Origin of the sequence: Microcoleus sp. PH2017_09_SFU_O_A, assembly GCF_020738625.1 — a bacterium.
In the GTDB taxonomy this organism is placed as follows: Bacteria; Cyanobacteriota; Cyanobacteriia; order Cyanobacteriales; family Microcoleaceae; genus Microcoleus.
In genome coordinates, this window is record NZ_JAEQCF010000001.1 from 57,672 (window position 1) to 115,342 (window position 57,671).

Consider the following 57,671-nt stretch of genomic DNA (forward strand, 5'->3'; position numbering starts at 1 on the left):
AGCCTGACTCCTGTTGGTGGCAATTTGTCAATCCAGCGTTTTGGAGATGTACTCGGCGTGATTGAAGGAGGTGCAAACTTGAATTTGAGTTTCATCCAATCTAATGGTAACGGTACTTTCGCGATCGGTTAGTCATTGGTCATTAATCATTAGTCATTAGTCATTAGTCATTGGTCATTAGTTGATACTGATGATTGATGGCTTTTGAGTTTTCTTGCGATCGCCCTTTTGTGTCTACCAGCAAAAAAAATGCTGCTAGATAATACTTAACTTGACATAATGAGCTAGTAGAGTTAGTAATAGTGGGTTGATTTTAACAAACAAATCTGTAGACTAAAAATCAGGTAAATGGCATGACAAACTATGACATCTTCGACGAACAATACTACCTTTCACAGTATCCGTGGCTGAAACCAGCACTTGATGCAGGAATCATCAAATCTGGCAGAGAACACTTTGAAAAATTTGGTCAAGCTGGTGGCCTCACCGCAGTATCGCGTTACTTTGACGAACAAACCTATCTAGCTCAAAATCCAGATATTGTTCCCTCAATCCGCAACTCAAGCAATCCAAACGCGCCTTTTGCTTCTGGTTTAGACCACTTTATCCAGTTTGGTTACGAAGAAGGTCGCACGCGAGTATCGCCTGACTACGACCAAGCATTTTATGTAGCAAATAATCGAGATTTGTTACCGTTTATTCAAAATGGAACCTTTAAAAATGGTTACCAGCATTTCATTAAATTCGGAATCAAAGATGGTCTGTTTGCGACTTCTTTCTCTGAACCGGATTATTTCACTGGCGATATCAGGTCACTTGTCAATTCAGGAGTGTTTAAAACTGGCAGAGAACACTATCTGAAATTAGGACAATTTGATCCTAATCGTACTGCGACTTTTGTCGGAACTTCTGGTAATGATATTGTTACTGGTTTCGGGGCGGGGAATACCAGACTCATTGGAGTTGAAGTAGGTAGAAGTGTCCCTAATGTTCTCACAAGTGGGATCTTCACGGTTTATGAAAGTAAGGGCGACAATGAATTTGATACTCTGATTGGTGGTACAGGTCAGGATGAATTCCTATTGGGTACGACTACGCCAATGGGTATTAGATCTGCATTGGTCAACATTGAGGTTTTCTACAATGGGCCTGGTTTTGCTACAATTCAGAACTTTACACAAGGTCAGGACAGTATCCGGCTGGGAGGATATTTAGATTGGTACATTCTGTCTCCTATCAACAATAATCTAGATTTACAAATTCAAACAAAATTCTCAGATAGCTCATCTGGTGCGATAGTATTGGACACGATCGCCGTAATTAAAGGTGGCGGCAATTTGAACTTGAATCGATTGCCAGAATCATTAAATAGTTTTTCATACTTTTTATTAGGCTAAAAATCCAGAAGCGATTAATGAGTGGGTGTTGAATTTGATGGGTGGAATCGCCCATTGAAACAAAATGGCGATCGCGCTTTGCTATTCCGGCAACTCGCCAAAGCGATCGCGATATTGAGCCACCAATTCTTCAGCCGTCAAATACCTAGTACCTCGTTCGTCAAACCAGTACAAAACCTCCAACTGTCGTTCCCCATCGCTGTACCGACCTCGACCAATTCCTAAACCCACTTCCGGCATCCAAAAAGGTTCACCAATTTGCTGTTCGTACTCGCCATTTACCAAACGATAAACTTCAAACGGTTGCTGTTGGTCTCGCCGCCAGTAGTAGGGATTGTAAATCACATAGTATAGCACGCCCAACCGCGCATAAATCTCAATTTTTTTATCGTATTCACCGCCGTAAGTTTGAGAAACAATCTCTAGGGCAAAAATCGGGGGAATATTATTTTCTTCCCACAGGACGTAACTGAGGCGCAAAGTATCGCCTTTGAATCTTTCGACACCCAGACTTAGAAAGCCGTCAGGAACGATTGGAACTAGATGACTTACTCCCGTCGTGTGATAAACTCCCATATCCACCGCAAAAAACCAGTCATTCCGCTCGCGCCAGTGAAATTTGAGCAAGAATAACAGTAAGTTGGGAAGAAAGTTTTGATTTTCGTTATCCACTGGAGTATCATCCGAAGAAGGGAGTTCGGCGCTAGTTGGCAAACGCATTTCTCGATCGAATAGTACCATGATATAAAAATGGCAAATTTATTAATTAATTATATCATCCAGAAACCGGGTTTATTTGATAAACCCGGTTGCTAAGTTGTTAATGGCGATCGCGCGCCAGCTTCAAAACCTCAACCACATCTTGGTGCTTTTCCGAAGATGCCCAGATTAACGCAGTCCAAGTATTATTATCCTTGGCTTTGAGATCGGAACCTCGATCGATCAAAACCTGCACAACATCAGCGCGCCCGCTACCCGCCGCACTCATCAAAGCCGTCAAACCAAAAGCAGTTTTAGCATTCACATCCGCCCCCGCATCCAGCAAAAGCTGTACAATCTCGGTATGTCCGGCAGCAGCGGCGCTCATTAACGGCGTCCAACCGTCATTATCCTGACTGTTAGCATCCGCACCTGCTGCGAGCAATTTTTTGACAATATCAGCATTGCCAACCTCAGCCGCAGCCGTCAAAGCCGTCGCGCCTTCCTCGTCTTTGGCGTTGATATCTGCACGTTGTTCGATCGCACATTCCACAGCCGCCACATCACCCATCTTGACGGCATCCATTAAATCTGTCATAGAATTCTCCCTTGTATCCTTTTAAATCTTAAATGCTATGACAGTCGATATTTTAATCCTTTCCAACGGGCCCGGAGAATTAGCAACTTGGGTGCGTCCCGCCGTGCAAGCATTGCGCCAGCAATTGGCAAACAGGGGCACAGAAGCGCGCATCTCCGTGGTGCTGTCCCCCTGTCCGCACGCCACGGGGAAAGAAGCAGAAATCGCATTGAGCTACCCAGAAGTGGATAGAGTGCAAGCACCGGAGCATTTTTTTCGATTTTTATTATCGGGCAAAACTGCCCAAAATTGGGATTGGTATGAAACGGGAGTTGTTTTGTTTTTAGGCGGCGACCAATTTTTTACGGTTGTTATTGGCAAAAGGCTAAAATATCGCACTGTTACTTATGCAGAATGGGACGCGCGGTGGTATCGCTGGATTGATAGGTTTGCGGCGATGAAACCGGAAGTTTTGGCTAAAGTTCCGCAAAAATATGCTGATAAATTTACAGTTGTGGGAGATTTGATTGCGGAAGTAGGCGATCGCAAATCGGAGACAAAAGACGGCGTACAACCCCGACGGGAAATAGAGTTAATTGGATTGTTACCGGGTTCTAAGGCGGCAAAATTAGCTTTAGGTGTACCGTTGTGTTTGGCGATCGCCCAATCGATCCATCGAGTCCGCCCTGAAACGCGCTTTGTAATTCCGGTTGCTCCGAGCTTAGATGTGCAAACTCTAGCACGTTTTGCCGACGCTGAACAAAATCCCTGCTTGCATTTATTTTCCAACGCTAGCGCGGAACTTCATTTAACAGAATCGCCGTTTTTGCAGACAGCAAATGGCTTACAAATAGAACTTTGGACGCAAACTCCTGCCTACGATTTGCTATCAGAATGCAGCCTGTGTTTGACTACTGTGGGGGCGAATACTGCGGAATTGGGTTCGTTAGCTGTACCGATGATTGTGTTGATTCCGACGCAGCAGTTGGATGCGATGAAAGCTTGGGATGGTTTGCCGGGATTGTTGGCAAATTTGCCGTTAGTCGGTTCTGTTTTTGCGACGGGGATTAATTGGCTGATTCTGCAATTGGGGAAGGGAAAGCTTTATGCTTGGCCGAATATCTGGGCGGGCGAGGAGATTGTGCCGGAGTTGATCGGGCGGCTGGAAGCGGATGTTGTGGCTGATTTGGCGATCGACTATTTGAGCCATCCTGATAAATTAGCACGGATTGGCGATCGGCTCCGCAGTGTGCGCGGCGAGTCTGGGGCGGCGCGGAAAATCGCTGAGTTGGTTTGTGAAGAAGTCGATTTTTGCGATCGTTAATAATCGGTGTTTGCTGTCGCCACACCAATTAGTTAGGTATGTAGTTGCGCTTCAGCGCTCTTTCGTAATATTATAAAGAGCGCTGAAGCGCAACAACGTACCTAATTTGGTTGACACGAATCCTTTAGTCCTTATCCAAATCCTCCATCATCTCCCGCAATTCTTCCTGCTTTTGCTTAGCAAACTGAATGCTGCCCAAACTTGCCAACAATCCGCCGACAGCAGTAACGGTAGCTTCCGAGATTTTATTACAATACAGCAGTCCGACGCCTCCGAAAGTAATCATAGCCGAGGCCGCGGTGACTGCAAGGGCAAGATTGTAGCTTTGGCGAACTTGCCGCAGCGATTCTCGGAGCATTTCTCTTTTAAGTTCGCTATAATCTTCATCAGGGTGCGAGTTGCCGAATAAGTTAAAATTCATGTGACTGACCTCTCTGGTTTATCAATACTTGCTTTTGTGTTCTAATAAAATCATTGCATGACAGTAATTGAGTGAAGTTGACCGGAGGTATAAACTTAGGTCTACTAAAGGTCGGTCTAATCAAAGTATAGTCAAGGTATAATTAAAGTATGGATTGGCAGGATTTTCTTAAAGGCGAATCTGGGATGCGTGGGTTATCTAGCGAACAAACAGAAACATTATTAGCAGCACTGTTCTCTCCTGAGAAAGCCCCCCTAAATCAGGCACAGCTTTCAGCGCATTTAAAAATCGAAAAACCTACTGTAAAACAGCGACTGGGAGAGATTTACAATAAATTTTCAGCAAGTTTTCCTGAACTTGCCAATCAACAAGGTGCAGGTAAGTTGAATATTTTGCATACTCAATTAAAACAAAAGTATTATCAAGCGTCACAACCAGTAGTTGCAAACCAAGTTTCTAAATTATCTCCGTACCCTGAAGAATTTAGATCGTTAATTAAAAACAACAATAAGACTTTTTGTGGGCGCCGATTTGTTTTTGAAGCTTTTGAGCAATTTATCAGTACCAATGAAAAAGGTTACTTTGTGTTGGTAGGATATGCAGGAATGGGCAAAACTTCTCTTGTTGCCAAGTATGTTTACGATCATCCAGAGGTGATTTCTTACTTTTTTACCAGGGATTATCAAAATAAACCAGAGCAATTTTTAAATTGTATTCGCCGACAACTTATTGACCGTTATGATTTGGATAACTCAGAAGAAGATAATCTACCTGCCTTGCTGTCTAAAATTACAAACAACACGGAATTTAGTGGACGATTAGTTATTGTTGTTGACGATCTTGATGAAGTCGATCAAGGGAAAGTAGGGGGACGAAATATTTTATATTTACCTAAGACTCTACCAGATGGAGTTTATTTTTTCCTAACAAGACAACCTTCTAATCTTAAGACCAATTATTATAATCTTAATAAGGATTGTTTGAATACTGACTTAGGTACTCCAGTATATCAATTTAATTTAACTGACCAACGTCATATGGAATTTCACTATAAAGATATGAATGATTACCTGTTGTCATATCTTAATGCTCAAGAACATCAATTGAATAGAAAAATTAATCATTGGGTGAACAATCACAATATCAGCAGAGAAACCATTATTGATAGGATAGCTAAAAAAAGTGAAAATAACTTTAGATGCCTCAATTATTTAATAGAAGATATTCTTAATGAATCTTATCAGGAGCCAATTTTCAATAAGTTAACGCCTGCACTGAGCAGGTATTATCAGACCCATTGGGAAGCTATGGAAATGCAGAATCATGAAGATAAATCAAGGCAAATTCTCTTGTATATATTGGTTTATAAAAGTGGCTGTCAGATTCCTATTGATAGACTTCATGAAATTGCCGATGAAGAGGAATGTTATATTGAAGGTGTTTTGCATGATTGGCTTAAGTATTTGAAACAAAAAAATAAATCTGGTAAAGACTACTATACTATCTACCACACTAACTTTATTGAATTTATACAATCTCAAAATATGATGAAATCAAACCGAGCTATCTTTCAAACAATAAACAACAGAATAGATGAGTATTTAAGCTCGACTTAAAGCACAGATAAACTATTTGATTAAATTCGACAAACTAACAACCATATCTAAAAACATACTATGCACCTATCCAATACAGTTCAATCCAGTGCAACTGGAAAAGTCAAACTCATAGAATTATACAAAAAAGCTGGACTTACGATAGAAACACTAGCGATAGAATCTGAGGTTTCCATTGCCACAATTAAGCGCTTACTCCGTTTTCATAGAGTAAACAGATGGCAAGTTACTAAGATATCTAAAGTTTTAGGAATAGAGCCAACAGATATTGTTGACCCAAAAGATTGGTACGCTCAAAATTCGTTACCACCAGAGTTTGAATCACTCATAGCAGAAAAAATTAAGACATTTTGCGGCCGCCAATTTGTTTTTGATGCTTTTCAGCAATTTATCACCGAAAATCCTCACGGTTATTTTATAATCATCGGAGCTGCGGGAATGGGCAAAACTTCGATCATTGCCAAATACGTCTCCGAACATAACTCTCCCTGCTATTTCAATATTCTCGTCGAACGCCGCAACACACCAGAATTGTTTTTGAAGAGCATTCGTCGGCAATTGATTGACTGCTATGAATTGCAAAATTTAGCAAATGTTGATTTACCAAATTTACTGGCAAAGGTCGCTGACAAACTCACTCCTGACGAACCTTTGGTAATTGCGATAGATGCACTGGATGAAGTCGAACAAGAAGTAGGAGGAAATCTTTTGTATTTACCAAAAACTCTACCCAATAACGTATATTTCTTGCTAACGAGCCGATATTGTGACCTCTATCAAAAGCTGCTGTTAGTAGACGTTCCGGTAGAGTCATATTTAATAGATACTGAGTATCTTAATTCCAATCAGGATGATATCAAAAAATATATTCGATTTGTTTTAGATACCGATTCTGATACTAGAAATAGACTGAAAAACTGGATTGAAACCCGCAGTATTGCCGAGACGAATTTTATGGAGCAAGTAGCAAACAAAAGCGAAAACAATTTTATGTATTTGCGATATGTTTTGCCAGCAATTGCTAATGGCGATTACAATGACTTGGATTTAAAGCAATTACCCGACGGGCTGCAAGAGTATTATCAAAACCATTGGGTGCGGATGGGGATGGAAGCTAAGCCAGGGCAATTGATGGAGATTGTCTTGTATATTTTAGCTGAAATTGGCACGCCGATTCGCTGCGAAATGATTGCTGGAATTGCAGAGGTGGATGAATGTGATGTGGCACAGGTTTTAGAAGATGAATTGGTTGAGTATTTGAAAAAGCAGAATATAGACGGAGAAATCTGCTACAGCATTTATCATGCTAGTTTCATTGACTTTCTGAAAGCCAAACGAGGGATGGATTCAAAGCGGAAGATTTTTAAGGAAGTAAATCAACGGATTGCTGAGTATTTAGAACAACGGATTGCTAAGTATTTAGAATAGGGATGACAAAAAAGGGAAAATTTGTGGACAAGTTGGCGGCCTAAAAAACTTTTACAATGCTGGAGTCGATCGCAAAAATAGATCGCACGATTTTCTCGCTTCTGTCTGCACTCAACTGATTGACAAATACCTACTTGCCAATGGGGAAACAGCCGAAATTGTCAAGTTAAAATCTCAACTTCAAAATCTCGACTCCAATGATGGGAATTGGTTTTTGTCTTTGTTGCTTCAGAAAATTAGCGATCGACTAGATCCGCAGCAACGGTTGGTAATTGTCATAGATACTCTAGACGCGATCGCCCCTACTTCCCAACCACCCAGCACAAATCTGTTTTATCTGCCGAGATATTTGGGCGATCGCACTTATTTTATCCTCGCCCGCCGCCCGTTTGTCAAAGAAAAATCCGGTTTGTTAATTGAAGCGCCCTCTCAACTCCTAGATTTAAGGGATTATCCCCAACAAAATCGCGAAGATGCCCTTAACTACATTCAGCAATACCTCTCAACTGCACCGGAATTGGCTCAACAACTCGCAACTCACAGCGAAAACAATTTCATGTATCTGAGTCAGATGTTACCCGCCATTGCCCGGGATTCACAGCCCGATGCTAATCTGGGAGAAACGTCCTCACTTTTCTCTCTCCTTCCTCCCGGTTTAGCAGCGTATTATCAAAACCACTACCAGCAGATGAGAGGTGATGGTTTCTCGCCAGTTGAGTTGGCTGTGGTGTCTGTTTTGGCAAAATCGCGATCGGGTTTGTCTGTAAGTGCGATCGGCCAAATAATTGATGAGGATGAATACGACGTTGAGAAAGCCTTAGAAAATTGGTGTGAGTTCTTAAATCCCCAGCAAATCGCCGGAGAAATTTGCTATAGCTTCTATCATAGCAGCTTCTGCGATTGGCTCAGCCAACAGTCAAGTTGAGCATCAAAATCAATCCAAATTTCCCTATTTACCCAAATATCGTAGGGGCGGGTTCGCCAACAATATCCAACACCAACCAACAATTTAAATAAACCCGCCCCCACCCCACAAACAATATCAAATCACATCAAAATCAAGGCATAATTCATAATTATCCCAAATATCGTAGGGGTGGGTTAACCAACAATATCGAACACCAACCAACAATGTAAGGAATGAAAATTAAATAACTTACAATTTTTATGCTTCTTGTGGGATGGGCGTCCCGCCCGTCCTTTTTGAACGGGCGGGACGCCCATCCCACAGACTTGTGTAAATTATTTAATTTGCGATCCTAAATAAACCCACCCCCACCCCACAGATAATATCAACCTGCATTATTCCATGACAATCAAAATTGATGCAGCCTGTTAGTTATTTGTTGGGTTGGGGCGGGTTTATATATCCCTGCGCTGCTGACAGATATTGTTTGTGAACCCGCCCTTACAGGTCTTTTTGATATCAACCTAGCCCCGATCGTGCTTGGCAATTACCCAAATGGCGTGAATCATGCCCGGAAACCAGAAAAAACAGGTTAGAACCAGGTTGATCCAAAAATCACCTCCAATTCCGACGGTCAAAAATACGCCCAGCGGGGGAATAAAAATTGCAGCGACTATGCGGATTAAACTGCCCATGTGAGTTACTCCAAACGACTTTTCTCTTTCAATTTAACTTCACTGACCGACAGACCCTTTCCCGAAAAATTTAGGCGGTGCTGCGATCGTATAAACTTCGGTTTCCTCGGCGATTACTTTTCGTAAGTGACCGGGAACTTGCATCAGTCCCAACAGTGTAATCCCGTCTAACATCCGCAACCCACCAATTGTTTTGTCGGCGAGCAATTTGTCGGTAACTTCAGGTTCTGGCCGCGTGTTTATTTCTTGGCTGGAAGCTACCGCAAAACCCCAAGGAGCTCCGTAGGTAGAAATAAAGCTGGTGCAGGATTGAACGTTGGGGAAAACCGATTTCAGGGTGTTGACAATGCGGGCGTGCATTTTCATTTCTGCTGGAGAAACTGGGCCCGCTTGCACTACGAAATATCCATTAGGTGACAGTATTTTGCGGACTTTCTCAAAATACTCCTTGGTAAACAACTGGAAAGATGGCCCTTCTTCAATGGGATCGGATAAGTCGGAAATCACAATATCCCAATCGTTATCTGTGTTGTCTAAATAGTCCAAAGCGTCGCCGATTACTACTTCGGAACGGGGGTCGTCAAAGGCGTTTTGGTGCATTTCTGGCAGGTGTTCGCGGCAAGCTTCTACTACTTCGCCGTCAATATCTACCATCACTACTTTTTCAACACTTTTCCAGCGCAACACTTCTCTAATTGTAGCTCCTTCGCCACCGCCGAGAACTAGCACTTTTTTGGGCGAACCGTGAGCAATCATGGCTGGGTGCACGAGGGGTTCGTGGTACAGAAACTCGTCGCCCGTACAAGATTGCCATTTCCCGTCCAAAACTAAGCCTTTGCCGTAGGTTCCGGTTTGAACTACGTACATTTCCTGATAGGCTGTTTTTTTGTAAGCGAGCACGCCGATGATGCCGTGAACGTAAATATCCCAAGGGGTAATGTACTCGCTCATCCAAAAGTCTGCACGGACTTCGCTACCTGACATTCAATACTCTCCCAATGTGAACTGCTGTGTCGATTTTCTCGCAAGTATTAATTCCTACCATAAAATGGCGCTGGTGTGTAAGTGCGATCGACACATGGGAGTTATAGCCTTTCCATCTCCCATATGAGGTACTCATGGGCATTGGGCAAACAGGGCATTTGGCAAACAGGGCATTTGGCAAACAGGGCATTTGGCATTGGGATACCTCAACTTGCATATCCACAATCTCACCGCGACGCACCTGACAAACTCTCTGCGGTGTAAATAATCATCCGTTTCACTCTTTCCCAACACTTCTTTTATCGCAAAACTCGATCGCAATGGTATTCATAGCTGGTAAAAGTATAGTCGTTTATTACACGACATGGGAGGCATTGAGTCCCTCCCCTTTCGCTTTCACTTCGAGCGGATTAACCCGCCTTGGCTGAACTACGCCCACGACGTATCCCATTGCACAAGGCATTTGGGATTGCTTTTCTCAAAATGTTATAAGAACCATTAACATCGGCATTAATCAATCGACCGCACGATGTTCTGTACAATCCTCTCTTAATTCGCTTCCCACTAAATGTGACATCCTGGGCTCCAATATTCCCGTAGACAGGAATTGGGTCTAAATTCAGAAAATTCGATTTGGAAGTATAAGATTCTTCTTGCTCTATTACCTTTATTCCGAGCAATTCAGCTTTGTATTTCAACATTTCAATTAGTCGAGAATGAGGAATGCTGACAAAGTTTTGATTGGTTTTCTTTCCTAAATTAATCTCGTTTTTCCATTGTAGGTTTTTGCCAATTACTAGCGTCCCAATCTCTTGTGATTTGAGCAGATTCATAATCTGCCGACTAGCATGGTGCAAGTAATTATCAACTTTTTGATGGCGGCAACGAGTTAGGCGCTGAATGCGTGATGAAGTTTGGCGATTTCCTTTTAACTGAGATTGTAGCTGCGCCTTACGCTTGTTGTAGAATTGATTAATTGATTTCAGTGGTCGCCCGTTAATCAGTAAAGGGACAAATCCCGGCTGATTTGAAGTTAACGCCACTAAATTATTCAGTCCTAAATCGATACTAGCTACTAATTTTTTTTTGTTTTCATCAAGGGTGGACTCCGGCTCAGTACAGGCATTGTAAATTACCTCAATTACATAGGAATCGCATTTTGGCACTAATCTAATTTGACAAATTCGTTCTGGTTTGATCTGGGTTTTAATTAAAATATTAGTACCAGACAGCTTGATAATTCCTTTCTTTAGTTCCTTGCTACTAATCGCCTGAATTGTATAGACGAGAATATTCCGACCCTTGACTTTATGTTTATATTTTGGTAATTTGGGGCGACCCGTGAATTTCGTGGACTCAATTTTGTAAGCTTTGACTGCTTCAAAAAAAGACTTCCAATTCTTATCTAATATCATTAATATTTGTTGACTTACCTTGGCTGGTAATTCCTTGTATGCTTGATGATATTTCATTAAACGATTCATTTCGTTGTAATTTATATAACCCCATCCATAGACAAAACTCTGACGGATAACATAGTTAGCCGCGTTGTACAAATTTTTGGATCTAAAGGCTAGTCCGTCTATTTCAACAAAACGATTCTCGGTGGATTTAATGATGTGTCTCTCTGCTAGTTGCATTCAGACTCTCCCTTTTTTAACGAGCGCAATAATTCTCGCTTATTGACCCTTATGACTATATGGTACTACCGTTGCTTACTACTGCTTACAAGCTTAATAAAGTTTTATAATACCATTTATAACAAATCGTGCTACAAAACAATTGTTGGGCTTGCTCTACCCGATGGGTAAGGTGCGTCGCTATCAGATTTGCAATTCAATGCCAGTAATTTATCGCAAGCGACACATCCTACGAATACTTTTATCGCAAAACTTTATAAAACTGGTGTTAATACTTGTACCCACGCAGGTTGGCTACAAAGTTGTTGGTCACAGGTTATTTGTTGCAGGGCAATTATTCACTTTCAAGTCGCTGCTAGAAGTTGGCGATCGGTGTTTATATTGAATATATTGGTCAATATTGGCGATCGCACCACCTGAACTTAAGTGCTGACCAACAAGTATAATTTACTAATCAATAAGCAGGAGCTTACCTAAGTATATGCTGAAAAATCTTCTGATGTTTGACCTCAAGTTTTGGAAAAAAGTGAGCCGGAAACTAAAAAGCTTTATGCTTGGCATTGCGACAGTCACCCTGTGTACAGTGATATTAGCTAGTTGCACGAAAGCAGAAGCCCCTTTGCGAGTCGGTGCCAATGTTTGGCCTGGCTATGAAACTCTGTACTTGGCTCGCAGTTTAGGGTACTATGACAATACTCCTATTCGATTAGTAGATTACCCTTCAGGTACAGAAGAGGTACGAGCCTATCGAAATGGAGAAATTGAAGCAGCGGGCATATCCATCGACCAAGCTTTGGTATTGGCAGCAACCAATCCCGACGTAAAGATTGTAGTTGTAATGGATTTTTCTAACGGTGGGGATGTGATTCTCGGCAAACCAGAGATTCCAAATTTGCAAGGCTTAAAAAACCGACCAGTAGGCGTCGAATCTACTGCACTAGGAGCATTCATAATTACCCGTGCCTTAGAACAAAAAGGTATGTCACCTAAAGATATCAAAATTGTTTCTTTAGGAGTATCGGAACATGAACGAGCTTTTAAAGATGGAAAGGTAGATGCTGTTGTTACCTTTGGATATGCTCGGACAAAGCTGCTAGCAGTAGGCGCAAAACAACTGTTTGATAGTTCGCAAATCCCCGGTGAAATTGTCGATGTTCTGATAGTACGCGACGATGTAATTAACAAGCAGCCCAAGGCTTTGCAGGCTTTAGTTGACGGTCGGTTTCGCGCCCTAGATTACTTGACAAAAAATCCCCAGGATGCTGCTAGTCGCATAGCTCCCCGTACAGGAGTGACTCCAGAACAATTCTTAGAATCTTTAAAAGGGCTGAGCAGTCCAAGCCTCCAAGAAAATCAAAAGTTACTAGGGAAAACAGATCCGTCATTGCTGAATGGCGTCAAGCGATTGTCTCAAGTGATGCTAGAAAACAAGTTGCTGCCAAAAGCTGTAAATCCTGCTCCTTTGTTGGACGACAAATTGGTCAAAAAAGTGAAATATTGATCGATTATAATTCTAGTTAGTCGGGAACAAATATGAGTTTTAAGTGACTATTGATTTGCATATTTTGGGTTGAAATTAGCAACAACAATCTAGGAACTCAAATTTATATCATTTCTAACTATGAAACAATTCCCTTTTTCTCTACGTTTATCAATTCCTTTAATCCTGTTGACTTTCGGCAGTTTGCTGGGTTTATTTTCTTTTGAACGAGAGGTACATCAGTCGTATCGGCGGCAAGAAGAAAAAGGAATTAACGATTTAAAGTTTTCTGCAAATCAAATCTCAGGAATGCTGGAATATTTGTACCGCAGAGGAGATGTTGAGCAAGTGGAAATCGCAATTAGCAAGTTGGGTAGCGAGCGAAATATCCGCTTAGCGTTGCTTTGTGATGAAAATAACCGAGTAATTTTGGCAACCCGTTACGAATTGCGGAATCACCCGATCGCCGAAATCTCGTTACCTAACTATTTGCCAGAAGAATTTTTCAAAGTTCGGGAAAAGATGTCAGGAGAAGTCAAGCTTGCTCAAAATAAAGAGAGTACCTGGGCAATTTATCCGGTTTTGTTGGGGGCCCAGCCGGGAGAAGTTCGCCCTTCGAGAGTCGGCATTCTTTTGGTAGAGTATGATATTTTGTTATTCAAGCAGCAATCTTATGCAGATACTTTGCAGCGATCGGCCGAAACGAGTATTGGGTTAGCTGTATTTTGCATAATTGTCTGGTTGTTTTTTGATAAAACCTTGACAGGGCGGGCTGCGAGGCTGGTAGCAGCGAGCAATAGCTTCAGCCAAGGAAAATTGGACGCGCGCGCGCAACTGGGAGGATCTGATGAACTTGCTCAGATTGCGGCCGCTTTTAACCAAATGGGCGATCGCATTCAGTCTGATACGGAGGTGCTCCAAGACAGCGAGAAACGTTTCAGAAGCTTGGTTTCCAATCTCCCGGGTGCGGTTTATCGATGGGTATTCGATGCCGACTGGACGATCGAGTTTATCAGTGATGCGATCGCAGATATTTCGGGCTACTCCGCCACCGATTTTATTGACAATCGAGTGCGAAGTTTTAACAGTATCATCCATGCTGAAGATGCAGCAATGGTACAGAAGATTATCGATAAAAGAATCTTGAAAAAACGGGATTATATCATCGAGTACCGCATTATTAGAGCGGATAAGACTGTGAGATGGGTGTCAGACAAAGGTCAAGGCATATTTAATGAAAACGGCGATCTTCTCTGGCTTGACGGAGTAATCTTTGACATCACCAAGCGCAAGCACGCTGAGGCAGAAATGCGTCAAATTTTAGAACTTAAGGATAAACTTGCGGCTACTGCTACTGCTCAATCTAAACAACTCAAACAAACTCTGCAAGATTTACAGAAAACCCAGGCTCAACTAATTCAAACAGAAAAAATGTCTTCCCTCGGTCAAATGATCGCTGGTGTAGCCCACGAGATTAATAACCCTGTTAATTTCATTCACGCCAATCTTTCTCACGTTAGTACCTACAGTCACAACCTATTAAGTTTAATCGATTTGTACCAGCAGGAATATCCGAATCCTAAGGCGGAAATTGCAGATTTGATTGAAGATAGCGATCTGGAGTTTGTCGGCGAGGATCTGCCGAAAATATTGTCTTCAATGAAAGTGGGTACTAATCGCATTCGTGAAATTGTACTAAGTTTGCGAAATTTCTCTCGCTTGGATGAATCAGACCTCAAACCAGTGAATATTCATCAAGGACTTGATAGCACGCTTTTGATTTTACAGAGTGCTGTCAAAGCCAAACCCAATTTTAAGGAGATTGAGATTGTCAAAGATTATGGAGATTTGCCACTCATTGAATGTTATGCGGGGCAGCTAAATCAAGTATTTATGAATATTTTGAGTAATTCTATATATGCTTTGCACAATCCCGAAAATCACGATTCCCAAAAACATCAAGCTCACTCTCAAGGTCAGATTATAATTAGTACATTTATTTCAAAAAACAATTTGGTAAAAATCAGTATTAAGGATAATGGGCCGGGAATAGATGACGCAGTGAAAACAAAAATTTTTGACCCTTTCTTTACGACAAAACCAGTGGGTACAGGTACAGGTTTGGGGCTATCAATTAGCTATCAAATTGTGGTGGACAAACACGGCGGGAGGTTGGAGTGCATATCGACAGTGGGAGAAGGGACTGAATTTGCGATCGAGATTCCGATCGCGAAATCCCGCAGTTAATCTAAGCTGTAGCCTTTCTCAGAAAGATGAGGTACTAATGGGCATGGGGCATAGGGCATAGGGCATAGGGCATAGGGCATAGGGCATAAGAGGGTGCATCTGGCGCAAGGCAAATATATCCGTAGGGGCGAAGCATGACCTCCGTCAATATGGGATTATAACTAATAACTTATATGCGGTCATGCTTCTTCAGGCTTCAAAAACCAGATGCACCCGCATAAGACTAGCGGGCATACCTCACTTTTTTGAGAAAGGCTATATTTTTAGTTGACTAATTTACAGATATCGGCTAATGAAACGGCGCCGCGAGCAAAGTGTGTCAATTTGAGCTGCGAATGTATTATCACTCTGCTGTCTGACTATTAGGATCTATATCCCCTCTAACCCCCTTAAAAAAGGGGAGTAGGGGGTGGGACAGGAGTATTCTCAAAGTCCCCCTTCTTAAGGGGGATTTAGGGGGATCTAGACTAAGTTAGAAGCGAGATTTTTCAGGGATTTTAGTCTTAATAAGCTAAACTGAGGGATAATAAAAACTCCCTATGACCGCGGCTCCTCCTAGTTTGATGTGAAACCCTATGTCTACTGTCACTTTTGGTTTATTAACCCCCTCCGCGGCAGAGGCCGGGGCATCCTACGGTAGCAGCCAACCGCCGCAACGCCCCACCACATCGGCACAGTGGATCGAGGTGTTGGTGGACTCTCCTTTCAGGGGCGCGGGGGACTCGCCGGGGGAGGAAAACAAGTTATTTACCTATCGCTTACCTGCGGAATTGAACGTGCAGCCGGGGGATATTTTGAGTGTACCCTTTGGCAGCCAACAGGTAGGGGCGATCGCAATTCGGTTCGTTTCTCAACTGCCGGCAGACTTAGATCCGGGGCGGGTGAAAGATGTCGAAGATGTTGTCAGTACGGGCTTTTTTCCGCCTACTTACTGGCAATTGCTCGAACGAGTATCTGCTTATTATTGTACAACATTAATTCAAGTAATTAGAGCTTCGCTGCCACCCGGTTTGTTAAGCCGTTCAGTGCGCCGGATTAGGTTAATTAAAGATGCTGTTTCTCCAAATGCCGAAACATTTTTGAATCCCGCCGCCAGTCAAATTTTGCAATTGCTGCAAGCTCAAAAAAAGGGCGATTACACTTGGCAATACCTTCAGCGCCAAGTCAAGGGAAGTTATCGGGGATTGAAAGATTTATTGCAACGCGGTTGGGTAGAAAGTTATTTAGAACCGCCCAATCCTCCGAAACCACAACTCAAACCGGCAGTGATATTAATCCCCAGCGCCTTTGTCACGGATTTAACTAAGCGCCAACAAGAAGTATTGGAAGTTTTGCGGCGCGGCGGCGGTGAAATGTGGATGAATGATTTGCTGAGAATTTGCAGCGCGGGTGCTTCGGTTGTCAAAAATTTGGAACAGAAAGGTAGCGTTGTCATCGATCAAAGGGAAGTTCTCAGGGGCGATCGCGGAATTGCTCAATTACCCGATGCACCGAAAACTTTAACTCGTTTTCAAGCTGAAGCTTTAGGGTTTATTAACAGTTTTTCGGGATTCCGTCAAGTGCTGTTGCACGGCGTTACCGGTTCTGGTAAGACTGAAGTGTATTTGCAGGCGATCGCCCCAATCCTCGCCAGCGGCAAATCCGCCCTCGTGCTCGTCCCGGAAATCGGCTTGACACCGCAACTGACAGACAGATTCCGCGCCCGGTTTGGCGAGCAAATTTGCGTGTACCACAGCGGCCTATCCGACGGCGAACGTTACGATACATGGCGCCAGATGCTCACAGGAACGCCACAAATTGTCATCGGCACGCGATCGGCCATTTTCGCACCATTACCGCACCTCGGCTTAATTATCCTCGACGAAGAACACGACAGCAGCTTCAAACAAGACCAACCAGCGCCCTGCTACCACGCCCGCACCGTTGCCAAATGGCGCGCCGAATTAGAAAATTGTCCGTTAATTTTAGGTTCCGCAACGCCAGCTTTAGAGACGTTGGTAGGGACGCGCCGAGATTATCACTCGTTACCAACTATCCATTATTTATCATTACCAACGCGCGTTTATTCCCGCCCGATGCCGCCCGTGGAAGTAGTGGATATGCGCCAAGAATTGCGGCAAGGGAACCGCTCAATTTTCAGCACTTCTTTGCAAAATGCCCTGGAACAATTGCAAGCAAGACAACAGCAAGGCATCCTATTTATTCACCGCAGAGGACACAGCACGTTTGTGTCTTGTCGGAGTTGTGGCTATGTGATGGAATGCCCGAATTGCGATGTTTCTCTATCTTATCACCAGGTCGGCGAAGGCACAGCAGAAATCCTGCGCTGTCACTACTGCAACCACACGGAAAGACATCCTCAAAATTGTCCAGAATGCAGTTCTCCTTACTTCAAAAACTTCGGTAGCGGCACTCAGCGAGTGGAACAGGAATTAACGAGATTGTTTCCAGAATTGCGGGCGATTCGGTTTGATAGCGATACTACTAGAAATAAGGGCGATCACCGCCGATTGTTAACTCAATTTGCGAATGGGGAAGCTGATATTTTACTTGGTACGCAAATGCTGACGAAGGGGTTAGATTTAGCTCAAGTTACATTGGTGGGAGTTGTGTCTGCTGATGGATTGCTGAATTTATCGGATTATCGCGCTAGCGAACGGGCTTTTCAAACTTTAACTCAAGTTGCGGGCCGTGCGGGTAGAGGCGACGATCCGGGGCGGGTAATTATTCAAACTTACACTCCCGAACATCGAGTGGTTCAAGCTGTGAGGCGGCACGAATATACAAGTTTTGTGGAGACGGAATTAGCAGAAAGGGCGGCGCTGAATTATCCACCTTCGGGGCGGTTGATTTTGTTGCGGTTGAGTAGTGTGGATGCGGCGGAGGTGGCGGTGACTGCGGTACAATTGGCGTCTGTTTGTCAACAGTATATCGATCGACTTTCGGCGTCTGGCTGCGAGATGTTGGGGCCTGCACCGGCGGCGATTATGCGGGTGGCGAACCGCTATCGGTGGCAGATTTTGCTGAAGTTACCTTTGGATGAGTCGCTGGATTTGTCGGATTTAGTCGGGTTGCGCGATTCCCTTCGGGATAGCTTCGCTTCACGTACGCCGCGTTCTGTTAGTCTAACTATTGATGTCGATCCGTTGAATTTTGGTTGATTGGGGATGGAAAAGCGAGAGATGCAAAGATCAGACGGCGGTTGAAACCGCGTCTACACAAACAATGTCCGCCTCCGCGGACTCAAGAAAACAACATAAATTTTAACGGTAGCCTCTTCAACCCGCGGAGGCGGGTTTTGTCTGTATAGACGCGGTTTCAACCGCCCGGTATTCTTTTCCCAAGCGTATCAGATTATGAATAATTTTCCCCCGCGCCAGATTAATTGTGAAGCTGACTTAATTGCTACCCAAAATCGGATTAATTCTATTTTGGATCGCCGAAAACTGACACAAGATGACCGAGATTACTTAAATGTGCTGGGTATTCTTGTCTATGATTACGAACAAAAACATGAGCCAATGCCTGTGCTGAAGGGGATTAAATTGCTCAAGGCTTTGATGGTTGAAGCTGAGCTTTCAGAAAAAGACTTGGTTGATATTTTTTCTACTGAGTCTTTGGTGGCTGAGGTTTTGAATGGTAACAGGGAACTGACGGTGAGTCAAATTCAGAAATTAGCTGAGTTATTTCATTTATCGCCTGGGGCATTTAAGATGAATTAGAATCGTAGGGTGCGTCAGCTTCGACGATTGTGTAAATAATCGATCATCTCCAAACTGACGCACCTGATACCTATTTCACCCGGTGCGGATCTATGAGATTTTCGATATGCAAGGCGAGAGATTTTTAATTTCGACGCATCCTACAACTACTAAAATTGGTTTGTAGTGACTACTTCTATTCTGTTAAATCGACTTGTCGAATCTCTTCTAGCGTCATATCCAAACATTGCGCGATTTGCTCATCGCTCAATCCTATTGCTTGCAAGCGAGCAATCGCCTCAATTTTCGCCTGCTGCTTTCCCCGCAAAAACTCAGGCGACTCTTCCTGTGATGTGCAGATATTTAAAGAGCCAATTACATGACCGCGAGCGACATGATTTCCACTAATGACGCCGCCTGTAACATTGCTAATCATCGACTTCCGAATCAGTGCAGATCGCAAATTTAATTTATTAACATCTTCTCCAAAAGCATCAGAGAACAACTGCCATAGCTCGTAGCCCACATCTTTAGCATAACCCTCAGTACAGTTCAGCCCTTGGGCAATATCGCCGTACTTTTGCCGCTTCAAAACGCCCTCAATCACACCAACTTGCATATCATCTAAATGCTTGCCAGTTTTCGCAAAGACAACTTCATCCGCAAAAGCCAGTGCTTCCTTAACGTTCACCCGCGCCTCCTCCCAATATCCGAGCGATCGAACTAAAACCGTCTAGATCCGACTATTTTCGCCTTGAATACAAAAACGATTAAAGCTTTATCAAAACTTTTTATATTATACGACTTTATCCGACCTTTTTCGACTATACAAATTAATTGGCAAGCTGTAGCATTGTGAATATCAAATCATCGCTCAAAGAAACTAACTTATGACGACTACCCAACTCGCTCTCGACAAAAAAGCAAATCCTTTGATGATGCACCTGAGCATCTCGCCCAAGTACGGCATTTCCGAAGAGCAAGCTAGCTACGATCCCAGCACGCAGACTTCTAACATCACCTCCATGAGCGGCTCCTGGTCTACTCGTGCTGGCTCCAGTATTTTTCAGTTTGAACCTAGTGATGACGACCAGCAAGAGGACGACTAGAATTTTGAATTACTAAGAAATAATTCGATCGCCCTTTATGTTCTTGAAAGACCTGTATGAATTTTTGCATGACAGGTCTTTCACTGTCAACATTATTTCAATTAGTTTGATTGCGATACCAGTTTCAAAAAAAATCCAACCGCATACAAGCTCGAAACCCATACATAATCCATCATTTCCAATCTAAAATCTAAAATATAAAATAGTATGACTGACCTTTTAATCGTGACTTCCGAGACAGACATTCATGCAGATGTCGTTATCAACGAATTGCAAAACTCAAATATTCGAGCAATTCGATTGAATTCAGAAAGTTTTATTAAAACAAGCAAATATGCTTACTCGTGGCAAGCTTCTGGCAATCCCAGTCAAAGTTTTTTGTCCTTTGAAGACTCCTTGAAAGAAGTTCAAGATATTGGCGTGATTTGGTGGCGCAAACCACAAGATTATCAAGTGTTTCCAGAAGTTGATGATGCTTGGGCAATCAAGTATTGTCAAGAAGAAACAGAATCTTTAATATACTCTCTGTCTGGCTTATATCCCAAAGCGAGGTGGGTCAATAACTACTACAAGATTAGATTGCCATCCCATCGCATCAACCAAATCCCCATTGCTCAAAAACTGGGAATTACTATCCCTCCAACACTTGTCACAAATTCCTACGATGCTGCTTGCAACTTTGTGACACAACAGGGAAAGTGCATTGTCAAACCGATGCGCTACTCTGGATTCCTACATGATGAAAAACAGTACGCTTGCTATACTCGCCCCATTGATGTAGAAACACTTGAAGCATTTCGAGAAAGCATTCGATTGGCACCTATTTTTATTCAAAAACGCATTCAGAAGAAGGCAGAATATCGCGTTACATTAATGGGTAAACATGATTTTGTCTGTCGCATTGACGCCAAACATACCAACGATGCAGACGTGACATTAGATTGGCGCGTCACCGAACCGGATAAACTCGTTCACGTTCCCGACAAGCTACCAATTGATTACCTCAACAAACTCCATCAAATGCTTGACGAGTTAGGCTTAAATTTTGGTGCATTCGACATTATTCGCGACGAGGACGACACGCTCTATTTTATCGAACTTAATCCCAACGGACAATGGTATTGGATCGAAATTCTAACTAAAATGCCGATGGTTCGCGCAATGGTGGAACTCATCGAAGATTTAGCGCTTCAATATCAACAGGATTGCTAAATTCTCTCAGGAATTACACATTCTATAGAGATTGCTTCGTTCCTAGCAATGACAAAGAATCAGCGCTGAGATTGCTTCGTTCCTCGCTGCGGACAAGGAATCAGTGCTGAGATTGCTTCGTTACAAGGAATCAGCGCTGGGATTGCTTCGTTCCTCGCTCCGGACAAGGAATCAACGAACTACAGCGACAATATTTGAGTAAACAAACTTAACTAAGAACATTGTAGCTAGGATTATCTAATACTAAATCCGGGCTTTTACCCCCTTGATGATGGTGGTGGTGCGTCGCTCGTTGAATCTTGGCAAATATCGAGAATTATTCGTGGCGACACACCCTACTTTCTACTAAAATAGGTTCGTAGTGAGGACTTTAGTCCGCAAGAAAAGAAAGGACTGAAGTCCTTACTACAAACCTATTTTGGTTCGTAGTGAGGACTTTAGTCCGCAAGAAAAGAAAGGACTGAAGTCCTTACTACAAACCTATTTTGGTTCGTAGTGAGGACTTTAGTCCGCAAGCAAAGAAAGGACTGAAGTCCTTACTACGAACCTATCGATCGCATCAATCAACTAAGGTAAATCGGTTTCACCCATCAAATAAAGGTCGCACTCCCGGGCCACGCCGCGCCCTTCATTAATCGCCCAAACCACCAAACTCTGACCCCGGCGACAGTCCCCCGCCGCGAAAACTCCCGGAATACTCGTTGTATACTTTTCGTGCTCGGCTTTCACATTGCTGCGCGCGTCGCGTTCCAATCCCAGCGCATCCAGCAGCGGCTGTTCCGGGCCCAGGAAGCCCATCGCTAGCAAGACAAGCTGCGCCGACAAGACTTTCTCGGTACCGGGAATTTGCTTCGGAATGAACTGTCCTTTCTCGTTTTTCGCCCACTCCACCTCAACAGTGTGCACGGCTTTGACGTTGCCCTTTTCGTCGCCCTCGAACTTCGTGGCGGTGGTGAGATAGCCGCGCGGGTCATCGCCGAATTTGGCTGCGGCTTCTTCTTGGCCGTAATCCAAGCGGTAGACTTTCGGCCATTCGGGCCAGGGATTGTTGGCTGCCCGTTCCGAGGGCGGTTTGGGCAGGATTTCTAGCTGTACCAGGCTTTTGCAGCCGTGGCGGATGGAGGTGCCCACGCAGTCGGTGCCGGTGTCGCCACCGCCGATAATCACCACATCTTTGCCTTCGGCGGAGATGAAGTTATCGTTGGTGCTCTTGTCTAATACTGCTTTGGTGTTGGCTGTCAAAAAGTCCATCGCGAAGTGGATGCCTTTTAATTCCCGCCCTTCGATGCCTAAGTCGCGGGGTTTGGTGGCGCCGGTACAGATTACAACTGAGTCGTATTCTTTTAGCAGTTGTTCGGCTGGTAAGTCTTTCCCGACTTCGGTGTTGCAGACAAATGTTACGCCTTCGTCTTCGAGGACTTTGAGGCGGCGCATCACGACTTGTTCTTTGTCCAATTTCATGTTGGGGATGCCGTACATTAACAGGCCTCCCGGTCGATCGGCTCTTTCGTATACAGTTACCAAATGACCGGCTTTGTTCAATTGCGCCGCAGCCGACAAACCAGCGGGCCCGGAACCGATAACAGCGATTTTTTTGCCGGTGCGTTTAGCTGGTGGTTCGGCGGTAATCCAGCCTTCATCCCAGCCTTTATCGATAATCGACGCTTCGATATTTTTAATCGTGACAGGCGGGTTGTTGATGCCGAGCACGCAAGCGCCTTCGCAGGGTGCGGGACAGACTCTGCCGGTGAATTCGGGGAAGTTGTTGGTTTTGTGCAGTCTGTCTAGGGCATCTTTCCACAATCCCCGATATACTAAGTCGTTCCATTCGGGGATGAGGTTGTTAATCGGGCAGCCGCTTGCCATGCCGCTGATGATGCTGCCCGTGTGGCAAAATGGGATGCCGCAGTCCATGCAGCGCGCGCCTTGGCTGCGGAGTTTGTCTTCCTCCATCGGTAGGTGAAATTCGTCCCAGTTGTGGATTCGATCGACTGGTGAGAGTTCGGAGGGCAATTCGCGCAAGAATTCGATAAAGCCTGTTGGTTTTCCCATAGTGCTGTTTTTGTTAGAATTTACTATTCTGATAATTTGTCAAAGCTGAGGCCTGTAGGCTTCTGAAATAACTATTGTGATATAAATTGCGGGCGATCGCACCTCAGATAGATCAATTCGTACCTGAAATCTTCTATATTGCCCTAGCTACACATCATCTGGCCCAAAAACGCTGTTTGTTCTTTAGTCTGCTTGGCCTAGACGAGAGTTTGACTCTGACGTGGTTTCAAGCGTCGAGTTCGATTTTTTGGATATATGGCACTATTCTCAACAACAGGCGTTTTGCCTGTTCCACAAAGAATTAATTTGATTGTGGGCTGTCCCGCCCGCTTTTCAATAACTTATTGAGAATAGTGCCATATCTCAAATATTGCTGATACTCCCACATCTGGCAACTTTTCAGCGCAGTCCCATCGTGCTGCTCTCTAAATACTATAATACCAGTAGTTTTTATAATAAAAGTGGTTCTTAAGGAGGACTAAAGTCCTCAGGAAGAAGGACTAAAGTCCTGACTACGAACCTTTTTTGTGACGGGTGATTTACTAGAGATGGTATCAATGCTTTGTGCAATCAATTGGGGATAACAAAACTGCGCGAACTTACGGCGGCTGCAAAAATAAAAAAAATTACTCCCATCCCCAATAACCCAACAGCTAAACTGAAGAGAAATATCAACCCATCTGACGGTTCGTAGGTATTCTCATCAATTTGGCGGCGCACAATAAAGTATTGTTTAGTTGAGATTAACACGGTTGCTAAACCCACCAGAGAGAAGACTAAACCCAACTTCCAACCCGTGCCGTGACGGTGCTGTATGGGGATTTGCACGACGCGAAACCGCACGATCAGGACGCCAAAACCCATGAGGGCGATCGCACTTCGCATCCACGAGAGAAAGGTTCGTTCGTTTGCAGAGCGATCGATCGCCTTTGACAGATTTTCCTGCTTGAGTTTTTCCTCGTCTACTGTCATCGGCTTGAAGGAAATATCTGGGGCGATCGAACTTTTGGATATATTTAGGAAACACTCGGATTATTCGGGACTCATGAAACTAGCTGCGGTACCGGGAACTGAGAAGATAAAATAAATTACTCCCATGCCCAAAAGTACGATCGCCAAACTAAACAGCAGTACCCACCTGTCCGTAGGTTCGTAAGTATCGTAATCGATATCGTGACGCACAGCAAAGTAGTGCTGAGTGGAAATTAACACTGTCAGCAAACCCACCACAGAAAACAGCAAACCCAACTTCCAGCCATTACCCGGAGTCGGCAAAAGAGGCGGGTGGAAGGCTCGCAGGCGGACGATGACGACGCCAAAACCCATCAGGGCGATCGCTGTTCGCATCCACGCTAAATAAGTGCGCTCGTTTGCTAAATGATCGCGCACCCGCGAGGGATTGTGTCGCTTGGTTTTTTGCGTATCTGCTTTTGGCGATTTAAATGGTAACAGCATAGATCGAACTCTTAATTTTGGCTGGAAACCTGGAGGAATATTTATTTTTTTAGCTTCTTTTCTGGTTGTATCGGAATGATTTAACCACAGAGAACACAGAGGGCACAGAGAGGGAAGATAGAGATGAATACAGAACGATGGAATCGGATTTGATATCAGGGGGAACTTGTATGCGCTAAAGCAGAGATTTTATGTTATCATTTTAAGTCAGTTTATCTCAGCTTAAACCATAAAATTTTATTAAAATTATCATAAATATTTATTACCCAAAACTCGTACATTATCTGTCTTGATAGAAAGAAAATTACAAAGGTTTTATTGATATTTATCGAGACAGAAAGAGTGGCAGTAGCCGATAAGTAAGCTGTACTGAATTTAAATTGTATATTGCGATGACCATCAAAAATTCTCTCCTCCTTTCTTTACCCTCCGAGCGAAGCAGTTATAGTCCTCTCCCTCTCGAACAGCATACACAATCTAGATGCAGTACAGCTTATTTCCCCTCTACTAGCAACTCCTCAAAATCCGCGGCCGGCACGGGAGGGCTGAACAAATATCCTTGCATAGCATCGCACTCGTAGCGCCAGAGAAAATCTCTTTCTGCTTCTGTTTCAACTCCTTCGGCAACTACTTCAAGACAGAGACTGTGCGCCATTTCAATAATCGCTTTCACAATCGCTGCATTTGTGCAACCATCGGTAATGTTGCTGATAAAACAGCGGTCAATTTTTAAAACATCGAAGGGATATTGTGTCAGATAGCTTAAGGAAGAATAGCCTGTGCCGAAATCGTCAATAGATATAGAAACTCCTAAATCTTTCAATTGTTGCAAAGTAGCGATCGCACTTTCGGCATCCTTCACCATCATACTTTCGGTGAGTTCTAATTCCAAACTGCTCGGTGCTAAACCAATTTCTGCTAAAATTTCGGCAACTCTGCTGCTGAGATTCGCCTGGTTAAATTGGCGCGGCGACAGATTTACCGCTACTTGCTGCAAGGAAAAACCAGCGTTTTGCCAAAGTTGCATTTGCCTGCAAGCTGTTTGCAAAACCCACTCGCCTAATTGTACGATGAAACCAGTTGCTTCAGCATCTGGAATAAATTCGGCGGGCGAAATCAGCCCTTTTTCTGGATGCAGCCAGCGCACTAAGGCTTCGGCGCTCATAATTTGACCCGTCTGAACATCGATCTGCGGCTGATAGTAAACTTGGAATTCTTCTCGATCGAGGGCGCCGCACAGATTTGTTTTTATCTGCTCTAATTTATCTGCGGCTTCTTGCAGCAATTCGTTGCTTTCCGATCGCAAATTACTCTGCTGTTTGGCCAAAGCTGCTTGTTTTTTCAAGCGGCTCGATACGGCGCCTACAAGTTCAGCTTTAGTAAAAGGCTTAGTCAGGTAATCATCAGCTCCCAATTCCATGCCTTGGCGCATTTCAGAGCGCTCGGCTTTACCAGTCAGAAACACAAAAGGTACTGTAGCAGTAACAGGATGCGATCGCAATGCCGCCAGCACCCCATAGCCGTCAAGTTGCGGCATCATTACATCGCAAAGAATCACGTCAGGAAGATTTGACACCGCCGCATTTAAGCCGATCGCTCCATTTTCTGCACCCGTCACGTCGAAACCTTCAGCTTTGAGGAGTTTGAGAATATTCTCGCGAATTACTCTATCGTCCTCAATCACTAGAATCTTGTTCATATGTCATTCCCTGAAAGCGATATAATTGACCCTGTAGTTGAACCCGATCGGTGTGAGAATAGCTGAGAACGCACAGCTCGATCGACTTCACAGCGGAATATTTTCCGACAAAAATAGCAGACGCCCCTGAAAAACCCTCATTTTCCAAGGACAACTTGATTAATGTTTCTCTGCTTACTTAGCGCCGTCCGTATTATTACGAGGTTAGTTAATAAATCTCTAAACTTAATTTTAGGCGATCGACAGTTAGCAGCACCCTGAATAACTGCTAAACTGATTGTGCCACTAGAGCGATCGTCTGCAAACAATCTCAACCTATTTATAACAGTTGCCAAAAACAATGCAACTGCCCGCAAGTTTAAAACCCTTGCGGAGTAAGTCTTTCCTCATTGTTTAGTGTAAAACCTCAAATCAAACATCAAAAATGGTATTACCAAGTGGATTTCCTGAACCCGCAAATATTGGCGTCATAGAAGTTAAGCAATATCCTCAGTACCGCGCTGTCACCTACACCCACGCGGGCGATTTGCGACAAGCGACAGGAATCGCATTCAATCCTTTGTTTCAACACATCAGCAACAACCAAATTGCGATGACAACGCCAGTAGAAGCGCGCTACACTGCAACTTCCGAGCAAATCGATGCAATTCCTGTTGCAGAAGTTTCATTCCTGTATCCCGCACCAAATATCGCCCCCAGCAGCGTTAACCCTGCTGTGGAAGTCACGGATACTTCACCGATGACAGTTGTCAGTATCGGCGTGCGCGGCGCCTACACTTGGGAAAGCTACGAAAATAACCTCTCCCAACTCAAAGATTGGCTTCAACAGCATCCCGAATACGAAATAGTCGGGCCGCCGCGCCGCTTTTTTTACAATTCGCCCATGACGCCGGAAGCCACTAAAATCAGTGAAGTACAAATTCCTATCGAACGTTCTAATAAATAAAGTCAGCAGTCAGCAGTCGGTAGTTATTTGTTATTTGTTATTTGTTATTTGTAAGGGGATACCAATCACAAATGAGTAGCAACCAATTACCAATTACCAGTTACCGATGCCCCATGCCCCATGCCCCATGCCCCATGCCCATCCTGTCAACTGCCGCTGATGTGAACCACGAGTTCGCGAATGTGGCCCCGCTGGCGGTGTTCCCAAAGGTAAATTCCCTGCCAAGTTCCTAACAATAATCTACCGTGTGCGATCGGGATTTGTTCAGAAGTATGAGTCAGTACAGTGCGAATGTGCGCCGGCATATCGTCTGGGCCTTCGGCATCGTGAATGTAACTTGCGCCCTCCGGTACCAGTTTCGCCAAAAAATTAGCCAAATCCGTCAGTACATCCGGATCAGCATTTTCTTGAATCACCAAGCTAGCAGAAGTGTGGCGCAAAAACAAGCTACAAAGTCCTGTTTTAATACCTGAATTTGCTACCACATCTTCTATCTTAAGACTGATATTGTACAGAGACTTGCCTGTAGTTTTAATTTTGAGTATTTCTTGGTGATGAAGCATTCGATTTTAGATTTTAGATTTTAGATTTTAGATTTTTTGCATCAATCTTTAATTGATATGTCAACCGCAGATGTCAGGCAGATTAACACAGATAAACGCAGATAATTTCAAGATAGCAAAGCTTGGGAATGCAATTGTTCGTCTATTGTTGGTGTAGACGAGATTTCAATCGCCGTCATCCTAATCCTCATCTTTAAAATAGTCTACAACAGCTTGGGCGATCGCCTCCGTACCGTGCTTATCCAACTTATCCGACAAACGGGGCGGGTGCAGCGGCTTGTGCAAAAACCCCCAATCCCCCTCAAAAAACTCCGCCGCAGTCACAACTTGGTGTTCCGCATACTTTTCCAGCCACTCCAACAAGACAGCAGCTTCGGCAAAACCATCTCTCATGATAGAAACAACAGGTATTTCCAAGCGCAAAGCTTCCGAAAAAGTGCTGTATCCCGGTTTAGAAACCATGCGGCCGCAGACAGGCATCATATCGACCGGGCGCGGTAAAATTGGGAAAGATTGTGCAAACTGCTGATGTTTGACTCTAATCAAATTCGGCAAATCGGGAGCTCCCGCATCAAAAGTGATAAATTGCCAATCGCTAAATTGCTGTAAATTGTGATAAGGAATTGCCTCTAAACCCAGTCCGCCAAAAGTCAGCAACACAGTTTTTTCCGGCGGTGATTCAATTCCAAATACTTCCCGAATTTGCTCATTGCTGTAACGAGGATTGCCGCCAGTCAAGCCGACATCTTCAATATTAGGAAAAGCTGGCATCGGTTCGTGTAAAGGAAGACGAAAAAGCCGATCGCACTTTCCGAAGCATTCACCAATCCAATCCGCCATTTCGTCAAATTCTCCGCCCCAATCTCGATAGATAAAGTCCCACCCAAAATTGCTCATCATCCAGCAAGGAACCCCAGCCGCTGCGGCCATTCGCGTTGCTAAAGGAGGAATATCTGCCAGCACCAAACCCACGCGATTTTGCTTAAGAAAATTCACTTCGCCTGCAATTAGTGAATTTTGCTTTTCCCGAATTTCCCGCAATTTTTCGAGAGTCGCCTCTTGATCCATATGCAAACTATCAGCCTGCACAACTCCGACATCAAAAGCGCGGGGACGGAGGATGAAATCACCAGTAATATAACATTCTAGCAGCCAACGAGGTGCAGTTGTGGTGATAATTAGTAAGATATCTGGGTTTAATTCTTGGATTTTTGCAGCTACGGAGGAAACTCGGACGGCATGGCCGAATCCATGATTGGTGATGGCAATATATAATGTTGGTCGAGACATTGGTAATGGGTAATGGGTAATGGGGAATGGGGAATGGGGAATGGGGAATGGGGAATGGGGAATGGGGAATGGGGAATGGGGCATTGGCCCGCGCAGGGCATCGGGCATCGATCCGAAGAGAATTTGTAGCAACTAACTAATGACTAATAACGTTCGCGAGCGGGGACGCTCGCACTATGACTAATAACTAATAACTAATAACTAATGACTACTGCCAACTGCCAACTGCCAACTGCCAACTGCCAACTGACTACTGACTCATTACTCGATCGATAATTTCGCGTGCCATGTCTTGTAAGGATACCACTCGATCGGCAAAACCAGAATTAACCACACTTCCCGGCATCCCCCAGACAACGCTGCTAGCCTCATCTTGAACGATAATCTTACCCCCAGCCTCCCGGATATTCTGACAGCCCAGCAGCCCGTCTTGCCCCATTCCAGTCAACACCACACCCAAAACGCCAGCACCATAAATCTTAGCAGTCGATCGAAACAGCACATCAACCGCAGGGCGGCAAGAATTTTCTCGCGCCTCTTGATGCGTGCGAATACGCACCCCAAAACCCTGTTTTTCCAAAACCAGATGGTAATCACCGGGCGCTATCCAAGCAACTCCTGGCTCAACAATACTTCCCGTCACAGCTTCCTCCACTCTAATCTTGCACTTTTCGGTCAGGCGATCGGCTAAACGCTTCGTAAAAACCGGCGGCATATGCTGCACAATCACAATTGGTACAGGAAAATTAGCCGGCAAATCCTGCAAAATAGTTTCCAAAGCATTTGGCCCACCCGTCGAAACCCCAATCGCTACAATTTCGATTTTAGATTTAAAATTGACCGCTGAATTCGACGAAATCAAACCCGATATAATTGGCAATTCTGTGGTATTATTGTGACCTTTAGCTACTTGAATATTCCCCACTTTTGGCATCTTGCCACCATTGCAAAAAACCTTAATTTTCGGAATCAATTGCTCGCGGATGTGTTCTAGCGCCGCTTCCTTGCTCTTCATATTATGAGGCTTAGTCACGTAATCCGTAGCACCCAGCGCCAGAGCATTTAAAGTAGCAACAGCGCCCAACTCTGTGAGCGCGCTAAACATAATTACAGGAATATTTTTGTCAAGTTTTCGGATTGCCACTAGCGTCTCCAAACCATCCATTTCCGGCATTTCCACATCCAGCACAATCAAATCTGGATTCACCTGAGAAATCTTGGCTAAAGCAATTCTACCATTGGGTGCAGTCCCCACAACCTCCAGTGCTGCATCGCCGTCGAGTACGTTACTTAACAATCGGCGCACCACTACCGAATCATCAACAATTAAAACCTTGATCTGGGACATTTTCTATTAAACTCGAAATAACAGATCGAGCAGTAAGCGAGCTTGAAAAAACAGAATTAAATCGCCTTCTACGCCAAGATCGATAATTTTAAAATGAGACATAAATAGTAGAATTGTTGAGCGCATATTAAAATTCATAGCGCTAAATATTTCCTCCGCCGAACCTTCTATATAGTGGGGAACTACATAACCGAGATTGTATTTTAAGGTATTACTAAAAGTGCCGACAATACCGCTAATAGCTAAATTGCCAATTTCTCCCATGATGTCAGCCTTATCTTGCTTGAATTCCTCGCTGGTTACATCGCCGCCGCCGTTGAGAGCTAAAACAAGAGCATCAGCAGCCTCGCAGGAAAACAACATCTGAGCCGAACCTGATAAATTGCCGTTAAAATCAAGCTGCGCTACAGCTATTAGGTTTTTTCCCAAGGTTTCAATTAGGTTTTTTTGCAAAAATATCGGGGACAGCGCTTGAGATGAAGGCATTTCACATTCTACCTCACACGCAATCATTTCGCTCATCTGAGAAACTGCTGTGCCGATGGCTTTGTTGACAACATCCTGTAATTTTGTGTGTTTTCCGGTTTCGAGCTTGGCTAGGTTGAAATTCCGCAGTTGACTGTGAGAATTAATTGGATCGGCGTTATTTGGATAAGCCGCAGTTGCCACGGTGTGCCGCAATTCTAATTCATTGTTAGTTTTTTTGAGAGTTGCGAATATTCCTGCCAGCGACAAATACTGAATCATATTCCTTGCTAAGTCGTCGCTGAGAATTATCGTGGGTATTTGTAATAATTGCAAGAATTGGATAATTGCTAAATAATTGTGTTCTATGGCTGCAAAATTTAGGATGACAGCTTTGGGATGGTGGCACTCAGCAATATCTAAACAATTGTATAAATCTGTAGTTGTGGCAAATACATATTCGTCTGCTTTTAACGTTTCGCGCAATGTCTGATTTTCTGAATCCGAAAAGCCTCCAATCAGAATTAATGAAATTGGTTTTGAGTAGGTTTTCATTTTAGGGAATTGAGAATTGGGAATTGGGAATTGGGAATTGGGAATTGGGAATTGGGGATTGGGAATTAATTATTTAGGGAGCGCATTGCCCACCTTAACTCACCCATTACTCATTACTCATTACCCATTATCAATTCCCCATTATCTATTATCCAAATCAATACTTAAACTGATTGACAAGTCCTTGCAATTGAGCGGCCGTTTTCGATAATTCGATCGCAGAATTTTGAGTATTGCTAGCACTGGTGGCGGTACTTCCCGCTGCATCGGCGACGCTGGTAATATTGCGGGCAATTTCGGAGGAACCGATCGCAACTTGGTTGACATTGCGCGCAATTTCGGTAGTTGTAGCCGTTTGTTCCTCCACTGCACTGGCGATCGTCGTTTGGAAATCGCTGATTTGGTTGATAATAGAAGTAATTTGGCCGATCGCCTGTACGGAGCTTTTAGTATCAGCTTGAATAGCCTCCACCTTCTTGCTGATATCCTCAGTCGCCGCCGCCGTTTGTTTCGCCAACTCCTTCACCTCATTCGCCACCACCGCAAAACCCTTGCCCGCTTCTCCAGCCCGAGCCGCCTCGATTGTAGCATTCAGAGCCAGCAAATTAGTCTGTTGGGCGATCGAAGTAATCACCTTGACAACATTACCAATCTCTGCACTACTAACGCCGAGTTTAGTAATAGTTTGATTCGTAGTTTCCGCCATCCTCACCGCCGAATTAGCAACCGTCGCAGCTTCCGAAGCATTCTTAGCAATTTCCTTAATACTCACATTCATCTCCTCGATGCCGGTAGCCACCGATTGAGTATTGCTATTAACTAAATCCGCCGCCGCAGATACCATCCCTGCTTGAGCCGAAGTTTCTTCAGCCGCCGCCCCCATATTTTGACTTTCGCTAATCAATTCCTCCGAAGCACTGCTAACTGCGATCGCAACTTGAGAAATTTGCTGCACCTGAGCGTTCAAATTAGCCGCCATCAGATTAACATTATCCGTCAAATCTTTCCAAGTACCGCTGATATCAGGAACAGTCGCCTGCCCTCCCAACTGTCCTGCAACTACCTGTTTCGCCAGCCCCGTTACTTCATCTGCAAAAGTATTAAGCTGGTCAACCATAGTATTCAACGTATTTTTCAGTTCCAGAACTTCTCCTTGAACTTCCACAGTAATTTGCTTCGACAAATCTCCCTTAGCCACAGCAGTAGAAACTTCCGCAATACTCCGAACTTGCTCCGTAAGATTAGCCGCCATAATATTCACATTACCAGCCAAACTCAGCCAAGTACCCGACAAACCATCAACAGTTGCTTGACCTCCCAATTTGCCCTCAACGCCAACTTCTCTAGCAACTCGCGTAACTTCTAAAGCAAACTCATTAAGCTGAACAGTCATTTCATTAATCGTATTCTTCAGATCCAGAATTTCCCCTTCAGCTTCTACAGTAATTTTTTTAGACAAATCTCCCTGAGCTACCGCCGTAGTAACTTCCGCAATATTGCGTACTTGATTGGTAAGATTGCTCGCCATTAGATTAACATTTTGCGTTAAATCTTTCCAGACGCCAGCTACTCCGTGAACTTGTGCTTGACCCCCAAGTTTCCCCTCAGTTCCCACCTCTTTTGCTACCCGCGTCACCTCTTTGGCAAAATCGTTGAGACTGTCAACCATTTGATTGAGAGTATCTTTCAGTTGCGAAATTTCCCCTGCGGCTTCAACCGTAATTTTTTCGTTCAAATCGCCGACGCTAATCGCCGTTGCAACCTTAGTAATATTTCGTACTTGATGAGTCAGATTTGCCGCCATCAAGTTAACACTTGCCGTCAGTTCTTGCCAAATACCCGATAGCCCTTCTACCTCTGCTTGGGTTCCCAATTTGCCTTCGCTACCAACTTCGCGGGCGACGCGAGTTACTTCTAAAGCAAAACTATTTAATTGGTCTACCATTTTGTTGAGAGTAGTCCCAATGCGGCGGAACAATCCTTTGATTGGTTTGCCTTCAAACTCTAAGCTAAATTTTTCGGACAAATCGCCTTTAGCTACAGCGTGCAGCACTCGCGCTATGTCTATTGTCGGCGCAACTAAGCTGTTTAGCGTTGCATTCACCGCGTCAATACTGCTAACCCAAGAACCTTTAAATTCTTTGATTTCTCTTGATTTTGGTACTTTGCCTTCTTCGGCAACTGCTTGGCTGACGCGCTCTATTTCGTCAGCAAATTTTTCATTGACACTCACCATTTCATTAAAGACTTTGGCAATTTCACCCAAGCCGTTGTCCGCGGGTAAACGAACGCTAAAGTCGCCATCTCTGACTGCTGCCAGAGCGATAATCAGTTGCTGTTGGTACTGGTTGCTGAAACTCTCTGCTGTTTCTGCAATTGTTGTCGCTACCAAATTGCTGGGTTCCGAGTCAATTTCGGAAGATTCTGAGGCTGTTGATTGATTTTGTGTATCCATGTTTTAGGTAGTTTTATACAATTTATCAGGGAGGGCGATTCCCTACGGGATAGCTTCGCACGCGCGTACTTTTACGTCACACATTCTCGGTACTGGCAGCCCGAAACCCGCTCTGTGCTTACCAGAAAGAATTGGTTGAAAGCCGTAACCCCGATCGGGAGAAATTAAAATCACACTATTCATTACTCCAATCCTCTTCCTTCTAGGTAGAGATCGCTCTCAAACTGTCAACTGTCAACTGTCAACTGTCAACTGTTGAAAGTCTGGGACACAAAACATCCGGTTTGCATGAGGAATATTTGCGGTATTTAAGATGCCGCGGCGATCGCCTTCAGCAGCATTTGAAACGAACCCACATCGAAAAACAGCAAAATGTCTCCTTGAATTTGCAGTTCTTCAATACTAAAGTGAGCTGGAGCCAACAGCACGCTCCCGGTATCGAGAGACTTTTCTTTTAACAGTAAATCCTCAATTTCTTCCTCTGCGTAATAGGGAACCTCATAGTCTAACGGTTGGTCTAGAACGTTGCCAATTGAACCCATGACACCGTTAATGATCATATTCCCCACCTCACTGAGGGTACTAATTTTGAGAGAATCAAGGTCAGGACTTCCCTTTTCTTCACCAGTGAGAACAGAAACTAAATTCACTGCACTTTCGGTAGGAAAAAGTAGCTGGGCGCTGCCGCTAAATGAGCCGTTAAAGCCTAGCTGCACCGTGGAAAGAGGCTCTATACCGAAGCGTTTTTTTAATTCGCTTCGCAGCTCATTGGCTGATACAAGGTCAATATCTGGAATCTGCAACTGGATGGGAAATTGAATCATTTCATTCAACATTCCAGCGGCACTTCCCACACCAATATTGATTAGCTCCTTCAAAGCATCTATTTCATCTGCTGTTAGCTCCACTCTGATATCTCCTATTTGCTATCCAGAGCTTTTTGGATTGCAGCCTGAATCTCGGGAGCTTTTGGGGGCTTTTTCAGCATCATAAATGCTCCCAATTCTTCGCACTTCTGCCTAGCGCTGTCTTGAATATCTGCTGAAAGTACGATGACTGGAATTTTAGAGCCTTTTTCGCCCAGGGCTTTTAGCAAGGCGAAACCGTCCATTTCTGGCATTAACAAATCTGTCATCATGCAGTCTGGCGACTTGGATGCAGCCATATCTAAGCCTTCTTGTCCGTTGGCTGCTTCTATCACTTGATGTCCGGCTTCTTCAACAGCTTTGCGAATCATCCGCCGAGAGAATGCTGCATCATCTACAATTAAAACTAAACCCATTTTGGCGCGCTCCTTAATAATTGGGAATTGGGAATTGGGAATTGGGAATTGGGAATTGGCTGAAAACCTTTGTATCTCTGGTTTATATCAGAGTCTAGATCTCCCTAAATCCCCCGATCGAAGCAGGGTAGTTTTATTGTCGGGAAAAGACATCTGAAACTACCGAAAACATCGCTCAAAGGTCGGATGGCCGATTAAACCCAACTGTCATATTAATCAAGGTACGTAGTTGGGCTTTAGCCCTCTTTAAACAGGGAGCATCTCAGTTTTGTGAAAAGCATTTTTTTTATTATAGTGCTGTCCCCGCTCGCGTATTCTACAAATCGCGAGTGGGGACAGCACTATAAATGCAAAACTGAGATGCTCCCTTTAAACATACCTGTATAGAGGGCCCAAGCCCAACTACGTACCTATTTCTATGATGACAATAAAACCGCCCTGCTTGTTAAGGGGGAGTAGGGGGCAAGCTAAGGGGGCATCTAGACCTAAGTATCAAACCGTTGATTGATACTACGTTTGAGGTATTTTTTGACCCTCATGTACGACTTCACATTAACCATTATTGATTACCAATTCATGCAGTACATCTGTTGAGATGTTCTGAACAATCTAAGAGGTAAGTTTTCATCTTACCTTTGCCTTTAACATCAATCATTCCTCTTTCTGCAAACAAATGTTTTGTTGACAACTGCTTGTAAGTGTCTTCTGTCACTTGAATGCAGCCGGGAAAACTATATTGTTCCATGCGGCTTGCCGTGTTTACCGTGTCGCCCCAAAGGTCGTAACTAAACTTTTTAGTTCCGATGACCCCTGCAACCACAGGCCCGGAGTGAATGCCAATTCGCAGGCTGTGAAATTCTTTTGTTTGTGTGTTTAGCCGCGTCATAGCTTGCTGCATGGCTAGGGCCATTTGCACGATCGCGTCAGCATGATCGTCCCGGAGGATGGGCAATCCAGATGCTACCATATAGCCGTCCCCAATAGTCTTAATTTTTTCTAAGCCGTATTCCTGAGTTAGCTGGTCAAATTCTGAGAAAATAGAATTGAGTTTGACAATTAATTCAATAGGAGGCATTTCTGAGGCAAGCTTGGTAAAGCCTACCATATCAGCAAATAAGACGCTGACATTGGGGAAGTGATCGGCAATTACTAAGTCTGGGGCTGATTCTTCTTGGAGCCGGAGTGCGATCGACTCTGGTAAAATATTCAGTAATAATTTTTGAGTTTTCTCTTGGCTTTCCATCAACTGCTGATACAGTTGAGACTGTTGAATCAAGCGCCGCACTCGCTGAATCAGCACTGGCCAGTGAATCGGCTTCGTCACATAATCTGTTGCTCCTACTTCAAAAGCTTGATTGACAGATTTTTTATCATCTAGTGCTGTAATCATCAGCACCGGGATTTTTTGCGTTTGGGGATTAGCCTGGAGTTGGGCGCAGCAAGTAAAACCGTCCATTACAGGCATCATCGCATCCAATAGGACAATATCTGGGAGAGTTTCTTGACAAATGTCCAAACATTCTTGTCCGTTTGATGCCTCAATTACCCGATAGCCTTCTTTTTCCATAATCCGGCGGGTAAATAGCTGCTGGGTTGCTTCGTCATCGACGATCAGAATTTGGGGCGTGGTTTGCGAGTTGATTCTAAAGTCAGCACTAATCATATTCTTGTGAAAATAGCATCAAGTTCTTAGTCAGCAGCAGATTTAATTTCTGCGTTGAAATGGATGAGTTCACTGTAGATCGATCGCACTCTGATGATTTTTAACAACTGTATAATCTCATACTCCATGGAATACTTAACTTTCGGCAACGGATAGGATAATCTGTCACTTTTTATACTGACATTTTGTTACAGTATCTGAAAAGTTAGCAATTGAGCCGTCACGTTGCTATTGAGATCGTGTTGAGAATTCTATCAGATTATGTCAGAACTTTTAAATTTTCGCAATTGGCTAAATGGCCTAAATGTTGAACATTTTGCGGAAAACGGGCGATCGATCGTCCCGCGCCACCGACACACCATATCGGGTTGCTTTTGTCAATTATTTTTGCTTTTTACACTCACACTCCTGGAGACAAGTGGCACTTTAAAAAAGGTACGTTGTTGCGCTTGAGCGCTCTATCGCAATAACGTACCTAAAAAACCTTTAAGTATTGTGATACTTGCGTACACGATTGACTCATTGAGATGCTGCAAATAAATCCGTTGCGGAACTTCCTTCTTCGATAGCAATCAACTAGATGACAAAGCCGCTTTTACCCGCTGATATTCGGCTGCAATTTTGCACATCAGAACCTCGCTACCTGAGAGAGTTTTCTTCCGGGCCATCTCTTCGAGCTGCGCGCACAATTGAAACAAAGGCATGGCTCCGACTGTCGTACAAGCACCTCTAAGAGCGTGAGCCGAGGCTTTAATTGCGGGAGCATTCAATTGATTGACAGCATCGGCGAGTTCCTGCAATTTTGGCGGTGCAACTTCCAGAAATTTATCTACTAGCTCGATCCAAAATTCTTCAGCTTCTTCTCCCAGTAAATCCGTCAATTCTTCAAAAGTTTGACTGTCAAGAGGCGGCAATTCTATTTCGGTTTGTGCTGTTTCGGGTAGAAAATTTTGCGGTGTGGCTGGCGGTAAAATTTGGGAGTTTTCTGCCTCTAATCTAGGAACTGTCACAGCAGGTAAAGTCGGAAATTTAATGTTATTAGTACCCGCTACAATTTCCCCAGAATTAGGAGGAAAATTTGCAACTCCCGATTGACTTCCACCTTCAATTTGTGAAATCAAAACACCTGCGCGGGCGATTAAATGCTTTAACTCTTCCAACGCAGTTTCATCAACTGCGGGTGCAACATTTTTCATTTCGTTTCCAGGCTGAGCTTGGGAAGCAGAGTCTGTCGGCTGAGTCTGCCAATTGTTAAGATCTGAATAGGATTTGGATCGCCCGGTTTGTCGATCGTACTGCGCGATCGCCTGAACGATCGCCTGGACTCGCACCGGCTTACTGATATAATCATTCATGCCAGCATCTAAACAAAGTTCGCGATCGCCCTGCATCGCATTAGCCGTCATCGCAATAATCCAAGGAGAAGTCGATTTTGGATTGTGAGATTGCTCGTCTGTTGCTGAAAATCCAGATTCTGGAGCTGGATTTTCTAATATTAAATTTCCCGAAAATCGCTGGCGGATCAGGCGAGTAGTTTCCAAACCGTCCATTTCTGGCATCTGCATATCCATAAACACAATATCGTATTCCGAACGCTCCAAAGCATCCAAAGCTGCTTGTCCGCTGCTGGCAAAATCTGCACTGTAACCTAACTTCTGCAACATCTGCCCTGCTACCATTTGATTGAGTTCTACATCGTCTACCAACAGCATTTTCAAAGGCAGTGTTTCGGCTAATTGTGAATTAAATTGAGGCTGCGAAAAACACGGTTGAATTGGGGTACATTCCCCGCCCAAGATGCGAAGCAAAACTTCATGGAGCTGTGCTTGCTTAATTGGTTTGTATACAAAAGCTGCGAATTCAACTCGCCCTTGAAATTCGCGGCGAGATGGCCTGCCCCCAGAACTCAAAATCATTAAAGGTAAATTTTTACCTTGAGGAAATTCTCGAATTTTTTCTGCTAAAGTAATGCCGTCCATTTCTGGCATATGAAAGTCTAGAATCGCTATGTCAAACATAGTTTCATATTGCAGCACTTTCAGCGCTTGCGCGCCAGATTTTGCTGCGCGGACAACCATTCCCCAAGACATAGCTTGCAGGGTAAGAATTTTGCGGTTTGTGGGATTATCGTCAACTAGCAGCAGTCGCAAACCTGCTAGTTGAGGCTGGGGTACATTCAGGTTTAATATTTCTTCATTAGCCGGTGCTGGCTGAGCTTTGATGCTAAAAGAAAATTTAGAACCTTTGCCGATTTCGCTTTCTACCCACATAGTGCCACCCATGATTTCGCTGAGGCGTTTGCTGATGGCTAAGCCCAAGCCAGTACCGCCATATTTGCGAGTTGTGGAACTGTCAACTTGACTGAAGGCTCTAAATAGTATGTTTTTGCGATCGGGCGAAATTCCGATGCCTGTATCCCTCACAGTAAATTGAATTTCGTAGTTACTACTTTCTGATGGTTCTAGATATTTAGAATCGGCAGCATCAGAGTCTGACAGAGAAGAATTTAAAGCTGGTTTATGCCTGAATTTTTCGCTGTCAAGCCCAATATTTATTTGAGAAATTGAGTTAGTTTGCGTAACTTCTACAGCATTGTCGGCAATGGGTTTTGCTGTTACTTTAACTACCACTTCACCTGCTTCGGTAAATTTGGTAGCATTGCCGAGCAAATTTATCAATATTTGGCGAAGTCTGGTGACATCTCCGTACAGGAAGGCGGGAACACTGGCATCCAATTCGCAAGCTAAGTCTAGCTGTTTTTCCGCAGCTTTCATCGCGACTAAATCTAAAGCTTCTTCGACACAGTTTCTGAGATTAAACGGTTCTTGTTCTAAATCCAGCTTGCCTGCTTCTATCTTAGAAAAGTCGAGAATGTCGTTAATAATTGCCAGCAAAGAATCGCCGCTGGTACGAATTGTATTCACAAAATTGCGCTGGTTTGGCGAAAGTTGCGTATCTAGCAACAGCTCAGTCATGCCAATGACTCCGTTCATCGGCGTGCGGATTTCGTGGCTCATCATTGCCAAAAATTCACTTTTGGCTCGGTTGGCAGCTTCGGCGTCAGTTGTGGCGCGTTTAAGTTCTTCTTCTATTACTAATCGGTGTTTAATTTCTTGCTGATAGGTTTGGATGCGCTGCGTTACTTCGGAAACATCTTGAACCGCTATTAAAGCATAAAAACCTTCTCCTTTGATGGCTGGTATGGGAGTGACGTTTGTGTTGTGAACTCTCGGTTTGCCGTTGGGTAAATTTGATGAAATTAGGGGCTGGTGGAGTTGGGGAGAAAATACGGTGGGCAAGCCATTGTTAAATACTTGTTTTAAGCGAGTTTGATATTTAGGTTCTTCGAGTTGGGGAAAGTGAGTTTTGAGGTTAGTTCCGATTATTTCTTTTTTGAGCAGCTTTGTCCACTGCTCTAATGTGCGGTTCCAAAACAGCACGGTAAAATCGCGAGCGATCACGCACAATCCGATGGGAACGCGATCGAGGACGTTGAATCTTTGTTGCGCTTGTTCTATTTGTTCTAGCATTTTCTGTAGGTGGAAAAGTGACGAAATTTATGTATACTTCAGAAGTTATCAAAAAAAAGCTTGGGAGGCAACAATCCTGAAAAATTATATTCATTTATTCTGCCAGCTTCTATCCGATGGCTGGCTCAAGAAACCCGGTTTATACGATAAATAAGAGGTTTGGGGACAGGCCTTTAGGAAGAAACGGGGTTTGGGTGCGCTAAGAGTGTGTAAGTCGTGCATTTTCCTTGGCAGTTGCGGTAAACCCTGATACAGATTTTTTGTTGCCAGAGTTCAAAAACACGACTGCGGGGCTGCGATGTTAATAATTTTTGCTAATTCGTATAGATATAGTATACTTATGAGGTCAAGTTGGCAATGATTTAGCTACGATCGCACGATCGCGAATAAAGCTGACCCCGCCCAATAACGGGTACCGTGCCACGTACACTCACGAGGGTCGAACTCAAAATTTTAGACAATAGTTCAAGCTCCCAGATCCATCTAGAGGAGTCGATCTAAAATCTAAAATCTAAAATCCACTGACTGGGGCACACTACAGTTTTCAACTATTCGATAATTTATTTTAAGAGTGCATTTGGTTTTTGAAGAGGGCGAAGCATGACCGCATATAAGTTATTAGTTATAATCCCATATTGACTACGGTCATGCTTCGCCCCTACGGATATATTTGCCAAAACCAGATGCACCCTATTTTAATCCAGCGTCAAACCGATGAATAAGGAACTGGCTCGATGGAAATTGATGAAGATGTAAAGGAATTTCTGATTGAAGGCTACGAATACTTAAACCAAATTGAGGAGGATTTAGTAGCTTTAGAAAAAAATGATGCCGATAGAGAGGTGATGAATCGGATTTACCGCGGTTTGCACACGATTAAAGGCAATAGCGGTTTTTTGGGGGTGGAAAAACTGGAGTCTGTGGCGCACGCAGGAGAAAATTTGCTCAGCCTCTTGCGCGATCGCACTTTGACGATGACTCCCGATATTACTAGCGCTTTGCTGGAGACAATCGACGCGGTACGATCGCACATGGAAGCCCTGGAAAAGACGGGAGAAGAAAGCCCCATCGCCCACACGGCATTGCTCGATCGACTTTTGCAACTCCAAGAATCCGGCGGTACTGCATCTGAATTGTTGCCGAGTGCGATCGCCGAATCCAACTCAGTAACTCCAGAAGTTGCGATCGAGGAACCAGAAGAATCAGAGTTGACACGAGAGCATTTGTATGCAGATGCTTTATTGTCGATCGAGCAATTGCTAATTCCCTCTGCTACGAATACTACCAGCCAACAGGTAAATGCTGCGGATACCGAGGGTGACAAATTCAAAATTTCCGATACTGCAATCCGAGTAGATGTCGGCTTGCTGGACAAACTAATGAACTTAGTAGGCGAACTCGTTTTGTGCCGCAACCAAATCTTAGAATTTGCCAATACCCAAACAGCAAACACCCAAAATGACGATACATTAAAATCAGTATCCAGCCGCTTAAACTTAGTTACTTCCGAACTGCAAGAAGGAGTAATGAAGACCAGAATGCAGCCAATTCGCACTATCTGGAACAAATTCCCCCGCGTAGTGCGCGACACAGCATTCAGCTTGGGCAAACAAGTACAGTTAGAAATGGAAGGCGAAGAAACAGAATTAGACAAAACCTTAATCGAGGCGATCGCCAATCCGCTAACTCACTTAGTCCGTAACTGCCTCGATCACGGCATTGAAACATCAGAAGTGCGAGTCGCCAAAGGCAAGCCCGCCTTCGGTAAACTGCTACTGCGAGCCTATCACGAAAGCGGTCAGGTAAACATAGAAATCTCCGATGACGGCGGGGGAATCGATCCAGAGCGAATTAAAAGTAAGGCAGTGCAAAAAGGAATGTTTTCTGCTGTTGACGCAGCGAAAATGAGCGATCGCGAAGCCCTAAATTTAATTTTCATGCCCAGTTTCTCAACCGCCGAAAAAATCACCAATATCTCCGGTAGGGGAGTGGGGATGGACGTTGTGCAGACACATATAGAAAAAATCAGCGGCACGATCGACGTTCAAAGTCAAGTCGGTAAAGGCACAACTTTTAAGTTAAAAATTCCTTTAACTCTGGCGATTATTCCGACATTAATTATTACTACCGGAGGATCTCGCTACGCAATTCCTCAAGTCAATTTGCTAGAACTGATGCGTTTGGAAGGAGAACAAATTAAAAAAATCGAAATGTTTCACGGAACGCCAGTCTATCGGTTGCGGGGGCGACTGCTGCCACTGATTTATTTGAATCGGGAATTACAGTTAGAAACAGGAATTGTAGAAAACGGCAAAAAATCGCAATTCGACACAGATGAGGCTTTAAATATTGTAGTAGTGCAAGCGACAGACAAACCTTTTGGGTTGGTGGTAGATGCCATCAACGACACGCAAGAAATTGTGGTTAAGCCTTTAGGAAAACAACTAAAATCTCTAGCTTGTTTTGCCGGAGCAACTATTATGGGCGACGGTAAAGTTGCTTTGATTTTGGACGTGCACGGGATTGCTCAGAAAACCCACATGACGGAGGCTCAGGAAAAGGCGATTTTAGCTGATGAAAACAGTCGCCGGGAATCTTCAGAACCTCCACAACAGTTGCTAGTATTTCAGGGCCCAGACTGTCGGCGGATGGCGATTCACCTATCGCGAGTTTGTCGCTTAGAAGAGTTTCCCCGCCATCTTTTGGAGCGAGTCGGGAAGCAGAATGTGGTGCAGTACCGCAACCAAATTATGCCGGTGATTTATTTGACGGCGGTGTTTGGTAGCGGCAGTGAGTCGGCTGATTGGGGGCCCAACGGTCTGGACGGGCGATCGCGCGCAGCAGATGATAAACTGCCGTTAGTCGTAGTGTCGATCGGCTCAGAACACCAAGTCGGTCTGGTAGTCGATCGCATCCTGGATATTGTAGAACAGGCGATCGACATTAAAGGTGCAGCTACTCAAGCAGGAATTTCATATTGTGCCGTGATTCAGGGTCAAGTTACTGAAATCCTCGATGTTGATGCAGTAATTAACAACAATTTATTCGGAGTCGAGCAGATGTTAGCAAGCGCCAGCTCGGGCCACTAAAGGAATAATTAAACAATGCCTGAAGAAACTCTACTTTGTACGTTTTTCGTTGACAGCTTATTTTTTGGCATAGAGGTTGAGAAAGTTCAAGAAATTATCCGCTATCAGGAGATGACGCGAGTGCCGCTAGCGCCCGCAGTAGTCGGTGGATTGATAAACTTGAGGGGACAAATTGTCACGGCGATTGATTTGCGGAGGCGGTTGGATTTGTGCGATCGGCCTGTGGAACAATTGCCTTTAAATGTGATAGTGAGAACTGGCGATGAAACAGTCAGTTGGTTAGTTGACGATATTGGAGATGTGCTAGAAGTATCTCAAGCTGATTTTGAAACTCCTCCAGATACTTTTACTAGCAAAATACGCCCGCTAATTCGAGGAGCGTACAAGCTACAAGGGCAGTTACTGCTATTTTTAGATGTTGATAAAGTTGTAGATTTTAGCAGTCAGTAGTCAGTAGTCATTAGTCAGTAGTCATTAGTCAGTAGTCAGTAGTCAGTAGTCAGTAGTCAGTAGTCATTAGTCAGTAGTCATTAGTCATTAGTCATTAGTCATAGTGCTGTCCCCGCTCGCGAACGTCCAACGTCATTAGTGATGTTTTGCAAGATCTTAGTCATTAGTGCGAGCTTAAGTTCTCGCTAATAGTAGTCATTAGTCACGAATGCACAAATAACTGTTTTTCCCTCTTCCTTCTTCCTTCTTCCTTCTTCCTTCTTCCTTCTTCCTTCTGTCAACTGTCAACTGTCAACTGTCAACTCTTCCTTCAATTACCATGCCGATAACTATTGCAGATTTTGATTATATCCGAAAACTTGTATACGATCGCACAGGTGTATTCCTATCCGAAGAAAAGATGTACCTCGTTGAATCGCGTTTAGGGATGGTAGCTAAAGAAGCCGGAGCAAACTCCATCAGCGGGTTAGTTGCAGAGTTAAAACAAATCAAACAACAGCGTTTTAACCAACTTCACGAATCGACAGTCGAAGCAATGATGACCAACGAGACATTTTTTTTCCGAGATGTCAACCCCTTCGAGATATTAAAAACATCAGTATTTCCCGAATTGTTAAAACAGATCCAGGGCGATCGCACTTTGAATATTTGGTGTGCTGCTTGTTCCAGCGGCCAAGAACCCTACAGTATTGCGATGCTGCTGCGCGAATACTTTCCGCAGTTAGCGAGAAATCAAGTACAGATACTTGGTAGCGACATTTCTACAGCCATGCTGAAGCGAGCAAATTCTGGATGCTACGCGCAGCACGAAGTAGTGCGCGGTTTACCAACAGCATTGTTACACAAATACTTCCAGCAGTGTGGCAAGGAATGGCAGATTAAAGAACACCTCCGCAAGGCGATCGAATTTCGCCAGATTAACTTGACAGAACCCTTTGGATCGATGCCTCAAATGGACATTATTTTTCTGCGAAACGTCTTAATATATTTTGATGTTCAGACAAAGCAATCGATTTTAGCGAGAGTGCGGCGGGTGTTGCGCCCCAAGGGCTACTTATTCCTAGGGGGAGGAGAAACAACTGTAAATCTTGACCCTGCTTTTGAGTTGGTGCAATTTGAAAAAGGTATATGTTATCGATTGAGATGATGTGCGGTCGATCGACTATCATAAAATTGGTTCGTAGTAAGGACTTTAGTCCTCTCTTGATTAATAGACAAGATTGCAAAAGTCTTTTTAATCAAAATTTAGGACGGGCTAGAAGCCCATCCCACAAAAAAAATGTGGGATGGGCTGAGTGCATCTGGCTTTGGCAAATATGTGTGTAGGGGCGAAGCATGACCGCAGTGAATATGGAATGATAACTAATAACTTATATGCGGTCATGCTTCGCCCTCTTCAAAAAGCAGATGCACCCGATGGGATCTGAGCAGCGTCCTAATTATTTTTGCAATTCAAGTCTAATCTTTAGGAATTAAGAAGCAATACGGTTAATTTAAGAGATGACAACAGGGAAAACTCATAAAAAATAGATACGGAGATTGCTTCGTTCCTCGCAATGACCATCTTAAGCCAAGCGTATTGAATTAAGAAGGACTTCAGTCCTCTCTTTTGGCCGCACCCTCAGACCAAACAGGCAATTGATTAATCTTTTCCAGCGTGATATCTACATATTTTTTACCGTTCCCCGCCACATTTTCTCCAAAATATCCATCATCGCCGTCGTGCTTGTGAGGGCCGCTGAAAGCTTCTGCATAGCGGCCTTGCGAACGCGCTTGATTGAAAGGTGAAGTCGCGTACCAGTACCAGCGAGTCGGAAAAACGATGCCGCCAATATCCTCAATTGCATCGCGAGTGCCGCGAAAATGAAAAATGCGATCGGCTTCTGCAAAACCATTTTCTCCCGAAAACACGCCCCCAACCGAAACAACTGTAATTTCTGCATTCAGCCATTCTTTAAGATAGCGAGTAGCACCTAAAGCAACTTGTGCGCCCCCGCTAGTGCCAATTAAAATAACTTGCAAAGGTTTTTGAGGATTAGCTGAAATGGGAGATTGAGCATTCATGCGATCGATAATTACATTAGCAATTCCCTGATTGTATGCAAAACCGTAGCGATAATCTAGAGAAATTGCAAACCTCCAGAGATTGCGAATTTTGATAAATATATCGCCCGCAATTGGCCCGCTTTTTGCGTGTTCTGCAAACCGCCAAAAAGGAGCTAGCAACCGCTGTCCTCCTAAACTTTTGTTAGAAGCTGAATAAGGAAAAATATCCCCCACTGCTACGCACTGCGGGTGACTTTTAACTAAACGCTTGAGAAAAAACTCTTCTCCCGGCGTTAATTCGTTCCCCGAAAAATCGCCAACTCCCGGTAAAAAGATGATATAACAATTGATCGGCGAAGACTTGCGCGCTTCTAGATTGCCGTTGTTTGAGGGCAATATCCCCGGCGGACTTTTCTTGATACCCAAGGTTTCGGCACTTTGACCCAGCCACCAGATCACAGTTCCGATCGGCGAAAGAATGCCCCAAATTATCAGGATTACACCTGCGATGGTCAACAAATTTAAACTTCCCCCGCGCAGCCACGCAAGTATCTGCAAAATCAATCTTAGCATTTAATAAAATCTGGTAGAATGCCTGTTAATTACCTAATTACGTAGAAATAGTTCGGTGAGTCTGCTGTATTAGAGCTTATTTTATCCAACTTGTCAACTATCTAGAGGAGCAGGGATTAAAGGTGAAGGGAGAAGATTCAATTACAGGTTTGCGGGCAACGCTTTGGAACGCACTTTCTTTGAACGGCAATTTTTATGAAAAAACTCCCTACACTGGCAGAACTAAGCGGATAGCTTTAACAATTGTAATTTTAGCAGCGGTGTCTCGGGTCTTGGGAAATGCCGTTATTTTGTTAATCAATCGAACTGAGCTATCTGTGTTATTTTTAGCACTTTGGATAGATGGTTTGGCAGTCGTGGGTGGTTATTTTTTTTGGAGTTTCACTATCTCGAAAATTGGGGACTGGCTGAAACCGGGTCACGTAACTTATGGGGAGTTGCTGGTGCCGATCGGATTTGCCTACGCCCCCCAAGTGCTAAATTTCTTAACGTTAATTCCGTTGCTGGGAGAAGGCATAGAGCGGATATTAGCTGTGTGGAGTTTGCTGGCTGTAATTGTGGCGGTTCGCCAAGGTTTGGATATTCAAACTCGCTGGGCGGCGTTAATTTGTCTGGTGGGTTGGCCGTTGATTCAAATTGCGATCGGCTTTGTGAAAGTTATTGAACAGTTGCTTGCACAATGGCTTTAAACAGTTGACAGTTGACAGTTGACAGTTGACAGTTGACAGTTGACAGTTGACAGTTGACAGTTGACAGTTGACAGTTCGAGAGCGAACTCTATCCTTAAGTCCGAGGATGGGAGTAATGAATAGTCTGATTTTAATTTCTGTCTCAAAGGGTTCCGGCTTTCAACCAATTATTTCCGGTAAAATGAGGAAAATATTATAAGTTAAAAGGCAAAATCACCGCAAAAAATGCTGAGTCTCAAGCCCTCTTAATTTATTGGGCAAGCAGGCGACTAATAGCAATTAAAAAACGCTGTCGATTTGGTCGCAGGCGATCGATCGCACGCAGCAGTCCCTTGACCGGTTAAAATAAAATTGCTTTAGGGTGCAATACTTTGGCTCAAAGCACGTGATTTGAAACAAAAGCATTCCCCGATCGCCCCCCGAGGCACTTTCGCTTGCTTTCTTTGAGAAAATGCTTGACACAGTGGCAGCCGCCAAGTAAAGTGAGATCCAACATTATTAGCCTTAATTTGCATTGCCACTTGTAGCTCGTATTGTACAGCGTACTCCGAGACGGCAACCACACCCCTGCTATTCGGCTCTCCCCACTGTCCGCCCCTAATTACTAGCGATACATTGTTAAAGAAGGAAATACACAAAAATTTACATATATAATTTGTGTAGTATTTCAAATCGCTCCTCACCAGCAGCGATACAGCCCTCGCCAAGACAGTAGGAAGGAAAAAATATGTTTGAACGCTTTACAGAACAAGCCATTAAAGCAATAATGCTAGCTCAAGAGGAAGCACGGCGCCTCGGTCACAATTTTGTAGGCACCGAGCAAATTCTTCTGGGACTTGTCGGCGAAGGCACTGGCATCGCTGCAAAAGTATTACTGGATATGGGCCTCAACTTGAAAGAGGCGCGCAATGAAATCGAAAATATCATCGGTAGAGGTTCCGGGTTTCTCCCGCCAGAAATTCCGTTTACACCCCGCGTCAAGCGCATTTTTGAGACGGCGCTGAATGAAGCGCGGCAGTTAGGCCACAATTACATCGGCACCGAGCACATTCTGCTTGGGTTGATTCAAGACGATGAAGGTGTGGCGGCGAAGGTGCTGCAAAACCTGGGAATCGATCGCCAGAGAGTTCGCACGCAGGTAATTCGTGCTGTGGGAGAAGTAGCGGCAATCCCCGGAGGCCGAGGAGATAGCGGTGGCGATCGCAAAATCCCGACTTTAGAAGAATTCGGCACTAACTTAACTAAGCTAGCAGCAGCCGGCAAACTCGATCCAGTCGTGGGTCGCGAAAATGAAATCGAGCGCGTGATCCAAGTGTTGGGGCGCCGCACGAAGAACAATCCAGTGTTAGTAGGCGAACCCGGAGTCGGCAAAACAGCCCTCGCCGAAGGCCTCGCCCAGCGGATTGTTAACAGAAACGTCCCGGAAATTTTAGAAGACAAACAAGTAATCAGCCTCGATATGGGTTCGCTGATTGCTGGTACAAAATTCCGAGGCGAATTTGAGGAACGGCTGACGAAAATCATGGCAGAAATTCGCGCTGCCGGCAATATCATTCTGGTAATCGATGAGATTCATACCTTAGTTGGTGCAGGCGCGATTCAAGGTAGCATGGATGCTTCCAATATGCTCAAACCAGCCCTCGCCCGAGGTGAATTGCAGTGTGTCGGCGCGACTACCTTGGATGAATACCGCAAGCACATCGAGCGCGATGCAGCCCTAGAACGCCGTTTCCAACCGATTAAAGTCGGCGAACCGAGTGTGGCTGAAACAATAGAAATATTGTACGGTTTGCGATCGGCCTACGAACAGCACCACAGACTGACAATTTCCGATGCAGCTTTAGAAGCAGCGGCTACACTGTCAGACAGGTACATTAACGATCGATTTTTGCCAGACAAGGCGATCGACTTAATTGACGAAGCAGGTTCCCGCGTGCACGTGCTGAACTCGCAAACCCCGCCCGAAGTTAAAGAACTCAAAAAACAACTTCCGGCCGTCAGTAAAGAAAAAGATGCTGCTGTGCGCGAACAAGACTTCGACAAAGCAGGCAAATTGCGCGATCGCGAATTAGAAATCGAAGCTGAAATCGCCGAAGCTACAATCAACAAAAGCCAAGTCAGAATCTCTCCCATCGTCACAGAAGAAGACATCGCCCACATCGTGGCAAATTGGACGGGAGTACCTGTTAGCAAGCTGACAGAATCGGAATCGGAATTGCTGCTGCATATGGAAGACACCTTGCACCAGCGTTTGATCGGTCAAGAAGAAGCTGTCAGCGCAGTTTCTCGGGCGATCCGCCGCGCGCGGGTAGGCTTAAAAAATCCCAATCGCCCGATCGCCAGTTTCATATTTTCCGGCCCCACAGGCGTCGGCAAAACCGAACTGACAAAAGCCTTAGCAACATATTTCTTCGGTTCCGAAGAAGCAATGATTCGGTTAGATATGTCCGAGTTTATGGAACGTCACACTGTTTCTAAACTCATCGGTTCGCCTCCGGGTTACGTTGGCTACGACGAAGGCGGCCAACTAACAGAAGCAGTCCGGCGCCGTCCTTACACGGTAGTCTTGTTCGACGAAATCGAAAAAGCTCACCCGGATGTCTTCAACATGATGCTGCAAATCTTGGAAGACGGCCGTTTGACTGATGCTAAAGGTCGCACGGTAGACTTCAAGAATACGCTGCTGATCATGACATCAAACATCGGTTCGCGAGTCATTGAAAAAGGCGGCGGCGGTTTAGGCTTCGAGTTTGCCGAAAGTGCCGCAGACGGTCAGTACAACCGGGTTCGCAGCTTGGTAAACGAAGAATTGAAACAGTTCTTCCGTCCCGAATTTATCAACCGCTTGGATGAAATTATCGTCTTCCGCCAGTTGAACAAGGCAGAAATCAAGCAGATTGCTGACATCTTGTTGCAGGAAATTTTCAGTCGCTTAACCGAACAGGGTATCACTTTGTCGGTGACAGACAAGTTCAAGGATTTGTTAGTTAAAGAAGGCTACAATCCCAGCTACGGTGCTCGACCATTGCGCCGCGCCATCATGCGGTTGTTGGAAGATGTACTGGCTGAGGAAATGCTGTCTGGGAAGCTGAAAGACGGCCAAAGTGCGATCGTAGATGTGGATGAAAACGGTCAGGTTAAGGTATTGCCAGGTGGCGAATCTGAACCGAGATTGCCGGAATTCGCATTGAGTCATTAAGTGCGATGACACGCAGATAAATAACGTCTGATTAAAAACCCGGTTTCTTGCAGGAACCGGGTTTTTAATTAAAAAATGCCAGTTTGTAAGGTGCAAAAGCAGTTTGTAGTGCGGACTTCAGTCCGCAAAAAGCTGCGGACTGAAGTCCGCACTACGAACTAAATCGCATTTTTTGGCATTAATCCTAATTAGATGAACAAACTAGGTGACACTTTAAAATAATCGCCGAGTGCCTTAGCTTGTGCTTTGCTAATTGCCCGCTTGCCATTGACAACCTCAGAAACTACGCCACTAGATCCAATGATGCCAACTAAGTCAGCTTGACGGGTGCCGCTGGCTTCCATGATGTGTTGCAAAATCTCGTGAGGTTCGGATTTGTCGATCGCATAGTTTTGATCCTCGTAAACTTCAATTAGCGTTACCAATAACTTGTGTAAAGCTTTTTCTTCGAGAGTGCGGTTTTTGGCGAACGTCAGCCCCTCTGCGACTGCTAGGAGGCGATCGTATTCTGCCTCGGTTTCGATCGCCCGTGGAGCGACTTCTGCCAACAAATTGCTATAATTAGCTCGATCAAAAGTAAGGGTCATTTTTCTATTTGTGCTGGCCGTATAAAAAAGATATCATAGATTCCTTCAGCTAAATAGGTGGTTAAACGTTTAGTGATCGGAGATTTAGTTTTGTTTAAGCCGATCGTAGTCTATTGCGGGCTATTTCGCATCAACTTTACTGTCGCCCCTGCTTTTCATCAGACAAAGACTGCTGTTTTAGCAGTTTCTCCTCATGGTCTACAAGAGCTTTCTCCAAAAGGAATGCTGCCAAATTGCTAGTCGATCGACCTTCTTGTTTCGCCCATTCCTCAAGGCGAGTGTAAATTCCGTCTGCTAAATATGTTGATAAGCGTTTGGTCATCAGAGACTAAGTTTTTGTTTAAGCTGAGTATCAGTATATCGTTGGTGATTTCATAGCAATTTTACTGTCGCCCCTGCTTTTCATCAGATGGGGGTGGTGGCTGTTTTTGGATTTTTTCCTGTTCTTCTCTCGCAGCTTTTTCTAAAAGGAATGCTGCTAAGCTGCTGATTGAACGGCGTTCTCGATCGGCCCAATCTTCAAGAATGTCATAGATTCCTTCAGCTAAATAAGTTGTCAAGCGTTTGGTCATCGGAGATTTAGTTTTGTTTAAGCCGATCTTAAGTGTGCTGCATTTAGGTCTTTATGTCTAACTGTCACGTATCCACTACATATGTGTGACTATTGCGTGCTATACTCGGAACAGTCAAAAGCCAGCGCGTCCCCTAGGAAAGTTCGTCGCTGGCCTGTGGCTTCCCAAATTCAGGAGACCTAAAACCATGATAGAACCTTCCAGCGACGGGAGCGAATTTTCCCGCGGCTATCAGCAGGCCTTAGACGACTTCGGCATTTCGCAACTGCTATCCTGCATCCGCAGCTACTCTGACGCGGATTTCGACGCGCAGCGGGTGCTGTTGCAGGAAAAAGAGGTCAAAAGTTTAGCGGGCCATCTCATCGAACAGTTGACGGCGAACCTCACAGGGAGTCTGATTAGCAGCTACCTCGACATTCTCCGAAAAGCAGGTGCAAAGATAATTGCCGAATATTCTCCAAATCGGCAATTTACTGTACAGCCGGAAGATAATCTGCAAGTTACGAAAACGTCCGATCTCTTCAGACAGGATTATGCTAAACCTTGGGTGATTGTGCGGGTTTTGCCTGATGCTCGAAACCACATTGTGGCGCGTTTCTGCAATCGCCAAGATGCAGATGACCATTTAAGGGCTTTACGTCGGTTTGTGCGATCGGGAATCTTTGAGATTGCGTTCGATAGAGCTGGCGATCCAGAGTTAGATTAAACAATTAATAGCTCTGCTTTACGGTGGGTTTCTGCCCACCTTTGCCTATAATTGTTTGCTGATTCTTGTTCATTTAGACTCTCAAGTCGCGCCACAAAAAAAATAGTATGAGTCCAGCTTTTTATCCCAACACATCAACTACAGCAATTTCTATATCTGGAAAAGCTAGAATAGATAAAATCTTACCCCGCTGGAATCTTTGAATATTTTGGTATCCCGATGGAGAAGGTTCGCGATAAACTACGACACATTGCTCGTTAATATCTACCAGCCAAACTTCTGCAATACCCGCTTCAGCATAAAGAGGAATTTTGATATTTCTGTCAGTTTCAGCGGTTGTATCCGCTACTTCCACAATTAGTAAAATATCCTCCGACTGAGGATGTCCCAATTCATAAAAATCATCGCGCCGCCGCAGTAAGGAAATATCCGGTTCAGGTTCAGAGCGATCGCCCAATTCTACCGGATCTTGGACTCCAATGGTTACTCTTGATAATAAGCGGATATAGAATAACTCTGTCAGGCGCTTGACATGGGATGTGTGCCTTCCACCGACGGCGGCCATTTGAACAATTTCTCCTCGAATCAATTCAACTCGATCATCTTTTGTCAAGATGCCAGATTCAATCATCTGATGATATTCTTTTACTGTGAACAGGCGCTTGATTAACTGAGTTGTCATCACTTATTTGGCGCTCCTTTTAGTTGCCCTTTTTCTGTTGCATCGCCTTTGCTGCTTTCACAATCTCAAATCGCGGCGCAAAAAAAGGTATTTTTACTTATTGATTTTGGTTGATTTTTGCGCTATATTTTAGATAATGGGAGTGGTAACTCAAACTTAAAAATTGCCACCACTTCCATTATAATATGATACCTTTTTGAATCGGCAATGTCAAGCCTTTGACCCCAAAAAAAAGGGCGTTTTTTTTACATTTTATCGCAAAAAAATATAGTTTTGGTAAACGCAGATATCCCCGCGTCAGAGGAGTTGATTAAGGGAAGACTCAATCCCACGATTGCAATTGTACAACCCAATGCTGGACAAAAGCTGAAATGCGATCGCGCCGCGTCTCAAAAGTAGCAGCAATCCAGATAAACACAATCCCGAAAGCCAAGCCGATCGCCCATTTAATCAGGGGATAGTCAAAAATCAGTACCACCAACTGATAGAAAACATTGATTAAGAAAATTCCTGTTCCCACAAACAAAAACGCCCGCACTCGCAGCCCTAAACCCGCAGCAATCGCCACCAAGCTAAAAAATCCTGCAACTAAACCGTGGTTGTGTTGAGTCAAAAGAGGTATCCCGCAAATCATCGCCGTGGCTAGCATTCGCAGATTGTGGCGCAGGGTTTTTTGGGCTGGTAGTTGCAAAGCGCGATCGTACTGAGCAACATAAAGGAAAGAAAGCCCTAAAGGAGTAAAATACCATTCGGGTTGAGTCAATCCGATTTGTCCAAACCAGCGCAGTAATACCCAGTCAACTATCGCCACACTCACGTAGGTAAAACGGACTTCGCGCTTTTCCCAAGCTAGGAAAACATAGAAGGCGGCAGCTATCAGAAAGCTAATCGGATAAAACTTAGCGGGAGATTCCACAATAGTGATGATTGGAATCAGAGAAGCGATTATCTTCCAGGGATTTTTTGACCAACCCCAGTTATCCCAAGGTAAGATGTAAATGAAATAGGCAAATAGAGAAGCAAAGGCAACTTTCCACGGCCCCAGTGGCCCGGAAATGTACTTGACTAAAGGTGTATTGATCCAGTAAAGCCGGATGCCAAAGGCTTCTAGCCATCCTAAGTAAATCCAAATTTCTGCCCATTGGCGATCGAGATGATTTCGCCCTTGCAAGAAAGCATATTGCACTAAGAGGGTACCAGTGACTAATCCTAAATTTAGCCCGGATTTAATATAGTTGCCAGAAGCTGAAATCAGGAGTATACTGCTTAAAACCCAGTGCAGGTGAGCGAATATTTTTAATTCGGGATTGGTTAAATGTAAATAGCTGCTCAACCAAGGAGATAAAATGCGATAGATATAGGTTAATGTTGTGCCGAGAGTTGCTATCACAATTAAGCCGTCGCCAAAAGATCCTCCTCGTGTTTGGGAAAGTTGATATAGTAGGGATTCGTAGGCGGATGCTGATACGCCAATTAATCCTAAATAAACTAAAGGTTTAAATTCTTGCTGCCGCCTACCAATGCCGATCGCAATTAAAGACGCACCCAACGAGATTAAACCTGTACTATTGGTAAAGCTGTGCGATCGCAAAATCAAGCCCAATACCCCGTAAAGTAGAGGTATCACGTGAATGCTGGGTAAAATTTGGCGATAATCGGGGTTGCGGCGCCGCCACCAATCGCCCAACAATTGCGTAGATAAGCCCAAGGCAATATTCGCGACTGCCAAATTAATCATATTGCGTCCAATAAAGCTCAAACCGACTGCTGTCAGCAACTCCAAACTCCAAGCCAAGGCATAAATTGCCAGCGGGGAAAGTTGGCCCAAACTTCGGAAAACAATTGCAGCCACAGTTACCAAAGTAGCAGCCAACACTTGAGTAGAGGCTGGTAAACTCAAGGTACTGCGTGAATCGTAGAGTTGAAAGGAATAAAGAGTGATGTTTGTCAACAGCAAGCTGGTGACTAAGATTGCCCAACCATCCAAAGCTCGATCGTAAATTTCAGCCAAGGTCGAAGGTTCAGGCAACGTGCTAAAATAACGAACTATCGTGCTGCGAAGCAACCAGAGACACAAAAGTGCGATCGCCCCAGCAATTCCCCAAGCCCAACCAGACAAAAATCCTAATTGTAGAAGAGATGCGGCGGCGAAACTCAAGCCAAATCCGACGCCAATTGCAGCCGCTGGTTGTTCAATTAAATAGTAAGTATTGACGAACATCAACAGCGCAGCAAAACCCAAACCCATTAACCTGTATACCGGAAAGTCAAAAATCAGAAATTGTGCGATTATTAGCGCGATCGAACTCAAGGTACTTGCAAGTTGTTTGTGCGAAGTTTCACTATATTTAGCAACAGCAGTCAAAGCCAAAGGAGTCGCCAGCCACATCAAACCCCACTGAGAGTGCATATTACTGTACAGCAAGATAAAGCTCAATCCTGCCAACACCAATCCCAGATACCAGGAACTTTGGAATAACGCAGGATGCCAGCGAAAGAATGCAGAACTTTCTCTGGTATTTGCAGATTTCATCCAGACAAAAAATCCCCATTCAGCCACCATCAATATCAATAACATTCCTGCCCAAACATAGTCTCTCTGGTTTGGCAAAAACAAGTCAATTGCCGAAGTGAAGCCGCACAAACCAGTAATGTGAGTCAGCGAAACCCAAAATGCCGGATTTCCCTTGGTATCAACAGGAGAAACAGGCATCCCCACGAGTGGGGACTTCTGTGGAATTAGGTATTTCCAAGCGATCCAACCTAAAGTTACAGTAGAAATTAATAAATTGATCGATCGCCAAAACGGATTGACTACACTAATAATAGTTAAAACACTGCCCAAACCGAGAGCAAGATTTTCGCCAAAATGGGCAAGTGGAAACTTTCGCGATCGGTAGAGCCACTGCGCCGCACTTACGGTTAAAATTAAATAAGGCAACAGCAAAACACCCCAAAAAGCCCAAGGAGTTTGCCCAGAGTTGGTAAGCTGAGTTAAAAATGCAACAAATTGTGTTTTAATTCCTAAAGGAACCACTCGCCAAACCAGCCAAATGCTTTGAAGTCCCACGGCGAAAAGCATTAGCAAATCCAACTTTTGCCAAAACCGCACTAAGCGGTTATAAAAAAACCAAACAGCCAAGGCGCTAATGGCGATCGCCTGTAGAGGAATTTCGCGAAAACAAACCAGCCACCCCAAACCCAACAAACCCCCTCCGGCTAATTGCCAGTTAAAAAAGTTGCCGGGATTTGGCTCGTTAGATATATTGTTTCTAGTAGTTCCAGATGCAAGGGATTGCGGCCAATCTAGCCACGCTAACAGTACGCCACAAATTCCCAAAGCTAAACCCATTTCATGGATGTTGACATCCTTGACAAATATCGCCCGACCCAGTAAAATTCCCAAAGAATAAGCTACTAAAGCGGCTTTTCTGTAAGTCAGAAAATCTCTGCTGGAACTGAAAGCAGCGGCGGAAGTTTCAGTGTTTCCCCCGCGTGTGATAGATTGTACCCGTTGTTGCTGAACTTGATAAACTGTAGCAGCAGTAGTTCCCACCGTACCCAAGTAAACCGCAGCTAGGGCAAAGCCTGGAAATCCCCAACCCCAGTGCAAATAACTCAATCCCAAGTGATTTAGGGCGATCGAGGTAGTTACATTTTTCCCCCACAAACTTTGATACTGATCTTTAATAATTCCGCGCGTTATCCAAGTCAAAATAAATGCGGCGACGATGGCAACTGCCCAATCCCAAGGATATTTCCACAATCCAAAGGTGTCCATCGCCCAAAAATTTATCGGCACTAGCAACAGGGTAACTTCTTGCAAAGTTTGAGCAGTCAAGTGTAAATTAGGCTGTTTTTTTGCCCAACTGCCGATCGCCCAAAAAGTTAAAGTATAAGCTAACAAAACTCCATATTGTCCGGCAGCCGGAAATTTTTCCCACTGACTGGCAGCCAAGACTCCTGAGGAGACAACTACCATGAACACTCCTAAAAACAACAGCCACACGACGCTAATTTCGGCGATGAGGGACTGCAAAATTTGAGAGGCAAAAGTTGGGGTTTGAGGAGTTTCTGCGCGCTCGACAACGTTTTTTGTGGTTCTGGGTAATGCTTTTTGTGTTGCTAGAGCAGGTACTTTGGGTTCGGAAATAGGAGAACTCTGGCGATCGTCAATTTCAGAAAGGGCTACAGCGGGCTCGGGTATCGGGCAGACTAAATACTGTCGGCACAACTGCTCAACCTCAGCGGGCGAAATCAAACCCAGCCGCAGCCACGCATCTAAACCTGTCAACAACTCAGGATGCGACGCTAAGACGCTGAATTCTATTTTGCTCG

General features: G+C 44.4%; 47 protein-coding genes and 1 pseudogene (3 of these 48 running past the window's edge). 19 read left to right on the top strand and 29 right to left on the bottom strand.

The window, feature by feature from the left end:
* Positions 1 to 132 carry the final stretch of a calcium-binding protein gene (locus JGK16_RS00305; protein WP_293176662.1) on the top strand. The gene continues 855 nt to the left of window position 1, outside the view, so the window shows 132 of its 987 coding nt (coding positions 856-987); its start codon lies off the left edge, out of view; its stop codon occupies positions 130 to 132.
* Positions 133 to 353: 221 nt separating this feature from the next.
* Positions 354 to 1,397, top strand: coding sequence for a calcium-binding protein (locus JGK16_RS00310; RefSeq protein WP_293176660.1), 1,044 nt, complete (start codon positions 354 to 356; stop codon positions 1,395 to 1,397).
* A gap of 81 nt (positions 1,398 to 1,478) precedes the next feature.
* On the opposite strand, the gene JGK16_RS00315 is transcribed toward JGK16_RS00310, so the two are convergent.
* Positions 1,479 to 2,138, bottom strand: a complete 660-nt coding sequence (locus JGK16_RS00315; protein ID WP_293176658.1) for a Uma2 family endonuclease — start codon at positions 2,136 to 2,138, stop codon at positions 1,479 to 1,481.
* 79 nt (positions 2,139 to 2,217) lie between these two features.
* A complete protein-coding gene (locus tag JGK16_RS00320) occupies positions 2,218 to 2,694 on the bottom strand; it encodes an ankyrin repeat domain-containing protein (protein ID WP_293176656.1) in 477 nt (158 codons plus the stop codon).
* 37 nt (positions 2,695 to 2,731) lie between these two features.
* On the opposite strand from JGK16_RS00320, the gene JGK16_RS00325 reads away from it, so the two are divergent.
* The gene (locus JGK16_RS00325; RefSeq protein WP_293189163.1) at positions 2,732 to 3,997 is read left to right on the top strand and encodes a lipid-A-disaccharide synthase; all 1,266 of its coding nucleotides are present in this window, start codon (positions 2,732 to 2,734) and stop codon (positions 3,995 to 3,997) included.
* Between the two features lie 124 nt (positions 3,998 to 4,121).
* Here JGK16_RS00325 and JGK16_RS00330 read toward each other — a convergent pair whose 3' ends face one another.
* On the bottom strand, positions 4,122 to 4,418 hold the full coding sequence (locus tag JGK16_RS00330) for a hypothetical protein (protein WP_293189165.1): 297 nt from the start codon (positions 4,416 to 4,418) through the stop codon (positions 4,122 to 4,124).
* A gap of 149 nt (positions 4,419 to 4,567) precedes the next feature.
* Between JGK16_RS00330 and JGK16_RS00335 the strand changes: the two genes are divergently transcribed.
* The 3 genes from JGK16_RS00335 (at position 4,568) to JGK16_RS00345 (ending at position 8,387) form a co-directional block, all read left to right on the top strand.
* Entirely contained in the window at positions 4,568 to 6,034 is a 1,467-nt protein-coding gene (locus tag JGK16_RS00335; RefSeq protein WP_293189167.1) for an ATP-binding protein, read from the top strand.
* Positions 6,035 to 6,094: 60 nt separating this feature from the next.
* Entirely contained in the window at positions 6,095 to 7,462 is a 1,368-nt protein-coding gene (locus JGK16_RS00340; protein ID WP_293189169.1) for a transcriptional regulator, read from the top strand.
* 214 nt (positions 7,463 to 7,676) lie between these two features.
* The gene (locus JGK16_RS00345; RefSeq protein WP_293189171.1) at positions 7,677 to 8,387 is read left to right on the top strand and encodes a hypothetical protein; all 711 of its coding nucleotides are present in this window, start codon (positions 7,677 to 7,679) and stop codon (positions 8,385 to 8,387) included.
* A gap of 506 nt (positions 8,388 to 8,893) precedes the next feature.
* On the opposite strand, the gene JGK16_RS00350 is transcribed toward JGK16_RS00345, so the two are convergent.
* The 3 genes and pseudogenes from JGK16_RS00350 to JGK16_RS00360 form a co-directional block, all read right to left on the bottom strand.
* Complete coding sequence (locus JGK16_RS00350) at positions 8,894 to 9,064, bottom strand: YqaE/Pmp3 family membrane protein (RefSeq protein ID WP_293189173.1); 171 nt, start codon at positions 9,062 to 9,064, stop codon at positions 8,894 to 8,896.
* 39 nt (positions 9,065 to 9,103) lie between these two features.
* On the bottom strand, positions 9,104 to 10,048 hold the full coding sequence (locus tag JGK16_RS00355; RefSeq protein ID WP_293176650.1) for a fused MFS/spermidine synthase: 945 nt from the start codon (positions 10,046 to 10,048) through the stop codon (positions 9,104 to 9,106).
* Between the two features lie 355 nt (positions 10,049 to 10,403).
* Positions 10,404 to 11,688, bottom strand: a pseudogene (locus JGK16_RS00360) (transposase).
* Positions 11,689 to 12,169: 481 nt separating this feature from the next.
* Here JGK16_RS00360 and JGK16_RS00365 point away from each other — a divergent pair.
* The 4 genes from JGK16_RS00365 to JGK16_RS00380 all read left to right on the top strand — a co-directional run bounded on the left by JGK16_RS00365 (position 12,170) and on the right by JGK16_RS00380 (position 19,137).
* Positions 12,170 to 13,189, top strand: a complete 1,020-nt coding sequence (locus JGK16_RS00365) for an ABC transporter substrate-binding protein (protein ID WP_293189179.1) — start codon at positions 12,170 to 12,172, stop codon at positions 13,187 to 13,189.
* A gap of 120 nt (positions 13,190 to 13,309) precedes the next feature.
* Positions 13,310 to 15,415 carry an ATP-binding protein gene (locus JGK16_RS00370; RefSeq protein WP_293176646.1) on the top strand — a complete coding sequence of 702 codons (2,106 nt, stop codon included), beginning with the start codon at positions 13,310 to 13,312 and terminating at the stop codon, positions 15,413 to 15,415.
* 575 nt (positions 15,416 to 15,990) lie between these two features.
* Positions 15,991 to 18,576 carry a primosomal protein N' gene (priA, locus tag JGK16_RS00375; RefSeq protein ID WP_293189181.1) on the top strand — a complete coding sequence of 862 codons (2,586 nt, stop codon included), beginning with the start codon at positions 15,991 to 15,993 and terminating at the stop codon, positions 18,574 to 18,576.
* A gap of 195 nt (positions 18,577 to 18,771) precedes the next feature.
* Complete coding sequence (locus tag JGK16_RS00380; RefSeq protein ID WP_293189183.1) at positions 18,772 to 19,137, top strand: transcriptional regulator; 366 nt, start codon at positions 18,772 to 18,774, stop codon at positions 19,135 to 19,137.
* Positions 19,138 to 19,312: 175 nt separating this feature from the next.
* On the opposite strand, the gene JGK16_RS00385 is transcribed toward JGK16_RS00380, so the two are convergent.
* On the bottom strand, positions 19,313 to 19,807 hold the full coding sequence (locus tag JGK16_RS00385) for a hypothetical protein (RefSeq protein ID WP_293189185.1): 495 nt from the start codon (positions 19,805 to 19,807) through the stop codon (positions 19,313 to 19,315).
* A 199-nt stretch (positions 19,808 to 20,006) separates the two neighbouring features.
* Here JGK16_RS00385 and JGK16_RS00390 point away from each other — a divergent pair, with 199 nt between their 5' ends.
* Complete coding sequence (locus JGK16_RS00390; RefSeq protein WP_293189187.1) at positions 20,007 to 20,225, top strand: hypothetical protein; 219 nt, start codon at positions 20,007 to 20,009, stop codon at positions 20,223 to 20,225.
* Positions 20,226 to 20,432: 207 nt separating this feature from the next.
* Positions 20,433 to 21,437 carry an MvdC/MvdD family ATP grasp protein gene (locus JGK16_RS00395; protein ID WP_293189189.1) on the top strand — a complete coding sequence of 335 codons (1,005 nt, stop codon included), beginning with the start codon at positions 20,433 to 20,435 and terminating at the stop codon, positions 21,435 to 21,437.
* A 567-nt stretch (positions 21,438 to 22,004) separates the two neighbouring features.
* On the opposite strand, the gene gltD is transcribed toward JGK16_RS00395, so the two are convergent.
* From gltD to JGK16_RS00415, 4 genes are all read right to left on the bottom strand, one after another.
* Entirely contained in the window at positions 22,005 to 23,489 is a 1,485-nt protein-coding gene (gene gltD, locus JGK16_RS00400) for a glutamate synthase small subunit (protein WP_293189191.1), read from the bottom strand.
* Positions 23,490 to 24,059: 570 nt separating this feature from the next.
* Complete coding sequence (locus JGK16_RS00405) at positions 24,060 to 24,461, bottom strand: DUF202 domain-containing protein (protein ID WP_293176632.1); 402 nt, start codon at positions 24,459 to 24,461, stop codon at positions 24,060 to 24,062.
* A 60-nt stretch (positions 24,462 to 24,521) separates the two neighbouring features.
* Positions 24,522 to 24,944 carry a DUF202 domain-containing protein gene (locus JGK16_RS00410; RefSeq protein ID WP_293176630.1) on the bottom strand — a complete coding sequence of 141 codons (423 nt, stop codon included), beginning with the start codon at positions 24,942 to 24,944 and terminating at the stop codon, positions 24,522 to 24,524.
* 493 nt (positions 24,945 to 25,437) lie between these two features.
* Positions 25,438 to 26,643 (bottom strand): EAL domain-containing response regulator, encoded by a 1,206-nt coding sequence (locus JGK16_RS00415; RefSeq protein ID WP_293176628.1) that lies wholly within the window; start codon positions 26,641 to 26,643, stop codon positions 25,438 to 25,440.
* A gap of 424 nt (positions 26,644 to 27,067) precedes the next feature.
* On the opposite strand from JGK16_RS00415, the gene JGK16_RS00420 reads away from it, so the two are divergent.
* Positions 27,068 to 27,589, top strand: coding sequence for a heme-binding protein (locus tag JGK16_RS00420; protein ID WP_293176626.1), 522 nt, complete (start codon positions 27,068 to 27,070; stop codon positions 27,587 to 27,589).
* 146 nt (positions 27,590 to 27,735) lie between these two features.
* Here the strand turns inward: JGK16_RS00420 and JGK16_RS00425 are convergent, their stop codons facing one another.
* From JGK16_RS00425 to JGK16_RS00470, 10 genes are all read right to left on the bottom strand, one after another.
* Positions 27,736 to 28,152 carry a secondary thiamine-phosphate synthase enzyme YjbQ gene (locus JGK16_RS00425; RefSeq protein ID WP_293176624.1) on the bottom strand — a complete coding sequence of 139 codons (417 nt, stop codon included), beginning with the start codon at positions 28,150 to 28,152 and terminating at the stop codon, positions 27,736 to 27,738.
* 180 nt (positions 28,153 to 28,332) lie between these two features.
* Entirely contained in the window at positions 28,333 to 29,442 is a 1,110-nt protein-coding gene (locus JGK16_RS00430; RefSeq protein WP_293176622.1) for a glycosyl transferase, read from the bottom strand.
* 250 nt (positions 29,443 to 29,692) lie between these two features.
* Entirely contained in the window at positions 29,693 to 30,790 is a 1,098-nt protein-coding gene (locus JGK16_RS00435) for a chemotaxis response regulator protein-glutamate methylesterase (protein WP_293176620.1), read from the bottom strand.
* Between the two features lie 6 nt (positions 30,791 to 30,796).
* On the bottom strand, positions 30,797 to 31,810 hold the full coding sequence (locus JGK16_RS00440; RefSeq protein WP_293176618.1) for a hypothetical protein: 1,014 nt from the start codon (positions 31,808 to 31,810) through the stop codon (positions 30,797 to 30,799).
* A gap of 157 nt (positions 31,811 to 31,967) precedes the next feature.
* Positions 31,968 to 34,265: a HAMP domain-containing protein gene (locus JGK16_RS00445; RefSeq protein WP_293176616.1), complete on the bottom strand. Its 2,298-nt coding sequence runs from the start codon at positions 34,263 to 34,265 to the stop codon at positions 31,968 to 31,970.
* Positions 34,266 to 34,307: 42 nt separating this feature from the next.
* Entirely contained in the window at positions 34,308 to 34,448 is a 141-nt protein-coding gene (locus tag JGK16_RS00450) for a hypothetical protein (RefSeq protein WP_293176614.1), read from the bottom strand.
* Positions 34,449 to 34,573: 125 nt separating this feature from the next.
* Positions 34,574 to 35,173, bottom strand: a complete 600-nt coding sequence (locus JGK16_RS00455; RefSeq protein ID WP_293145984.1) for a chemotaxis protein CheX — start codon at positions 35,171 to 35,173, stop codon at positions 34,574 to 34,576.
* 11 nt (positions 35,174 to 35,184) lie between these two features.
* Positions 35,185 to 35,547, bottom strand: a complete 363-nt coding sequence (locus JGK16_RS00460) for a response regulator (protein WP_293176612.1) — start codon at positions 35,545 to 35,547, stop codon at positions 35,185 to 35,187.
* A 574-nt stretch (positions 35,548 to 36,121) separates the two neighbouring features.
* Positions 36,122 to 37,210, bottom strand: coding sequence for an adenylate/guanylate cyclase domain-containing protein (locus tag JGK16_RS00465; protein ID WP_293176610.1), 1,089 nt, complete (start codon positions 37,208 to 37,210; stop codon positions 36,122 to 36,124).
* A gap of 572 nt (positions 37,211 to 37,782) precedes the next feature.
* Entirely contained in the window at positions 37,783 to 40,740 is a 2,958-nt protein-coding gene (locus tag JGK16_RS00470; protein ID WP_293189193.1) for a response regulator, read from the bottom strand.
* A gap of 734 nt (positions 40,741 to 41,474) precedes the next feature.
* Between JGK16_RS00470 and JGK16_RS00475 the strand changes: the two genes are divergently transcribed.
* The 3 genes from JGK16_RS00475 (at position 41,475) to JGK16_RS00485 (ending at position 45,426) form a co-directional block, all read left to right on the top strand.
* Complete coding sequence (locus tag JGK16_RS00475) at positions 41,475 to 43,829, top strand: chemotaxis protein CheW (RefSeq protein ID WP_293189195.1); 2,355 nt, start codon at positions 41,475 to 41,477, stop codon at positions 43,827 to 43,829.
* 15 nt (positions 43,830 to 43,844) lie between these two features.
* Positions 43,845 to 44,279 (top strand): chemotaxis protein CheW, encoded by a 435-nt coding sequence (locus JGK16_RS00480; protein WP_293145970.1) that lies wholly within the window; start codon positions 43,845 to 43,847, stop codon positions 44,277 to 44,279.
* Between the two features lie 319 nt (positions 44,280 to 44,598).
* A complete protein-coding gene (locus tag JGK16_RS00485) occupies positions 44,599 to 45,426 on the top strand; it encodes a protein-glutamate O-methyltransferase CheR (protein WP_293189197.1) in 828 nt (275 codons plus the stop codon).
* A gap of 449 nt (positions 45,427 to 45,875) precedes the next feature.
* Here the strand turns inward: JGK16_RS00485 and JGK16_RS00490 are convergent, their stop codons facing one another.
* On the bottom strand, positions 45,876 to 46,898 hold the full coding sequence (locus tag JGK16_RS00490; RefSeq protein ID WP_293189199.1) for a hypothetical protein: 1,023 nt from the start codon (positions 46,896 to 46,898) through the stop codon (positions 45,876 to 45,878).
* A gap of 122 nt (positions 46,899 to 47,020) precedes the next feature.
* Here JGK16_RS00490 and JGK16_RS00495 point away from each other — a divergent pair, with 122 nt between their 5' ends.
* A complete protein-coding gene (locus JGK16_RS00495) occupies positions 47,021 to 47,587 on the top strand; it encodes a hypothetical protein (protein ID WP_293176600.1) in 567 nt (188 codons plus the stop codon).
* 356 nt (positions 47,588 to 47,943) lie between these two features.
* On the opposite strand, the gene JGK16_RS00500 is transcribed toward JGK16_RS00495, so the two are convergent.
* Complete coding sequence (locus JGK16_RS00500; RefSeq protein WP_293189201.1) at positions 47,944 to 48,258, bottom strand: hypothetical protein; 315 nt, start codon at positions 48,256 to 48,258, stop codon at positions 47,944 to 47,946.
* A gap of 56 nt (positions 48,259 to 48,314) precedes the next feature.
* Here JGK16_RS00500 and JGK16_RS00505 point away from each other — a divergent pair, with 56 nt between their 5' ends.
* Positions 48,315 to 50,786, top strand: a complete 2,472-nt coding sequence (locus tag JGK16_RS00505; protein WP_293189203.1) for an ATP-dependent Clp protease ATP-binding subunit — start codon at positions 48,315 to 48,317, stop codon at positions 50,784 to 50,786.
* Between the two features lie 188 nt (positions 50,787 to 50,974).
* On the opposite strand, the gene JGK16_RS00510 is transcribed toward JGK16_RS00505, so the two are convergent.
* The 3 genes from JGK16_RS00510 to JGK16_RS00520 all read right to left on the bottom strand — a co-directional run bounded on the left by JGK16_RS00510 (position 50,975) and on the right by JGK16_RS00520 (position 51,945).
* Positions 50,975 to 51,373 (bottom strand): transcriptional regulator, encoded by a 399-nt coding sequence (locus tag JGK16_RS00510; protein WP_293176596.1) that lies wholly within the window; start codon positions 51,371 to 51,373, stop codon positions 50,975 to 50,977.
* A gap of 136 nt (positions 51,374 to 51,509) precedes the next feature.
* Complete coding sequence (locus JGK16_RS00515; protein ID WP_293176592.1) at positions 51,510 to 51,695, bottom strand: hypothetical protein; 186 nt, start codon at positions 51,693 to 51,695, stop codon at positions 51,510 to 51,512.
* A 61-nt stretch (positions 51,696 to 51,756) separates the two neighbouring features.
* Positions 51,757 to 51,945 carry a hypothetical protein gene (locus JGK16_RS00520; RefSeq protein WP_293189205.1) on the bottom strand — a complete coding sequence of 63 codons (189 nt, stop codon included), beginning with the start codon at positions 51,943 to 51,945 and terminating at the stop codon, positions 51,757 to 51,759.
* A gap of 187 nt (positions 51,946 to 52,132) precedes the next feature.
* On the opposite strand from JGK16_RS00520, the gene JGK16_RS00525 reads away from it, so the two are divergent.
* Positions 52,133 to 52,651, top strand: coding sequence for a hypothetical protein (locus JGK16_RS00525; protein ID WP_293189207.1), 519 nt, complete (start codon positions 52,133 to 52,135; stop codon positions 52,649 to 52,651).
* A gap of 121 nt (positions 52,652 to 52,772) precedes the next feature.
* Here JGK16_RS00525 and JGK16_RS00530 read toward each other — a convergent pair whose 3' ends face one another.
* Positions 52,773 to 53,333: a Uma2 family endonuclease gene (locus JGK16_RS00530; RefSeq protein WP_293189209.1), complete on the bottom strand. Its 561-nt coding sequence runs from the start codon at positions 53,331 to 53,333 to the stop codon at positions 52,773 to 52,775.
* A gap of 322 nt (positions 53,334 to 53,655) precedes the next feature.
* On the bottom strand, positions 53,656 to 57,671 hold the 3' portion of the coding sequence (locus JGK16_RS00535; protein ID WP_293189211.1) for a hypothetical protein. The gene runs 22 nt beyond the window's last position; only the last 4,016 of its 4,038 coding nucleotides appear in the window; its start codon lies beyond the right edge, outside the window; it ends in the stop codon at positions 53,656 to 53,658.
* Positions 57,660 to 57,671 carry the 3' end of a hypothetical protein gene (locus JGK16_RS00540; protein ID WP_293176582.1) on the bottom strand. The gene runs 195 nt beyond the window's last position, so the window shows 12 of its 207 coding nt (coding positions 196-207); the start codon falls outside the window, past its right edge — the gene reads right to left on this strand; the stop codon is at positions 57,660 to 57,662. Before JGK16_RS00540 ends, JGK16_RS00535 begins: the two co-directional genes overlap by 34 nt.

What these genes read in the sequence shown, in the direction of transcription:
- JGK16_RS00310 (WP_293176660.1), top strand. Translation starts at nt 354, where the DNA reads ATGACAAACTATGACATCTTCGACGAACAATACTACCTTTCACAGTAT.
- JGK16_RS00315 (WP_293176658.1), bottom strand. Translation starts at nt 2,138, where the DNA reads ATGGTACTATTCGATCGAGAAATGCGTTTGCCAACTAGCGCCGAACTC.
- JGK16_RS00320 (WP_293176656.1), bottom strand. Translation starts at nt 2,694, where the DNA reads ATGACAGATTTAATGGATGCCGTCAAGATGGGTGATGTGGCGGCTGTG.
- JGK16_RS00325 (WP_293189163.1), top strand. Translation starts at nt 2,732, where the DNA reads ATGACAGTCGATATTTTAATCCTTTCCAACGGGCCCGGAGAATTAGCA.
- JGK16_RS00330 (WP_293189165.1), bottom strand. Translation starts at nt 4,418, where the DNA reads ATGAATTTTAACTTATTCGGCAACTCGCACCCTGATGAAGATTATAGC.
- JGK16_RS00335 (WP_293189167.1), top strand. Translation starts at nt 4,568, where the DNA reads ATGGATTGGCAGGATTTTCTTAAAGGCGAATCTGGGATGCGTGGGTTA.
- JGK16_RS00340 (WP_293189169.1), top strand. Translation starts at nt 6,095, where the DNA reads ATGCACCTATCCAATACAGTTCAATCCAGTGCAACTGGAAAAGTCAAA.
- JGK16_RS00350 (WP_293189173.1), bottom strand. Translation starts at nt 9,064, where the DNA reads ATGGGCAGTTTAATCCGCATAGTCGCTGCAATTTTTATTCCCCCGCTG.
- JGK16_RS00355 (WP_293176650.1), bottom strand. Translation starts at nt 10,048, where the DNA reads ATGTCAGGTAGCGAAGTCCGTGCAGACTTTTGGATGAGCGAGTACATT.
- JGK16_RS00365 (WP_293189179.1), top strand. Translation starts at nt 12,170, where the DNA reads ATGCTGAAAAATCTTCTGATGTTTGACCTCAAGTTTTGGAAAAAAGTG.
- JGK16_RS00370 (WP_293176646.1), top strand. Translation starts at nt 13,310, where the DNA reads ATGAAACAATTCCCTTTTTCTCTACGTTTATCAATTCCTTTAATCCTG.
- priA (WP_293189181.1), top strand. Translation starts at nt 15,991, where the DNA reads ATGTCTACTGTCACTTTTGGTTTATTAACCCCCTCCGCGGCAGAGGCC.
- JGK16_RS00380 (WP_293189183.1), top strand. Translation starts at nt 18,772, where the DNA reads ATGAATAATTTTCCCCCGCGCCAGATTAATTGTGAAGCTGACTTAATT.
- JGK16_RS00390 (WP_293189187.1), top strand. Translation starts at nt 20,007, where the DNA reads ATGACGACTACCCAACTCGCTCTCGACAAAAAAGCAAATCCTTTGATG.
- JGK16_RS00395 (WP_293189189.1), top strand. Translation starts at nt 20,433, where the DNA reads ATGACTGACCTTTTAATCGTGACTTCCGAGACAGACATTCATGCAGAT.
- gltD (WP_293189191.1), bottom strand. Translation starts at nt 23,489, where the DNA reads ATGGGAAAACCAACAGGCTTTATCGAATTCTTGCGCGAATTGCCCTCC.
- JGK16_RS00405 (WP_293176632.1), bottom strand. Translation starts at nt 24,461, where the DNA reads ATGACAGTAGACGAGGAAAAACTCAAGCAGGAAAATCTGTCAAAGGCG.
- JGK16_RS00410 (WP_293176630.1), bottom strand. Translation starts at nt 24,944, where the DNA reads ATGCTGTTACCATTTAAATCGCCAAAAGCAGATACGCAAAAAACCAAG.
- JGK16_RS00415 (WP_293176628.1), bottom strand. Translation starts at nt 26,643, where the DNA reads ATGAACAAGATTCTAGTGATTGAGGACGATAGAGTAATTCGCGAGAAT.
- JGK16_RS00420 (WP_293176626.1), top strand. Translation starts at nt 27,068, where the DNA reads ATGGTATTACCAAGTGGATTTCCTGAACCCGCAAATATTGGCGTCATA.
- JGK16_RS00425 (WP_293176624.1), bottom strand. Translation starts at nt 28,152, where the DNA reads ATGCTTCATCACCAAGAAATACTCAAAATTAAAACTACAGGCAAGTCT.
- JGK16_RS00430 (WP_293176622.1), bottom strand. Translation starts at nt 29,442, where the DNA reads ATGTCTCGACCAACATTATATATTGCCATCACCAATCATGGATTCGGC.
- JGK16_RS00435 (WP_293176620.1), bottom strand. Translation starts at nt 30,790, where the DNA reads ATGTCCCAGATCAAGGTTTTAATTGTTGATGATTCGGTAGTGGTGCGC.
- JGK16_RS00440 (WP_293176618.1), bottom strand. Translation starts at nt 31,810, where the DNA reads ATGAAAACCTACTCAAAACCAATTTCATTAATTCTGATTGGAGGCTTT.
- JGK16_RS00445 (WP_293176616.1), bottom strand. Translation starts at nt 34,265, where the DNA reads ATGGATACACAAAATCAATCAACAGCCTCAGAATCTTCCGAAATTGAC.
- JGK16_RS00450 (WP_293176614.1), bottom strand. Translation starts at nt 34,448, where the DNA reads ATGAATAGTGTGATTTTAATTTCTCCCGATCGGGGTTACGGCTTTCAA.
- JGK16_RS00460 (WP_293176612.1), bottom strand. Translation starts at nt 35,547, where the DNA reads ATGGGTTTAGTTTTAATTGTAGATGATGCAGCATTCTCTCGGCGGATG.
- JGK16_RS00465 (WP_293176610.1), bottom strand. Translation starts at nt 37,210, where the DNA reads ATGATTAGTGCTGACTTTAGAATCAACTCGCAAACCACGCCCCAAATT.
- JGK16_RS00470 (WP_293189193.1), bottom strand. Translation starts at nt 40,740, where the DNA reads ATGCTAGAACAAATAGAACAAGCGCAACAAAGATTCAACGTCCTCGAT.
- JGK16_RS00475 (WP_293189195.1), top strand. Translation starts at nt 41,475, where the DNA reads ATGGAAATTGATGAAGATGTAAAGGAATTTCTGATTGAAGGCTACGAA.
- JGK16_RS00480 (WP_293145970.1), top strand. Translation starts at nt 43,845, where the DNA reads ATGCCTGAAGAAACTCTACTTTGTACGTTTTTCGTTGACAGCTTATTT.
- JGK16_RS00485 (WP_293189197.1), top strand. Translation starts at nt 44,599, where the DNA reads ATGCCGATAACTATTGCAGATTTTGATTATATCCGAAAACTTGTATAC.
- JGK16_RS00490 (WP_293189199.1), bottom strand. Translation starts at nt 46,898, where the DNA reads ATGCTAAGATTGATTTTGCAGATACTTGCGTGGCTGCGCGGGGGAAGT.
- JGK16_RS00505 (WP_293189203.1), top strand. Translation starts at nt 48,315, where the DNA reads ATGTTTGAACGCTTTACAGAACAAGCCATTAAAGCAATAATGCTAGCT.
- JGK16_RS00510 (WP_293176596.1), bottom strand. Translation starts at nt 51,373, where the DNA reads ATGACCCTTACTTTTGATCGAGCTAATTATAGCAATTTGTTGGCAGAA.
- JGK16_RS00515 (WP_293176592.1), bottom strand. Translation starts at nt 51,695, where the DNA reads ATGACCAAACGCTTATCAACATATTTAGCAGACGGAATTTACACTCGC.
- JGK16_RS00520 (WP_293189205.1), bottom strand. Translation starts at nt 51,945, where the DNA reads ATGACCAAACGCTTGACAACTTATTTAGCTGAAGGAATCTATGACATT.
- JGK16_RS00525 (WP_293189207.1), top strand. Translation starts at nt 52,133, where the DNA reads ATGATAGAACCTTCCAGCGACGGGAGCGAATTTTCCCGCGGCTATCAG.
- JGK16_RS00530 (WP_293189209.1), bottom strand. Translation starts at nt 53,333, where the DNA reads ATGACAACTCAGTTAATCAAGCGCCTGTTCACAGTAAAAGAATATCAT.